At 70.5% G+C, this 56,921-nt stretch carries 51 protein-coding genes (2 of these 51 only partly in view); 36 read left to right on the top strand and 15 right to left on the bottom strand.

Going from position 1 to position 56,921, the window contains the following annotated elements; translation table 11 throughout:
- Both ACIOC1_RS11885 and ACIOC1_RS11880 read right to left on the bottom strand, forming a co-directional pair.
- Window positions 1-109 carry the beginning of a GNAT family N-acetyltransferase gene (locus ACIOC1_RS11885; RefSeq protein WP_401304758.1) on the bottom strand. It extends 857 nt beyond the left edge of the window, so 109 of the gene's 966 nt are visible here — the first part of the coding sequence; it begins with the start codon at window positions 107-109; its stop codon lies beyond the left edge, outside the window.
- Between the two features lie 86 nt (window positions 110-195).
- Window positions 196-1,281 carry a substrate-binding domain-containing protein gene (locus ACIOC1_RS11880; protein WP_391046891.1) on the bottom strand — a complete coding sequence of 362 codons (1,086 nt, stop codon included), beginning with the start codon at window positions 1,279-1,281 and terminating at the stop codon, window positions 196-198.
- A gap of 269 nt (window positions 1,282-1,550) precedes the next feature.
- On the opposite strand from ACIOC1_RS11880, the gene ACIOC1_RS11875 reads away from it, so the two are divergent.
- The 3 genes from ACIOC1_RS11875 (at window position 1,551) to ACIOC1_RS11865 (ending at window position 4,752) form a co-directional block, all read left to right on the top strand.
- The gene (locus ACIOC1_RS11875) at window positions 1,551-2,702 is read left to right on the top strand and encodes a Gfo/Idh/MocA family protein (protein WP_401853567.1); all 1,152 of its coding nucleotides are present in this window, start codon (window positions 1,551-1,553) and stop codon (window positions 2,700-2,702) included.
- On the top strand, window positions 2,699-3,853 hold the full coding sequence (locus ACIOC1_RS11870) for a dihydrodipicolinate synthase family protein (protein ID WP_401853565.1): 1,155 nt from the start codon (window positions 2,699-2,701) through the stop codon (window positions 3,851-3,853). The genes ACIOC1_RS11875 and ACIOC1_RS11870 overlap by 4 nt, the downstream gene beginning before the upstream one ends.
- A 65-nt stretch (window positions 3,854-3,918) precedes the next feature.
- On the top strand, window positions 3,919-4,752 hold the full coding sequence (locus ACIOC1_RS11865; RefSeq protein WP_401853665.1) for a sugar phosphate isomerase/epimerase family protein: 834 nt from the start codon (window positions 3,919-3,921) through the stop codon (window positions 4,750-4,752).
- Between the two features lie 228 nt (window positions 4,753-4,980).
- On the opposite strand, the gene ACIOC1_RS11860 is transcribed toward ACIOC1_RS11865, so the two are convergent.
- The gene (locus ACIOC1_RS11860) at window positions 4,981-5,409 is read right to left on the bottom strand and encodes a DUF937 domain-containing protein (protein ID WP_391046885.1); all 429 of its coding nucleotides are present in this window, start codon (window positions 5,407-5,409) and stop codon (window positions 4,981-4,983) included.
- 206 nt (window positions 5,410-5,615) lie between these two features.
- On the opposite strand from ACIOC1_RS11860, the gene ACIOC1_RS11855 reads away from it, so the two are divergent.
- From ACIOC1_RS11855 to ACIOC1_RS11840, 4 genes are all read left to right on the top strand, one after another.
- Window positions 5,616-7,835: an ATP-dependent RecD-like DNA helicase gene (locus ACIOC1_RS11855; protein ID WP_401853563.1), complete on the top strand. Its 2,220-nt coding sequence runs from the start codon at window positions 5,616-5,618 to the stop codon at window positions 7,833-7,835.
- Between the two features lie 124 nt (window positions 7,836-7,959).
- Entirely contained in the window at window positions 7,960-9,249 is a 1,290-nt protein-coding gene (locus ACIOC1_RS11850) for a citrate synthase (RefSeq protein WP_188280320.1), read from the top strand.
- A gap of 425 nt (window positions 9,250-9,674) precedes the next feature.
- On the top strand, window positions 9,675-10,421 hold the full coding sequence (locus ACIOC1_RS11845) for an SDR family oxidoreductase (protein ID WP_355337035.1): 747 nt from the start codon (window positions 9,675-9,677) through the stop codon (window positions 10,419-10,421).
- A 235-nt stretch (window positions 10,422-10,656) separates the two neighbouring features.
- Window positions 10,657-11,538: a DedA family protein gene (locus ACIOC1_RS11840; RefSeq protein WP_401304742.1), complete on the top strand. Its 882-nt coding sequence runs from the start codon at window positions 10,657-10,659 to the stop codon at window positions 11,536-11,538.
- A gap of 27 nt (window positions 11,539-11,565) precedes the next feature.
- On the opposite strand, the gene ACIOC1_RS11835 is transcribed toward ACIOC1_RS11840, so the two are convergent.
- The gene (locus tag ACIOC1_RS11835; protein ID WP_401853558.1) at window positions 11,566-12,345 is read right to left on the bottom strand and encodes a TetR/AcrR family transcriptional regulator; all 780 of its coding nucleotides are present in this window, start codon (window positions 12,343-12,345) and stop codon (window positions 11,566-11,568) included.
- 70 nt (window positions 12,346-12,415) lie between these two features.
- Here ACIOC1_RS11835 and ACIOC1_RS11830 point away from each other — a divergent pair, with 70 nt between their 5' ends.
- Complete coding sequence (locus tag ACIOC1_RS11830; RefSeq protein ID WP_401853555.1) at window positions 12,416-14,638, top strand: MMPL family transporter; 2,223 nt, start codon at window positions 12,416-12,418, stop codon at window positions 14,636-14,638.
- Window positions 14,639-14,641: 3 nt separating this feature from the next.
- On the opposite strand, the gene ACIOC1_RS11825 is transcribed toward ACIOC1_RS11830, so the two are convergent.
- Window positions 14,642-14,845 (bottom strand): AlpA family transcriptional regulator, encoded by a 204-nt coding sequence (locus tag ACIOC1_RS11825; protein ID WP_188280324.1) that lies wholly within the window; start codon window positions 14,843-14,845, stop codon window positions 14,642-14,644.
- Between the two features lie 294 nt (window positions 14,846-15,139).
- Between ACIOC1_RS11825 and ACIOC1_RS11820 the strand changes: the two genes are divergently transcribed.
- Genes ACIOC1_RS11820 through ACIOC1_RS11810 form a run of 3 tightly spaced genes read left to right on the top strand, consistent with a single transcriptional unit; the run spans window position 15,140 to window position 17,884 of the window.
- Window positions 15,140-15,724, top strand: a complete 585-nt coding sequence (locus ACIOC1_RS11820; protein WP_188280325.1) for a sigma-70 family RNA polymerase sigma factor — start codon at window positions 15,140-15,142, stop codon at window positions 15,722-15,724.
- Window positions 15,721-16,491 carry an anti-sigma factor domain-containing protein gene (locus ACIOC1_RS11815; RefSeq protein WP_401853550.1) on the top strand — a complete coding sequence of 257 codons (771 nt, stop codon included), beginning with the start codon at window positions 15,721-15,723 and terminating at the stop codon, window positions 16,489-16,491. The genes ACIOC1_RS11820 and ACIOC1_RS11815 overlap by 4 nt, the downstream gene beginning before the upstream one ends.
- The gene (locus tag ACIOC1_RS11810) at window positions 16,484-17,884 is read left to right on the top strand and encodes a cryptochrome/photolyase family protein (protein ID WP_401853547.1); all 1,401 of its coding nucleotides are present in this window, start codon (window positions 16,484-16,486) and stop codon (window positions 17,882-17,884) included. The genes ACIOC1_RS11815 and ACIOC1_RS11810 overlap by 8 nt, the downstream gene beginning before the upstream one ends.
- Before the next feature lie 101 nt (window positions 17,885-17,985).
- On the opposite strand, the gene ACIOC1_RS11805 is transcribed toward ACIOC1_RS11810, so the two are convergent.
- From ACIOC1_RS11805 to ACIOC1_RS11790, 4 genes are read right to left on the bottom strand one after another with little or no spacing between them, the layout of a single operon-like run.
- Window positions 17,986-18,828, bottom strand: a complete 843-nt coding sequence (locus ACIOC1_RS11805; RefSeq protein WP_401853545.1) for a DUF1295 domain-containing protein — start codon at window positions 18,826-18,828, stop codon at window positions 17,986-17,988.
- Complete coding sequence (locus tag ACIOC1_RS11800; protein WP_401853662.1) at window positions 18,825-20,156, bottom strand: class I SAM-dependent methyltransferase; 1,332 nt, start codon at window positions 20,154-20,156, stop codon at window positions 18,825-18,827. Before ACIOC1_RS11800 ends, ACIOC1_RS11805 begins: the two co-directional genes overlap by 4 nt.
- 53 nt (window positions 20,157-20,209) lie before the next feature.
- Complete coding sequence (locus ACIOC1_RS11795) at window positions 20,210-20,962, bottom strand: DUF1365 domain-containing protein (protein ID WP_401853542.1); 753 nt, start codon at window positions 20,960-20,962, stop codon at window positions 20,210-20,212.
- A complete protein-coding gene (locus tag ACIOC1_RS11790; RefSeq protein ID WP_401853539.1) occupies window positions 20,959-22,335 on the bottom strand; it encodes an NAD(P)/FAD-dependent oxidoreductase in 1,377 nt (458 codons plus the stop codon). The genes ACIOC1_RS11795 and ACIOC1_RS11790 overlap by 4 nt, the downstream gene beginning before the upstream one ends.
- A 261-nt stretch (window positions 22,336-22,596) precedes the next feature.
- Between ACIOC1_RS11790 and ACIOC1_RS11785 the strand changes: the two genes are divergently transcribed.
- Window positions 22,597-24,366, top strand: a complete 1,770-nt coding sequence (locus tag ACIOC1_RS11785) for a sulfite oxidase (RefSeq protein WP_401853536.1) — start codon at window positions 22,597-22,599, stop codon at window positions 24,364-24,366.
- A 146-nt stretch (window positions 24,367-24,512) separates the two neighbouring features.
- Window positions 24,513-25,178, top strand: a complete 666-nt coding sequence (locus ACIOC1_RS11780; protein WP_391046862.1) for a fasciclin domain-containing protein — start codon at window positions 24,513-24,515, stop codon at window positions 25,176-25,178.
- A gap of 24 nt (window positions 25,179-25,202) precedes the next feature.
- Here the strand turns inward: ACIOC1_RS11780 and ACIOC1_RS11775 are convergent, their stop codons facing one another.
- The 4 genes from ACIOC1_RS11775 to ACIOC1_RS11760 form a co-directional block, all read right to left on the bottom strand.
- Window positions 25,203-26,048, bottom strand: a complete 846-nt coding sequence (locus tag ACIOC1_RS11775) for a class II fructose-bisphosphate aldolase (protein ID WP_355337055.1) — start codon at window positions 26,046-26,048, stop codon at window positions 25,203-25,205.
- A gap of 89 nt (window positions 26,049-26,137) precedes the next feature.
- Complete coding sequence (locus tag ACIOC1_RS11770; protein WP_401853532.1) at window positions 26,138-27,079, bottom strand: SIS domain-containing protein; 942 nt, start codon at window positions 27,077-27,079, stop codon at window positions 26,138-26,140.
- A gap of 395 nt (window positions 27,080-27,474) precedes the next feature.
- Window positions 27,475-27,687 carry a MerR family transcriptional regulator gene (locus tag ACIOC1_RS11765; RefSeq protein WP_188280336.1) on the bottom strand — a complete coding sequence of 71 codons (213 nt, stop codon included), beginning with the start codon at window positions 27,685-27,687 and terminating at the stop codon, window positions 27,475-27,477.
- Window positions 27,684-28,259: a hypothetical protein gene (locus ACIOC1_RS11760; protein WP_355337059.1), complete on the bottom strand. Its 576-nt coding sequence runs from the start codon at window positions 28,257-28,259 to the stop codon at window positions 27,684-27,686. Before ACIOC1_RS11760 ends, ACIOC1_RS11765 begins: the two co-directional genes overlap by 4 nt.
- A gap of 1,577 nt (window positions 28,260-29,836) precedes the next feature.
- Between ACIOC1_RS11760 and fabD the strand changes: the two genes are divergently transcribed.
- The 20 genes from fabD to ACIOC1_RS11660 all read left to right on the top strand — a co-directional run bounded on the left by fabD (window position 29,837) and on the right by ACIOC1_RS11660 (window position 52,660).
- The gene (fabD, locus tag ACIOC1_RS11755; RefSeq protein WP_355337061.1) at window positions 29,837-30,793 is read left to right on the top strand and encodes an ACP S-malonyltransferase; all 957 of its coding nucleotides are present in this window, start codon (window positions 29,837-29,839) and stop codon (window positions 30,791-30,793) included.
- A gap of 78 nt (window positions 30,794-30,871) precedes the next feature.
- Window positions 30,872-31,669, top strand: coding sequence for a response regulator transcription factor (locus ACIOC1_RS11750; RefSeq protein WP_355337063.1), 798 nt, complete (start codon window positions 30,872-30,874; stop codon window positions 31,667-31,669).
- A complete protein-coding gene (locus ACIOC1_RS11745) occupies window positions 31,666-32,586 on the top strand; it encodes a hypothetical protein (RefSeq protein ID WP_401853528.1) in 921 nt (306 codons plus the stop codon). Before ACIOC1_RS11750 ends, ACIOC1_RS11745 begins: the two co-directional genes overlap by 4 nt.
- Window positions 32,587-32,648: 62 nt before the next feature.
- Window positions 32,649-32,978 (top strand): TcmI family type II polyketide cyclase, encoded by a 330-nt coding sequence (locus ACIOC1_RS11740; protein WP_355337067.1) that lies wholly within the window; start codon window positions 32,649-32,651, stop codon window positions 32,976-32,978.
- 61 nt (window positions 32,979-33,039) lie between these two features.
- Entirely contained in the window at window positions 33,040-34,296 is a 1,257-nt protein-coding gene (locus ACIOC1_RS11735) for a beta-ketoacyl synthase (RefSeq protein WP_188280342.1), read from the top strand.
- Window positions 34,293-35,600: a ketosynthase chain-length factor gene (locus ACIOC1_RS11730; RefSeq protein ID WP_401853524.1), complete on the top strand. Its 1,308-nt coding sequence runs from the start codon at window positions 34,293-34,295 to the stop codon at window positions 35,598-35,600. Before ACIOC1_RS11735 ends, ACIOC1_RS11730 begins: the two co-directional genes overlap by 4 nt.
- 44 nt (window positions 35,601-35,644) lie before the next feature.
- A complete protein-coding gene (locus ACIOC1_RS11725; RefSeq protein WP_355337071.1) occupies window positions 35,645-35,914 on the top strand; it encodes an acyl carrier protein in 270 nt (89 codons plus the stop codon).
- A gap of 207 nt (window positions 35,915-36,121) precedes the next feature.
- Complete coding sequence (gene fabG / locus ACIOC1_RS11720) at window positions 36,122-36,907, top strand: 3-oxoacyl-ACP reductase FabG (RefSeq protein ID WP_188280345.1); 786 nt, start codon at window positions 36,122-36,124, stop codon at window positions 36,905-36,907.
- Window positions 36,908-36,961: 54 nt separating this feature from the next.
- Entirely contained in the window at window positions 36,962-37,909 is a 948-nt protein-coding gene (locus ACIOC1_RS11715) for an aromatase/cyclase (protein ID WP_355337074.1), read from the top strand.
- Window position 37,910: 1 nt separating this feature from the next.
- Window positions 37,911-41,249, top strand: coding sequence for an FAD-dependent monooxygenase (locus ACIOC1_RS11710; protein ID WP_401853521.1), 3,339 nt, complete (start codon window positions 37,911-37,913; stop codon window positions 41,247-41,249).
- 79 nt (window positions 41,250-41,328) lie between these two features.
- Window positions 41,329-42,009, top strand: coding sequence for a nitroreductase/quinone reductase family protein (locus ACIOC1_RS11705; protein ID WP_401853518.1), 681 nt, complete (start codon window positions 41,329-41,331; stop codon window positions 42,007-42,009).
- Entirely contained in the window at window positions 42,006-42,248 is a 243-nt protein-coding gene (locus ACIOC1_RS11700) for a hypothetical protein (RefSeq protein ID WP_355337080.1), read from the top strand. The genes ACIOC1_RS11705 and ACIOC1_RS11700 overlap by 4 nt, the downstream gene beginning before the upstream one ends.
- 50 nt (window positions 42,249-42,298) lie before the next feature.
- Window positions 42,299-43,114: a dienelactone hydrolase family protein gene (locus ACIOC1_RS11695; RefSeq protein ID WP_401853516.1), complete on the top strand. Its 816-nt coding sequence runs from the start codon at window positions 42,299-42,301 to the stop codon at window positions 43,112-43,114.
- 174 nt (window positions 43,115-43,288) lie between these two features.
- Entirely contained in the window at window positions 43,289-44,950 is a 1,662-nt protein-coding gene (locus ACIOC1_RS11690) for a DHA2 family efflux MFS transporter permease subunit (RefSeq protein WP_391046837.1), read from the top strand.
- Between the two features lie 421 nt (window positions 44,951-45,371).
- Window positions 45,372-47,069 (top strand): tryptophan 7-halogenase, encoded by a 1,698-nt coding sequence (locus tag ACIOC1_RS11685; protein ID WP_391046834.1) that lies wholly within the window; start codon window positions 45,372-45,374, stop codon window positions 47,067-47,069.
- 43 nt (window positions 47,070-47,112) lie between these two features.
- Window positions 47,113-48,621: an FAD-binding protein gene (locus ACIOC1_RS11680; protein WP_355337088.1), complete on the top strand. Its 1,509-nt coding sequence runs from the start codon at window positions 47,113-47,115 to the stop codon at window positions 48,619-48,621.
- A 151-nt stretch (window positions 48,622-48,772) separates the two neighbouring features.
- A complete protein-coding gene (locus ACIOC1_RS11675) occupies window positions 48,773-50,140 on the top strand; it encodes a cation:proton antiporter (RefSeq protein ID WP_401853513.1) in 1,368 nt (455 codons plus the stop codon).
- The gene (locus ACIOC1_RS11670) at window positions 50,137-50,685 is read left to right on the top strand and encodes a flavin reductase (protein WP_391046827.1); all 549 of its coding nucleotides are present in this window, start codon (window positions 50,137-50,139) and stop codon (window positions 50,683-50,685) included. Before ACIOC1_RS11675 ends, ACIOC1_RS11670 begins: the two co-directional genes overlap by 4 nt.
- Window positions 50,686-50,750: 65 nt before the next feature.
- Window positions 50,751-51,125, top strand: coding sequence for an antibiotic biosynthesis monooxygenase family protein (locus ACIOC1_RS11665; protein WP_355337094.1), 375 nt, complete (start codon window positions 50,751-50,753; stop codon window positions 51,123-51,125).
- 47 nt (window positions 51,126-51,172) lie between these two features.
- Window positions 51,173-52,660 (top strand): cation:proton antiporter, encoded by a 1,488-nt coding sequence (locus tag ACIOC1_RS11660; protein ID WP_391046824.1) that lies wholly within the window; start codon window positions 51,173-51,175, stop codon window positions 52,658-52,660.
- Between the two features lie 38 nt (window positions 52,661-52,698).
- Here ACIOC1_RS11660 and sigJ read toward each other — a convergent pair whose 3' ends face one another.
- A complete protein-coding gene (sigJ, locus tag ACIOC1_RS11655) occupies window positions 52,699-53,772 on the bottom strand; it encodes an RNA polymerase sigma factor SigJ (RefSeq protein WP_355337098.1) in 1,074 nt (357 codons plus the stop codon).
- A gap of 171 nt (window positions 53,773-53,943) precedes the next feature.
- Here sigJ and ACIOC1_RS11650 point away from each other — a divergent pair, with 171 nt between their 5' ends.
- The gene (locus ACIOC1_RS11650) at window positions 53,944-54,363 is read left to right on the top strand and encodes a nitroreductase family deazaflavin-dependent oxidoreductase (RefSeq protein WP_355337100.1); all 420 of its coding nucleotides are present in this window, start codon (window positions 53,944-53,946) and stop codon (window positions 54,361-54,363) included.
- A gap of 39 nt (window positions 54,364-54,402) precedes the next feature.
- Window positions 54,403-54,762: a hypothetical protein gene (locus ACIOC1_RS11645; RefSeq protein ID WP_355337102.1), complete on the top strand. Its 360-nt coding sequence runs from the start codon at window positions 54,403-54,405 to the stop codon at window positions 54,760-54,762.
- Between the two features lie 68 nt (window positions 54,763-54,830).
- Here ACIOC1_RS11645 and ACIOC1_RS11640 read toward each other — a convergent pair whose 3' ends face one another.
- Window positions 54,831-55,322: a MarR family transcriptional regulator gene (locus ACIOC1_RS11640; protein WP_355337104.1), complete on the bottom strand. Its 492-nt coding sequence runs from the start codon at window positions 55,320-55,322 to the stop codon at window positions 54,831-54,833.
- 574 nt (window positions 55,323-55,896) lie between these two features.
- On the opposite strand from ACIOC1_RS11640, the gene pstC reads away from it, so the two are divergent.
- On the top strand, window positions 55,897-56,921 hold the 5' portion of the coding sequence (pstC, locus tag ACIOC1_RS11635; RefSeq protein ID WP_355337106.1) for a phosphate ABC transporter permease subunit PstC. Its footprint extends 1 nt past the window's final position; only the first 1,025 of its 1,026 coding nucleotides appear in the window; the start codon lies at window positions 55,897-55,899; only part of the stop codon is in view: it crosses the right edge, with 2 bases visible at window positions 56,920-56,921.

Below are 56,921 nucleotides of genomic sequence, written 5' to 3'. Positions count from 1 at the left end.
CGCGCGCCTCGGTGAGGGTGAACGGTGTGTGCAGGTGGCGGCTGTAGTCGAGCGCACCGATCAGGTTGGTGTAGAAGCGGTTGAATTCGCGGATCTCCCGGACGGCCATGATCAATCCCCCATTTTCTTTGCCCGAGTCAAAGGTAGGCGGATGCGGGGCCGGGCGGAAGACCCCTCCGAAACCTGTGGATAACTTCAGTCGGACCTGCCCGACGGCGGCGCGGTCGACCCGCGGACCATGAGTTCCGTACGGATCGTGGCGACCCCGCCCGGCGGCGGGGACAGCCGCCCCATCACCAACCGCCCGGCTCGCGCGCCCGCCTCCTGCAAGGGAATGCGGACCGTCGTCAGGGCCGGGGAGACATCGGCGCTGAACGGCAGATCGTCGAATCCGGCGACCGACACGTCACCGGGAATGCTCAGCCCCTGGTCCCGCAGCGCCGCGCACACGCCGAGCGCGACCGTGTCGTTCGCGGCCACGATCGCGGTCAGACCCGCGTCCCGCCGCAGCAGTTCGAGCGCTGCGTCGTAGCCCGACGCCCGGTCGTACGTCCCGTGCACCGTCAGCCGCTCCGCGTACGCGTCCGGATCCGAGGTGATCCGGGTGCCGCTCGCGGCCAGGGCCGCACGGTGGCCCTCCAGCCGGTGCCGGGAGGTGCTGCGCTCGACCGGCCCCGTCACGTAACCGATTCTGCGGTGGCCCAGGGACAGCAGGTGCTCGGTCAGCCGCCGCGCGCCGCCGCGGTTGTCGAAGGCGACGGTGGCCGCGACGAGCCCGCTGTCCGGCAGGGTCAGCGGGGGACGGCCGCACAGCACGACATTGGCGCCGGACGCGGCGAGCCGGGTGAGCCGTGCGGTGACCGCCGCCGTGTGCTCCGCGCTCTCCACGGCGCCCCCGGTGAGGACCACGCCCGCCGCGCGCTGGCGTTCGAGCAGCGTGAGATAGGTGAGTTCGGCCTCGGGGGATCCACCGGTGTTGCACACGACGGCGAGCTTGCCGCCGCCCGGCGCCGCGCCCGCGCTGATCTCGGCCTGGACGGCGCTCGCGATGAGCCCGAAGAAGGGGTCGGCGACATCGTTGACGAGGACGCCGACCAGGTCGGAGGTGGCGGCGGCGAGGGCCCGCGCCTGGCCGTTGACGACATAGTCCAGTTCGGCGACGGCGCGCCTGACCCGCTCCCGAGTGCTTCCCGCGACCGGGTAGTTGCCGTTCAGAACACGGGAAACGGTCGCCGACGACACTCCGGCGCGCGCCGCCACATCGGCCAGAGTCACTGCCATCTCGGTCCGGTCCTTCTGCAGGGGGCGGTGGGCGCGAGGGGCGCCGTGAGGTGCGCGTTCCCGCTCGCAGGGGCACATGGTCTCACTTCGTGGACGCGAGGGGGAGCGGTGGCGCATGTGAGAGAAAGCGCTTCCATTCACCACCAGGAGACTCTTGTCGAACGCAGGCCGTAGCAGCTAGCGTAAACGAGCAGAAAGCGCTTGCTATTGCCGTGCTGGTGACCGTGGACGCGTTCCCTGCACCCGGCAGCGACGAGAGGACTTGTCACGTGACACGCAGGACAGTGCGGATCGCCATGAACGGCGTCACCGGGCGGATGGGATACCGGCAGCACCTGGTCCGCTCCATCCTGAGCCTGCGTGAGCAGGGCGGACTCGACCTCGGCGACGGCACCACACTGTGGCCCGAGCCGATCCTGCTGGGCCGGCGCGAGCACGCGCTGCGGGCCATGGCCGAGCGGCACGGCATCGAGCACTGGTCGACCGACCTCGACGCCGTCCTCGCCGACCCCTCCGTCGACATCTATTTCGACTCGCAGGTGACCGCGGCCCGCGAGACCGCGCTGAAGGCGGCCATCGCCGCGGGCAAGCACATCTACTGCGAGAAGCCCACCGCCACCTCACTCGACGGAGCGCTGGAACTAGCCCGGCTCGCCACATCCGCGGGCGTCAAGCACGGCGTCGTGCAGGACAAGCTCTTCCTGCCGGGCCTGCTGAAGCTCAAGCGGCTCATCGACGGCGGCTTCTTCGGCCGGATCCTGTCCATCCGCGGCGAATTCGGCTACTGGGTCTTCGAAGGCGACTGGCAGAGCGCCCAACGCCCCTCCTGGAACTACCGCTCGGAGGACGGCGGCGGCATCGTGGCCGACATGTTCCCGCACTGGGAGTACCTGCTGCACGAGCTGTTCGGCCGGGTCCGTACCGTCCAGGCGCTGGCCACCACCCACATCCCGCAGCGCTGGGACGAGAAGGACAAGCCGTACGACGCCACCGCGGACGACGCCGCCTACGGTGTCTTCGAACTCGAGGGCGGCGCCGTCGCACAGATCAACTCCTCCTGGGCGGTGCGCGTCAACCGCGACGAATTGGTGGAGTTCCAGGTCGACGGCACGCTCGGCTCCGCGGTCGCCGGGCTGCGCAACTGCCGCGTCCAGCACCGTTCCGCCACGCCGAAGCCGGTGTGGAATCCGGACCTGCCCGCCACCGAGTCCTTCAGGGACCAGTGGCAGGAGGTCCCGGACAACGGCGACTTCGACAACGGATTCAAGGTCCAGTGGGAGCTGTTCCTGCGGCACGTCGCGCTCGACGAGCCCTGGCAGTGGGACCTGCTGGCCGGTGCCCGGGGCGTCCAGCTCGCCGAACTTGGCCTGGCCTCCTCCGCGCAGGGCCGCCGCTTCGAGGTTCCGGAGCTGGCGCTGTGAGCATCCTGCTGCCGGACGCGTCCGGTGAAACGCGCACCTATGTGCCGCGTTCGGAATCCGTCACCTATAGCGCGGATCTTCCGCTGCGCAGCCGTGTCGTGTACTCCGCCGCCCATGTCGTGGCCGACCCGCTGCGGACGGCGGCGGACGAGCCCGCGGCCGTCGACTGGGACGCCACTCTCGCCTTCCGCCGCCATCTGTGGTCGCACGGGCTGGGCGTGGCCGAGGCCATGGACACCGCGCAGCGCGGCATGGGGCTCGACTGGGCGGGCGCGGCGGAGCTGATCCGCAGGTCGGCGGCCGAGGCGCGCGCCGTCGGCGGCCGGATCGCCTGCGGTGTCGGCACCGACCAGCTCACCGGTCCCGCCGCCACACTGGACGAGGTCGCCGCCGCCTACGAGGAGCAGTTGGCGCTCGTCGAGGCGACCGGTGCGCAGGCCGTCCTCATGGCGTCCCGCGCCCTCGCCGCGGTCGCGAAGGGCCCTGAGGACTATCTGGAGGTGTACGGGCGGCTGCTGCGTCAGGCCGGCGACCCGGTGATCCTGCACTGGCTCGGCCCGATGTTCGACCCGGCGCTTGCCGGGTACTGGGGCAGCGACGATCTGGACGCGGCGACCGACACCTTCCTCGACGTCATCAAGGCCCACCCGGACAAGATCGACGGCGTGAAGATCTCGCTGCTCGACGCGCGGCGCGAGGTCGAACTGCGCCGCCGCCTGCCGCAGGGCGTGCGCTGCTACACCGGCGACGACTTCAACTACCCCGAGCTGATCGAGGGCGACGAACAGGGCTTCAGCCACGCGCTGCTCGGCATCTTCGACCCGCTCGCGCCCCTGGCGTCGGCGGCCGTCAGCGCCCTCGACACCGGGGACGCCGCCGGGTTCCGCCGCGTCCTCGACCCCACCGTCGAGTTGTCCCGGCACCTGTTCCAGACACCGACACGCTTCTACAAGACCGGTGTCGTCCTGCTCGCCTGGCTGGCCGGGCACCAGTCGCACTTCAGCATGGTCGGCGGTCTCCAGTCGGCCCGTTCCCTGCCGCATCTCGCCCGCGCCTACGAACTGGCCGACCGGATCGGCCTGTTCCCCGACCCCGGACTCGCCGGGGCTCGGATGCGCGGCCTGCTCGCCGTATACGGAGTGGACGCATGACCGTACCGACGTCGCATGACCCCGAGTCCTCCGCATCCGCCTCTCACGACGACGTGCACAGCGACGTGACCGGCGACCTCTCGCGGCTGAGCATCAACCAGGAGACCGTCAAGCAGTGGTCGCTGCCCGAGCTGGCCAAGGGGTGCGTGGCGGCCGGGATCGGCTCGGTGGGGCTGTGGCGGGCGCCGGTGCGGGAGTACGGCGTCGAGCGTGCCGCGGACCTGATGCGGGACAGCGGGCTCACCGTGACATCGTTGTGCCGCGGCGGATTCTTCACCGCGACCGACCCGGCGGAGCGGGCGACCGCGCTGGACGACAACCGCGCGGCGATCGACGAGGCGGCGACGCTGGGAACGGCCACCTTGGTGCTGGTTTCCGGCGGCCTGCCCGCGGGCGACCGCGACATCGCCGCCGCCAGGGAGCGGGTCGCCGACGCGATCGGCGAGCTGGCGCCCTACGCGGGGGAGCGCGGGGTACGGCTCGCGATCGAGCCCCTGCACCCGATGTACGCCTCCGACCGGTGTGTGGTCTCCACGCTCGGCCAGGCGCTGGACATCGCCGAGCGCTTCCCCGCGGACCAGGTGGGTGTCGTGGTCGACACCTATCACCTGTGGTGGGACGACATGGTGCCTACGCAGATCGTCCGGGCCGGAGCGGGCGGCAGGATCGCCTCCTTCCAGGTCGCCGACTGGGTGACGCCGCTGCCGGAGGGGGTGCTGCTGGGGCGGGGACAGCTCGGTGACGGCTGCGTCGACCTGCGGGGACTGCGTGAGCAGGTGGACGCGACGGGCTTTCGCGGGCCGGTCGAGGTGGAGATCTTCAACCCCGCGCTGTGGGCCAGGGACGGCGCTGAACTGGTCGCCCAGATCGCCGATCGGTACCTCCGGCACGTTCTCTGAAAAAACTTGAGAGATTACGCATCCGTCGTACAACCCTTCCGGGGGGTCGGTGGTCTTACTGGGCATCAAGGCTCCTGGGAGGGGTTTCACGGAGCCGAGAGGGAAATGCGCCCGAGGGGGGCTTCGGGGGTAGCAGGGGGGAAACGAAAGAGGTCCGGCCTTGTGCCGGACCTCTTTCGTTTCTCTGTGCGGACGCTGTGACCGCCGGGGCGGCTCGCCGCGTCCGCCTCACTTCGCCCGGCGGGCCCGCTTGGCCAGTACCGTCGCCACCACGGGAATGAGCGTCTCCAGCGCCATCGTGACCGCCGCCACCGGAAGACCCGTCCGCTTCGACACCGCGCGGGCCGTCGGCGCGGTCGCCTTGCGCAGCACCGTGGTGAGCAGACCGCCGCCCACGCCCGTGCCGAGCCCCGCGAAACCGGCGACCCCGGTGAGCGGCTCCGGTTCCGAGGCGGCCTGCTCCAGCGCCTGGCTCAACTCCGCGGTCCCGCCCGGTGTCACCGCCTCGTCCGTGACCACACCGGTCAGCGAACCGACCGAGGCGCCCACGACCTGCCGAGCCGCGTCCGTGTCCGTGCCGAGCCGATCGGCCAGTTCCTGAAGCCGCTCGTCACCCAGCTCGGTCAGCACTTCGTCCTGCAGCGGTCGGTCGCTCATGTGCCGGACGCTACGCGGGCGCGCGAGCGGCGGCCCCCGGAGTTCGGCCGAACGCGTGAAGGGCCGCAGCCGGGTGGCCCGAGCGGCGTTGTCCACAGGGGGAGTTGCCGCCGGAGAGTTATCCACAGGGCGGCAACGGGGTGTCCGAGCCAACCGGTACCTTCGGAACAGATCACCAACGGGAGGGCCGGGAAAGGAGGCCGGGCATGGGCGAGTCGGGGCTGGCCGTGCTGGACGGCGTCCTGGAACGGATCACGTACGCCAACGAGGACACCGGGTACACGGTCGCGCGGGTGGACACCGGCCGTGGCTCGGGGGATCTGCTGACGGTCGTCGGCGCGCTGCTGGGGGCGCAGCCGGGGGAGTCGCTGCGGATGCACGGCCGCTGGGGCTCGCATCCGCAGTACGGCAAGCAGTTCAGCGTCGAGAACTACACGACGGTGCTGCCGGCCACGATCCAGGGGATACGCCGCTACCTGGGATCGGGGCTGATCAAGGGCATCGGGCCGAGGATCGCGGAGCGGATCGTCGACCACTTCGGCACCGGCACGCTGGAGATCATCGAGGGCGAGCCGAAGCGGCTGATCGAGGTGCCGGGGCTTGGCCCCAAGCGCACCAAGCTGATCGCCGCCGCGTGGGAGGAGCAGAAGGCGATCAAGGAGGTGATGGTCTTCCTCCAGGGAGTGGGGGTGTCCACTTCCATCGCCGTGCGGATCTACAAGGGCTACGGGGACGCGTCGATCTCCGTGGTGAAGAACCAGCCGTACCGGCTGGCCGCCGAGGTCTGGGGGATCGGCTTCCTGACCGCGGACCGGATCGCGCAGGCGGTCGGGATACCCCACGACAGCCCGGAGCGGGTCAAGGCGGGATTGCAGTACGCCCTGTCGCAGGCCACTGACGGCGGCAACTGCTATCTGCCCGAGGAACGGCTGATCGCGGACTCGGTGAAGCTGCTCCAGGTCGACACGGGGCTGGTGATCGACTGCCTGGGCGAGCTGGCCGAGGAGGAGGGCGTCGTCCGGGAGAGCGTGCCCTCGCCGGACGGGCACGAGGAACAGGTGAAGGCCGTCTACCTGGTCCCCTTCCACCGGGCCGAGATATCGCTCGCCGCCCAGTTGCTGCGGCTGCTGCGCGGACCGGAGGACCGGCTGCCCGCCTTCCGGGACGTGGAGTGGGACAAGGCGCTGGCCTGGCTGGCGACCAGGACGGGGGCCGATCTCGCACCGGAACAGCAGGAGGCGGTACGGCTGGCGCTGACCGAGAAGGTCGCCGTGCTCACCGGCGGCCCCGGCTGCGGCAAGTCGTTCACCGTGCGCTCGGTGGTGGAGCTGGCGCGCGCGAAGAAGGCCAAGGTGGTGCTGGCCGCCCCGACCGGCCGCGCCGCCAAGCGGCTGGCCGAGCTGACCGGTGCCGAGGCCTCGACCGTGCACCGGCTGCTGGAGCTGAAGCCGGGCGGCGACGCGGCGTACGACAAGGACCGGCCGCTGGACGCGGATCTGGTGGTGGTCGACGAGGCGTCGATGCTCGACCTGCTGTTGGCGAACAAGCTGGTGAAGGCGGTGCCGCCGGGCGCGCACCTGCTGTTCGTCGGCGATGTGGACCAGTTGCCGAGCGTCGGCGCGGGTGAGGTGCTGCGTGACCTGCTCGCGGCGGACGGCCCCGTGCCCGCCGTGCGGCTCACACGTATCTTCCGGCAGGCCCAGCAGTCCGGGGTGGTGACCAACGCGCACCGGATCAACTCCGGTGTCCCGCCGCTCACTCAGGGCCTGCCCGACTTCTTCCTCTTCGCCGAGGAGGACTCGGAGGAGGTGGCCAGGCTGACCGTGGACGTGGTGGCCCGCCGCATCCCGGCCCGGTTCGGGCTCGACCCGCGCCGGGACGTCCAGGTGCTCGCGCCGATGCACCGGGGTCCCGCGGGCGCGGGCGTGCTCAACGGACTGCTCCAGCAGGCCGTCACCCCGGCGCGGCCCGACCTGCCCGAGCGCCGGTTCGGCGGCCGGACCTTCCGGGTCGGCGACAAGGTCACGCAGATCAGGAACAACTACGACAAGGGCGCGAACGGCGTCTTCAACGGCACGGTCGGTGTGGTCACCGGGCTGGACAACGTCGAGCAGCGCCTCACCGTGCACACCGACGAGGACGAGGAGATCCCGTACGACTTCGACGAGCTGGACGAGCTGGCCCACGCGTATGCGGTGACGATCCACCGCTCGCAGGGCAGCGAGTATCCGGCGGTGGTGATCCCTGTCACCACCAGTGCCTGGATGATGCTGCAGCGCAATCTGCTCTACACCGCTGTGACCAGGGCGAAGCGGCTCGTCGTGCTGGTCGGATCGCGTCGCGCCATCGGTCAGGCGGTGCGGACGGTGTCGGCGGGAAAGCGCTTCACGGCTCTCGACCACCGGCTGTCCAGGGGCGCAAAATAGGCACTGAGTGCCACCTTTCGGCCCGATGGCCGACCCCGAGTGCACACGCCAGTGCCAAATGGGGGACAGTGGACCTCGTCAGGGCACCTCGAAGAAGAGGCAACACCGTCGGTGAGGGAATGACGTGAGCGACAAGTCTGTAGTACTGCGGTATGGGGACGGCGAGTACAGCTACCCGGTGGTTGACAGCACCGTCGGTGACAACGGCTTCGACATCGGCAAGCTGCGCGCCGACACCGGGCTGGTCACCCTGGACAGCGGTTACGGCAACACTGCGGCCTACAAGTCCGCGATCACCTTCCTCGATGGTGAGGAAGGCATCCTGCGCTACCGCGGCTACCCGATCGAGCAGCTCGCCGAGCGCGGAAGCTTCCTGGAGACCGCCTACCTGCTGATCAACGGCGAACTGCCGACGGTCGACGAGCTGGCCGAGTTCAAGGGCGAGATCACCCAGCACACCCTTTTGCACGAGGACGTCAAACGGTTCTACGACGGCTTCCCCCGTGACGCCCACCCGATGGCGATGCTGTCGTCCGTGGTGAGCGCGCTGTCGACCTTCTACCAGGACAGCCACAACCCGTTCGATCCCGAGCAGCGCCACCTCTCCACGATCCGGCTGCTCGCCAAGCTGCCGACCATCGCGGCGTACGCGTACAAGAAGTCCGTCGGTCAGCCGGTGGTCTACCCGCGCAACGACCTCGGCTATGTCGAGAACTTCCTGCGCATGACGTTCTCCGTGCCGGCCGAGGAGTACGAGCTCGACCCGGTCGTGGTCAGCGCCCTCGACAAGCTCTTCATCCTGCACGCCGACCACGAGCAGAACTGTTCGACGTCGACGGTCCGGCTGGTCGGCTCCTCGCAGGCGAACCAGTTCGCCTCGATCTCGGCCGGTATCAGCGCGCTGTGGGGCCCCCTGCACGGCGGCGCCAACCAGTCGGTGCTGGAGATGCTGGAAGGCATCCAGGCCGACGGCGGCGACGTGGACGCCTTCATCCGCAAGGTGAAGAACAAGGAAGACGGTGTGAAGCTCATGGGCTTCGGACACCGCGTCTACAAGAACTTCGACCCCCGGGCGAAGATCATCAAGTCGGCCGCGCACGACGTCCTGTCGGCGCTCGGCAAGTCCGACGAGCTTCTGGACATCGCGCTCAAGCTCGAAGAGCACGCGCTCGGCGACGACTACTTCGTCTCGCGCAAGCTGTACCCGAACGTGGACTTCTACACCGGCCTGATCTACCGGGCCATGGGCTTCCCGACCAGCATGTTCACCGTGCTGTTCGCCATCGGGCGGCTGCCCGGCTGGATCGCCCAGTGGCACGAGATGATCAAGGAGCCCGGCTCCCGCATCGGCCGTCCGCGGCAGATCTACACGGGCGTCGAGATCCGCGACTACGTGCCCGTCGAGGGCCGCTGAACCACGGGCTGAGCCTGGCCCCACCACGCATGAAGAAGCGCCCCGCGCTGGATCCCCCCACGGGTCCGGCACGGGGCGCTCCCGTTCCCGGAACGGATCCCCCCACGGGTCCGACCGGGCGTCTTTCGGCGGCTGCGCCGTGCCGGGACGACTGCGGCCCGGGAGGGCCGCTCAAAGCTCCCCGGACATCGCCCCGGCGACGCATTCCCGGGCCGTCCCCCAAGACAGCCCGTTCCGCAGCCCCCCACCGGCTCCGCCGGGAGCGCGGTGCTCAAGACATAAGACCCACGAACCACCGTAATGGTTACGTTCCAAGCCCTGTGATCTACGTCTCTTCGAAAGGGGGCGTTTTCGCAGGCTACCCCGCTCGCGGGCGGTATGGGGCGATCCCGTAGCGTGCTGTCTCCTCATGAGGGGCGGAGTACATGGCACAGAACGGGACAGCGGGCCGCAGCGTCGTCGTGACCGGCGGGGGTACGGGCATTGGTCGGGCGATCTCGATCCGCTTCGCCGAGGAGGGCCACCACGTCACGATCGTCGGCCGTCGCCGTGAGGTCCTGCACGCCACCGCGGAGGAGCTGCGCCGGGAGCGCGGCCTGGACGTCACCCCGGTCGCCTGCGACCTGGCCGACCCCGACGACGTCGAGGCGGCGCTCCGGCACCTGCCCGAGCAGGTCGACGTCCTGGTGAACAACGCGGGCAGCCGGGAACTGGCGATCGGCGCGGGCCCGCACGGGGTGCTCGCCCGCTGGCGCGGCGACTTCGAGCGCAATGTGCTGACCGCGGTGCTGCTGACCGAATCGCTGCGGGACCGCTTCACCGACAGCGGCCGGGTGGTCACGGTCACCTCGGTGGCCGCGCTGCGCGGCGGCGGCTCCTACGGGGCCTCCAAGGCCGCCCTGCACGCCTGGAACCACTCGCTGGCCGCCCAGCTCGGCCCGCAGGGCGTCACGTGCAACATCGTGGCGCCCGGCACCGTGGCGGGCACCGAATTCTTCGGCTCGCGGCTCAATGACGCCGAGCTGACCCGGCGGGCCGGGCGCACGCTCGTGGGCCGCGTCGGCCACCCCGCCGACGTGGCGGCGGCCGTGCTCTTCCTCGCGTCCCCCGAGGCCGGCTTCATCACCGGCGAGATCCTTCAGTGCAACGGCGGCGAACTGCTCGGCCGGTGACCGGGTGGTCCCTGCGCTCCGGAGGCCCTGTGCTCCGGAGGCCCAGTGCGCCGGGAGCATTCCGCGTTCCGTGACAGGCGCGCCCGTACTCCCTGAGGAGTAGCCCGACTGGACCCTCAGGATGAATTCTCCTGGGAGCCCCCGAGGAATCCCCTGATCCACGGGAAACCCCCTTGCCCCGTCCCACCGGCCGCTGTCAGTTTTGAAGCCCGGGGGCGGGAAGAGGGGCGGTGGAATGGACGTTGCACTGAACGTGTCGTCACTGGACTTCACCTCGGGTCTCGCTGAGTACCTGCGAGGTGGACACGTCTTCTGGGCATACGCGGTACTGGCCCTCACCACGGCCCCGCCGCTCGTGCCCAACTCGGTGCTGCTCGTGACCGGCGGAGTGATGGCGGCCGAGGGACGGCTGGACATCGCCCTCGTGCTGCTGGTGGTGGCGGGCAGCGCGGTCCTCGGCGACATGCTGATCCACCGCACTGGCCGGGCGCTCAGCGGCCGTGTCCTGGCCCGCATGGAGCGCAACGAACGCCGGGCGGCGCTGCTCAGATGGGCCGCCCTGCGGATACAGCGGCACGGTGTGCCCTTTGTGATCGGCGTGCGCTTTCTGCCCAGCGGCCGAGTGATAGGCGGTCTCGCGGCGGGTGTCGTGCGCTATCCCGCCCGGCGTTACGCGGTGGGCGCGGGTGTCGCGGAGGCCGTCTGGGCCAGCTATTCCGTCGGAGCCGGTTATTTCAGCGGCAAAGCCGCTTCCAACTCCTTCTTCGCCCTCTGCCTGGGGCTCGGTATATCGATGCTCGTCGCCGGTATCGGCACATTGGTGCAGTGGGTCTCGCGGGCGCGTGAGCGCCGCGATCCACGCCTGGTGGGGGAGCGCGAGGCGACCCGGCCTCCCTCGATGGTGGTACGGGCGTCCTTCGCGGGTGACGCGGTGGTCGTACCGGGACCCTCCGGCGGTGGTGGTACGGGACCGGCCGGTGGCCTGCCCGCGGGACCAGGGGCAGCGGCCACCACCACGTCGACATCCGTCACAGGCGCCACTGTCGCGCGCACAAGTCCGCCACCGGGCAAGGACCGGGGCGGATTTCCCTGTTTCTCGGCCGGCCGCGGCAAGTAGCCGTCGGCCGCGTCCCCGGACCCGGAGTCAGCGCGCGGCGGCGGTGTCCGTGCTGTCTTCTGGGCTCCTGTCCGGGGCGGCGCCCTTGTCCGGGGCGGCGGCTGCGGCGGGGGCGGCGGCCGTGTCCGGGGCGGTGACCGCCCCGGTGCCCAGGTAGGGCGCCAGATAGCGGTAGAGCATCCCCTTCATCTCCCGCGCGTACGCGTCCCGTTCCTCGCCCTCGTGCTGGACGACGAGGTCGAGTCCTGCCTTGAACATCGCGAAGGACATCTGCGCCACAAGCGTGCGTTCCGCTGTGGACAGCGACGGCTGACGGACGCCGAGCAGTTCGGTGAGGCGCGCGAGCAGTGACGCGTGCAGCTCGTCGTGGCCCTCGGCGACCTTGCCGGGAGTGTCCGGGCCCTTGATCAGGGCGAGGAAGGCCGGGTTGGCGCAGTTGAACTCGATGAAGGGGCCGGCGACGGCGTCGATCATCTCGTCCAGCGGCAGCAGGGCGTTCTCGACGGTGAAGACCCGGCCGTGGGCGGCTTCCATCTCCTTGGCGAGCTGGCTGCCCAGCTCGACGGCGATGGCCTCCTTGTTCGGGAAGAACTGGTAGAGCGTGCCCGGCGACACCCCTGCCTCGCGGGCGATCGCGTTGGTGCTGGACGCCGTGTAGCCCAGCGCGCAGAACACGCTCGCGGCGGCCTGGAGGAGCTGTGTGACACGCCGCTCGCCGCGGGCCTGCCGACGGCGCGGCTGCCGCTCTTCCGCCTCGGACACGGTGACTCCCCAGGGGTATTGACAAACACGAGCGGTCACTCGCATTCTTGAAACGCGAGCGACAGTTCGCATTTGCGATTCTACGTCGCACTACGGGGAGAGGACACCTTTTGTCATGGCTGATGTCAACCACGACTCCGAGGTCGGGGGCTGGACGCGGGCCGTCACGGCCCGGCCCAGGCTGACGCTGCTGCTCGCCCTCCTCTTCACCGCGCTCGCGGTCGTCGCCGGGCGAGGCGTGGCCGACCGGCTGGCCAGCGGCGGCTGGGAAGCGCCCGACTCCGAGTCCTCGTACGCGACCGCGGCACTCGCCGACCACTTCCCAGCCTCCCAGCCCAATCTGGTCCTGCTGGTCGACGCCAAGGGCGCGGGAGTCGACAGCCCCGCCGTGGCCGCGCAGGGGCAGGAGCTGGCCCGCAAGCTCGCCGCCGATCCGGCCGTCACCGGCGTCACCTCCTACTGGGGCACCCACGCGCCGGTGCTGCGCGCCAAGGACGACGGCTCGGCGATGATCACCGCCCGGCTCAAGGGCGACGACGACGCGGTGGCCACCGCCGTCAAACGGATCGCCCCCGCCTACCGCGGGGAGCACGGACCGGTCGACGTGAGCGTCGGCGGCTCGGCCGCCGTCCGGCACGAATTGCAGAGCACCATCCAGGACGACCTGGTCAAGGCCGAGATGATCGCCCTGCCCGTCACCCTGATACTGCTCGTCATGGTCTTCGGCAGCGCCATCGCCGCACTGCTGCCCCTGGGCGTCGGCATCATCGCGATCCTCGGCACCAACGCGGTGCTGCGCGCCATCACCTCGTTCACCGACGTCTCGGTCTTCGCGCAGAATCTCACCACCGCGCTCGGCCTCGGCCTCGCGATCGACTACGCCCTGTTCATCGTCCGCAGATTCCGCGAAGAGCTGGCGACCGGACTCACCCCGCGCGCGGCGGTCGGAGTGACCCTGCGCACCGCGGGCCGCACCGTCCTCTTCTCGGCCCTGACCGTCGCCGCCTCGCTCGCCGCGATGCTCGTCTTCCCGCAGTACTTCCTGCGGTCCTTCGCCTACGCGGGGATCGCCGTGGTGCTGCTGGCCGCCGCCGCGGCGCTGATCGCGCTGCCCGCCTGCCTGGTCCTGCTCGGAGACCGGGTCAACGCGCTGGATCTGCGCAAGGTACTGCGCCGCAGGCCCGCGAGCGACCCCGGCGCGGGATACGCCGCCTTCGCCCGGCTGGTGATGCGCAGGGCGCCGCTCTTCGCGATCGGCGCGGTCGCGGGCCTGCTGCTGCTCGGGCTGCCCTTCCTCCAGGTGCGCTTCGGCGCCGCGGACGACCGGCAGTTGCCCGCGGCGGCCGAGTCCCATGTGGTGCAGCAGCACATCCGCCAGGAGTTCCCCGGCAGCCCCGACGGCGCCATCACGGTGCTGGCCGAAGGCGCCGACCGGTCCCAACTGGCCGGATACGAGAAGCGGGTGGCCGCCCTGCCCGGCGTGGTCCGGGTCGAGGGGCCGGTCGTCGCCCGGGACTCAGGCGCCGCCTACATGACGGTGCTGTCCACGAGCGAGGCGGTGGACGCCGGCACCCAGCACCTGGTCGGCGCGATCCGCGCCGTGCCCACGGACTTCAAAGCCTCGGTGACGGGCCAGGCCGCCGTTCTGGTGGACACCAAGGACACCATCGGCCAACGGCTGCCATGGGCGGCCGGGATCATCGCCCTGGTCACCTTGCTGCTGGTCTTCCTGCTCACCGGCAGCGTGATCATCCCGCTCCAGGCGGTGCTGCTCAACGCGCTGAGTCTCACCGCGATGTTCGGCGCGGTGGTGTGGGTCTTCCAGGACGGTCATCTGTCCGGACTGCTGGGCTTCACGGCCACCGGCAGCATCGAGACGACCCTGCCGGTGCTGATGTTCTGCGTAGCCTTCGGACTCTCCATGGACTACGGGGTGTTCCTGCTTTCGCGGATCAAGGAGGAGTACGACCGGGGCGGCGACCACCAGGCGTCCATCGAGTTCGGGCTCAAGCGGACCGGCGGACTGATCACGGCGGCGGCGGTGATCCTGGCCGTGGTGATGGTCGCGATCGGCACGTCGCGGGTGGCCAACACCAAGATGCTGGGGCTCGGCATCGCGCTCGCGGTGCTCATGGACGCGATGGTGGTCCGCACCCTGCTGGTGCCCGCGGTGATGCGGCTGACCGGGCGGGCCACCTGGTGGGCGCCGCCGGTGCTGCGCCGCTTCCACGACCGGTTCGGCATATCGGAGAGCGGCGGCCAGGAGGCGGCGGAGGGCACGAAGGCCCCGCACTCCTCGCGGGAGCGGCGGGACCCCGAGCCGGCCACGCGGAACTGAGGCTCAGTCCGGATCCCGGCGGCCGCGGTTTCCCGGCCGCCGGGCACTCCAGGCCCTGACGGTATCGGCGTACCAGAAGGGCTTGCCGCCCTCGACGACATCGGGCGGCGGGAGATGCCCGTGCTTCCGGTAGGAGCGGACGGTGTCGACCTGTACGCGGATGTGCGCGGCGATCTCGGCGTACGACCACAGGGTCCGGTCGGTCATCCCAGGTACCTCCGTACGGCGGGGCTGCTGTTGATCAGCACCTTCGTCCGGCCAACGACAGGTGAGCGTCACCGCATGGGCTTGTTGATCTTCTGTGACACGGAACCCGCGTAACGGTGACAAATGTGGCGAACGGGTAACGACCGCGCAGGTCGTCCGGACCGTGGCGGTGAAAGGGGGCACGATGGCGGGCTGAGACCGGAGGAAATCCGCGAGCGGGCAATCCGCCCACCCCTCGGCTCCGAATACCGGTCGGAGACTTGCGCGGGTGAGTCGGGACGGGATGGATCGCAGATGAGGGAAGCCGTACGGCTGGACGGCGTCGCAGGCGCCGGCCCCGACCTCCAGGAGCTGCTGGTCGCGGTCGCCCGCGGCGACGAGGCGGCGTTCGCCAGGGTCTACGACGCGGTGGCCGGGCCCGTGCTGGGGCTGGTGCGCTCGGTGCTGCGGGACCCCGCGCAGTCGGAGGAGGTCGCCCAGGAGGTGCTGGTCGAGGTCTGGCAGACCGCGACCCGCTTCCAGGCATCCCGCGGCAGCGCCATGACCTGGGTGATGACGCTGGCCCACCGTCGCGCGGTGGACCGGGTGCGTTCCGCGCAGGCGTCCTCCGACCGGGAGCACAAGGCCGCGCTGCTTGAGCACACCCCCGCCTTCGACGAGGTCGCGGAACAGGTCGAGTCACGGCTGGAGCGCGAGCAGGTGCGACGCTGTATGCGGACGCTCACCGAATTGCAGCGCCAGTCGGTGACGCTCGCCTACTACCAGGGATTCACCTACCGGGAGGTCGCCGAGTTGCTCGCGGCTCCGCTGGGGACCGTCAAGACCCGACTGCGGGACGGACTCATCCGCCTGCGCGACTGCTTGGGAGTGAGCGCATGACGACCGCCGATCTGCATACCCTCACCGGTGCGTACGCGGTGCACGCGCTGCCCGACGGTGAGCGGGAGGAATTCGAACGGCACATCGCCGACTGCTCGGCCTGTGCGCAGGAGGTCCGTGAGCTGTCCGCGACGGCCACCCGGCTGGCGCTGGCCGCCTCGGTCGTGCCGCCGCCGCACATGCGTGAGCAGGTGCTGCGCCGGGTCGCCGCCGTGCGGCAGGAGCCACCGGTCGTCACGCGGCAGGAGCGGCGCGGTCTCGCCGGATGGATGGCCGGGGCGCGGCGGCTGCCGCGTTACGCGCTGGCCGCGTGCATGGCGGGAGTGGTCGGGCTCGGCGGGGTGGCCGTCTGGCAGCACCAGGCCGCCGACGACGCGAGGCAGCGGGCGAATCAGGCCGAGCAGCGGGCGGGCGAGCTCTCCCAGGTGCTCTCGGCGCCCGACGCGGCGAGCACCACACGGAAGCTCAGCACCGGCACGACCGCGACCGTGGTGGTCTCCCGGAGCCTGGGCAAGGCCGCTTTCCTGGCCGCCGGTATGCCGACGCCGGCGGCCGGGAAGACGTACGAGCTGTGGTTCGACGACGGCGGGAAGATGCGGCCGGCGGGTCTGATGGACCCGTCAGCCACCGACCAGGCCGTGGTGCTGGACGGGCGGATCGACAACGCCTCCGGGGTGGGCGTGACGGTCGAACCGGCCGGCGGCTCGCAGCAGCCGACGAGTGCCCCGCTGGCGCTGGTGACGTTCCCGGCGGCGGCCCGTGCCTGAGACGTCGCGGACCGGGTCGTCCATCGCGCTGTTCACCGCGGACCTGCGGTTGCACGACAACCCCGTGCTGGCCGGGGCGGTGGCGGCGGCCGGGAGCGTGGTCCCGCTGTTCGTGGTGGACGAGGGCATCGCGCGGGCCGGATTCGCGGTGCCGAACAGGGCGGCGTTCCTCGCCGACTGCCTGGCCGACCTGGACGCGGGCCTGCGGGCGCGCGGCGGGCGGCTGGTCGTGCGGCGCGGCGACGTCGTCGAGGAGGTCGTCCGGGCCGTCGGCGACAGCAGGGCGCGGCAGGTGCACATCGCGGCCGGGGTGAGCGGTTACGCCCTGCGCCGCGAGGACCGGCTGCGCAAGGCCCTGGCGGAGGCGGGCTGCGAGGTGGTGGTGCACGAGGCCGTGGTCACCGCGGCCCCGCCCGGCGCCGTCACCCCCGTGGGCCGCGACCACTTCGCCGTCTTCACACCGTACTTCCGGCGCTGGGGCGCCGAGCCCCAGCGCCGCGTGCTGGACGCGCCGCGCAAGGTCACCGTGCCCGAGGACGTGAAGTCCGCCGCGCTGCCCTCCGCCGCCGAGTTGACCGGGCCGGGCGGCGGGCAGCCGTCGCCGGGCCTGCCGCCCGGTGGGGAGACGGCGGGTCGCAAGCTGGCGGGCAGTTGGTGGCGTTCGGGCCTGGAGGGTTACGCGGACCAGCACGACGACCTGGCGGGTGACGCGACCTCCCGGCTCTCGCCGTATCTGCACTTCGGGTGCGTGTCCGCGACCGAACTCGTCCACCGGGCGCGGTCGGTGAGCGGCCGGGGCGCGGAGGCGTTCATCCGGCAGCTCGCCTGGCGCGACTTCCACCATCAGGTGCTCGCCGCGCGGCCGGACGCGGCGCACCGCGACTACCGTTCCCGGCACGACCGTTGGCGCACCGCCCCCGAGGAGGTCACCGCCTGGCGCGAGGGCCGCACCGGCTACCCCATCGTGGACGCCGCGATGCGCCAACTGCTGCACGAGGGCTGGATGCACAACAGGGGCAGGCTGCTCGTGGCGAGTTTCCTGACCAAGACGCTGTACGTGGACTGGCGGGTCGGCGCCCGGCACTTCCTGGACCTGCTGGTCGACGGCGACATCCCCAACAACCAGCTCAACTGGCAGTGGTCGGCGGGCACCGGCACCGACACCCGGCCCAACCGGGTGCTCAACCCGCTGCTCCAGGCGGCCCGTTTCGACCCGGACGGCGACTATGTGCGGCGCTGGGTTCCGGAACTGGCCGAGCTGGAGGGGGCGGCGGTGCACCAGCCGTGGAAGCTGTCGGGTCCGGAACGGGAGCGGTTCGACTACCCGGACCCGATCGTGGCGCTGAGCGAGGGTCACGCCCGCTTCTCGCGGGCCCGCGGCCTGGACGACTGACCGCGAACCGACCGAGCCACCGAGCCCACCGAAACCGCCGAACCGAGCGGAGCCGACCCACTCACCACGACCTGTGCCCCCAGCGGCCCGGCTGCCGCCGACTACGCCCGCCCGTCAACACCGCCCTTTCGCGGCGGCCACGGGAAGAAACCACTCGTCCGGGCGACGTATTCGGCGTAGCCGGGCCGCTGCGCCATGTGCCGTTCCAGCAGCGGCTTCCCGCTGCCCCGCAGGAGCAGGAAGCTGATGGTCAGCGGGCCGAGCACGGCCAGTACGACGGCGCCCGCCGCCGACGACCAGCGGGCGCCGTCGCACGCCAGCACGTACAGCCCCCACCAGACGCAGAAGTCGCCGAAGTAGTTGGGGTGCCGGGTCCAGCCCCACAGGCCGCGGTCCATCACCTGACCGCGGTGCGCGGGATCGGCCTTGAAGCGGGCGAGCTGGTGGTCGCCGACCGCCTCGAAGACCAGCCCGACCAGGCACAGCGCCGCGCCGACCGCCGCCGCCGGGCCGACGGACCCCGGCAGATAGCAGGCGACCTGCACCGGCAGCGACACCACGCACACCAGCAGACCCTGGAGCAGGTAGACGATCCGGAAGGCGTACCCGTTGCGGCGGTCGGCCGGGACCTTGGACAGCATCTTCTCGTAGCGAGGATCCTCGCCGTGGCCACGGCCGCGCCAGGCGATGTGCCCGGCCAGCCGCAGCCCCCACACCACGGTCAGGACGAGGACCAGCAGCCGCCGCCCGTCGCCACCGTGCCCCGAGGACAACCCGTACGACACGACGGCGACCGCCGCGAAGGCGGCGCCCCACGCCACGTCGACCACCCGGTGCATGCCCTTGGCCACCGCGACCGCGAAGGTCACCAGCATCACGGCGAGCGCCGCGCCCGCCGCCGCCGCGAGATTCACGCAGAATGCGCCCCACGGAAAGCCGTTCACCGGCCTGCCGCCGAGTCTTCCGCGTGCACGGCACCAGTCGGCCCCGATGCCCCGGTGGCCCCCACCGCCCCCTCCAGCACGAACTGCCGCACATCCAGGTACCCGGACCGGAAACCGGCCTCCGAGTAGGCCAGATAGAACGTCCACAGCCGCCGGAAGACCGCGTCGAAGCCGAGCGCCGCCACCTCGTCCGCGCACCGCGCGAACCGCTCGCGCCACAGCCGCAGCGTCTCCGCGTAGTGCGGTCCGAACGCCTCGGCGCTGACGATCCGCAGCCCGGTGGCCTCGCCGCTCACCTCGGAGATGGCCTCGGCGGAGGGGATCATGCCGCCGGGAAAGACGTACTTGTGGATCCAGGTGAAGGTGGGAAGGCTCACCAGCATCCGGTCGTGCGGCATGGTGATCGCCTGGAGTGCGATCCGGCCGCCGGGCGCGAGCCGCCGCTCCAGGGTGCGGAAATACTCCGGCCAGAACTCGTGGCCGACCGCCTCGATCATCTCGACGCTGACCACCGCGTCGTACTCGCCCTCGACCTCGCGGTAGTCGCGCAGCAGCACCTCGACACGGTCCTGGAGCCCGGCGGCGCGGACCCGTTCCAGCGCCAGTTCACGCTGCTCGCGCGAGAGCGTCACGCTCACCACACGGGCGCCGCGCGATGCCGCGCGCACCGCCAGCTCGCCCCAGCCGGTGCCGATTTCCAACAGCCGGGTGCCGGGACCGACCCCGGCCGCGTCCAGCAGCAGGTCGATCTTACGGTGCTGGGCGGCGGGCAGCAGGTGCTCGTCGGCAGGGAAGCCGCGGAAGACCGCGGAGGAGTACGTCATCGTCTCGTCGAGGAAGAGCGAGAAGAGGTCGTTGGACAGGTCGTAGTGCCGGTGGATGTTGTCGCGCGCGCCCTCGCGGGTGTTGCGCTGCGCTTCCGGCCGCCGCCTGGCCCACGCACCGCGCAGCCGTTGCAGGGACGGCGGTACGAGGGTGGCGACGTTGTCGGCGAAGACCGTGAGCACACCGGTCAGGTCGTCCGCGTCCCACTCCCCGGCCATGTACGACTCGCCGAAGCCGATCAGGCCCTCGGCGCCGATCCGGCGGAAGAAGGACCGCGGGTCGTGCACCCGCATCAGCGGGCCGCCGAGCCCCAGCGTGCGGGCGCCCTCGCCCGCGTCGTCGCCGTCCGGGCCCGCCAGCCGCACCCGCAGCGGCAGCCGTTCCAGCGCCCTGCGGACGAGGAAGGCCGCGACGGCCGCGCGCGCGGCCGAACAGCGGGGCGCCGCCGCGACGTCCGGCCAGCGCTCGGCGTCGACCGCCGCGCGCACCCTGGACGTCGACACGGGCGAGACGGCGGCCCCGGCAGTCACCGGGGCGGCCGGAGTGGATGACACGGTCACCGCATTCCCTCCTGAACGTGATGGCTTGGCCGCGGCCGTACGGGCAGGCCGCGCAGATACAGCAGAACACCGTGGAATCTGATCCCCGCGGAGACGAGGAGCGTCGACCACGGATGGCGTACAGCGGCCCGGAGCAGTCCGGCCGCGGTGGCCGGGCGGCGGTCGCCGCTCACGGTCGCGGTGAAGGGGCGTTTTCCGTCCAGTTCCAGATGGACCGTCACGGAAAGGCGGTTTCCCGGCTCCGGCACTCGCATGCGGTAGTCGCCCTCCACCGGGAAGAACGGGGAGACGTACAGCTCCTTGGCGGTCGAGGCACGGCCCTCGGCGTCCGGCGCCAGCAGATAGCAGTGCCGCTCGCCATAGGTGTTGTGGACCTCCGCGACCACATGGCGGGGCGTGCCGTCACGCGCGTGGCACCAGTACAGGGTCAGTGGGTTGAAGACATGGCCGAGGACACGGGCGTGCGTGAGCATCAGCACGCGGCCGTCCGCGGGGGCCGCCCCCTGCGCGGCGAGGAACCGGTCGAGCCCCGCCCTGACCGTGGGCGCCGTACCGCCGAAGTGGTCCCGCGCCCGGAAACCGGCCAGCGGGCGCAGCGGCAGCGGCAGTCGGGGCATGTGGTCCACGTCGACCAGCCACATATAGGTGCGCATGCGGAAGGAGTGCCGCACGGGGCGGTTACGGGCATGGGCGATCCGACAGTCGTACAGCGAAGGCGCCACCGCCTCCGCCACCACCGGAGCCGTCATGACCACTCCACCCCCAGCGCGCGCGCCGCCGCCACCCCGGAGGCGCAGCCGTCCTCGTGGAAACCCCAGCCGTGGTAGGCGCCCGCGTAGGCGACCACCGGCCCGTTCAGTTGGGGCAGCCGTCGCCGCGCGGCCACCGACTCCGGCGTGTACTGCGGGTGTTCGTACGCCATCCGGTCCCGTACGGCGGAGGGGTCGACCCGGTCGGCGCCGTTGAGCGTCACCACATACGTGTCGGCGCCGTCCAGCCGCTGGAGCCGGTTCATGTCGTAGCTGACCAGGACGGCGTCGGCGTCCGAGGCGCAGGACGGCATCAGGTAGTTCCACGACGCGCGGGCGCCGGACGCGCGCGGCAGCACGCCGGTGTCGGTGTGCAGCAGTGCGGGGTTGACGGTGTACGGGATCGCGCCCAGCACCTCGCGCTCGGCCGCGGTGGGCTCGGCGAGCAGGCTCAGCGCCTGGTGCGGGTGGACGGCGACGACCACCGCGTCGTAGCGCTCGGTGGTGCCGTCCTCGACGATGACCTCGGCGCCGCCGGGGACGCGGCGCAGCGCGGTCACCGGGCTGGAGGTGTGCACGGCGGACACTTCCTTGCCCACCCGCTCGACGTACGTACGGGAGCCGCCGGTGATCGTGCGCCAGGTGGGGGAGTCGCCGACGCTGAGCAGGCCGTGGTGGTCGAGGAAGCGGAAGAGGTAGCGGGCCGGGAAGTCCAGCGCGGTCGCGGGGGAGCAGGACCAGACGGCGGAGACCAGCGGGGTCATGAAGTGCTGGACGAAGTAGGGGGAGTAGCGGCCGTCGGCGAGGAATTCCCGCAGCGTGCGGTCGGTGGCGGCAGCGCGCGCACCCGTGTCCGTATCCGAGCCCGTATCCGCGGGAAAGCCCGAGCCCGCAGAAGAACCCGAGCCCGTATCCGCGGAAGAACCCGAACCCGCGTCGCCGCTCTCCGCGAGCAGCCGCCGCGCCCCGCGGTGGAAGGCCGTGACCTCGGTCAGCATCCGCAGATAGCGGCCCCGCAGCGCGTTGCGCGGCTGCGCGAAGAGCCCGCGCGGCCCGCGGGCCCCGGCGTACTCCAGGCCGCAGCCCTCGCACCGCACCGACATGCTCATCTCGGACTCCTGCGTGGCGACGTCCAGCTCGCGCAGCAGCCGCAGCAGATGCGGATAGGTGCGGGCGTTGTGCACGATGAAGCCGGTGTCGACACTCAGGGACCGGCCGTCGGGGTCGGCCACGTCGTGGGTGTCCGCGTGCCCGCCGAGCCGGTCGTCCGCCTCGTACAGGGACACGTCACTCGCGCGGTGCAGCACATGGGCGGCGGTAAGGCCCGCCACTCCGCTGCCTATCACCGCGATCCGACGTCGTTCGGCCGTCATGCGATCCCCTCGGTCAGTGCTCGATGTCCGGTGACACCCCGTGGTGCCCGGTGGCGCCCCGTGCCCGGTCGGTGTCCGGCGCGGCCGGAACGGCGACCGGCACCGGTGCGCCCTCACTGATCATTCGTGGCCGCCGCCGCCGCGGATTGGTGCGGGAGCGGAACGTTCCGGCGGTGATCTTCACGGTCCCCACCTGCGGCGGAACCCGTCGGTCCGGGGGACGCGGAATCCCGCACCAATCCGCCGGGCGAGTGGCCACGAATGCGGGATGTGACCGACCAGGAGACCATCAGCCCCGGCAGTGCGCTGGAGCCTCATCAGCCACATGGCCCGAGCGCCGCCGGCCGGCTGCTGAGGGTCGTACTCGGCGCGCTGAGCGGCCTGTTGGCCGCTGCCGCGTCGCTCGGTTTCGCCGAACTCGTCGCCGTGGCCGCCCGTCCCGAGGCCAGTCCGGTGACGGCGGTCGGCGGCGCGGTCATCGACCGCACACCGGTGTCCCTGAAGGACTACGCGGTACGGAACTTCGGCACCAACGACAAACTGGTGCTGCAACTGGGCATCGTCGCGATCCTGGCCCTCTTCGCCTTCGTGCTCGGCGTGTTCGCGCTGCGTTTCCGGCGCACGGGCTGCGCGGGCGTGCTGGCCTTCGGCGTCATCGGGGCGGTCGCCGCCTGGAGCCGTCCCGACCACCACCGGCTGGACGCGCTGCCGTCGATCGTCGGCGCGCTGCTCGGAGCGGCGGCGCTGTGGCTGCTGACACAGCGGCTCACGCTCCGCGCCGCACCGGCCGCGCGCGTGCCGGAACAGGCCGCCGCGCCGGAGACACCGACCGCTCCGTCCGCCGTGGAGCGCGCCTCGGAGGACGACGAGGACACCGCCGAGACCCCTCTGCCGCGAACGGAAACGCCCGCCCCGGAGGCCGGGCCCACCTCCCGCCCCGCGTTCGACCGCCGTGGCTTCGTGCTGGCCGCTGCCGCCACGGCTGCCGCGTCCGCGGGTGCGGGAGCCCTGGGCCGTACCCTCAACAACCGTCGCGGCGCCGTCGCGGTGGCCTCACGGAAGGCCATCGCGCTGCCCGCCCCCGCCTCCCGCGCCGCGGCCGTCCCGCGCGGGGCGGACCTGGGAATCCCCGGCCTGAGCGCGTTCACCACGCCGAACGCGAAGTTCTACCGCGTCGACACCGCCCTGGTCGTGCCGAAGATTGACGCCACCACCTGGCGGCTGCGCATCCACGGCATGGGCGTGGGCAAGGAGTTGACGCTCTCCTACGACGACCTGCTGCGCCGTGACCTGATCGAGCGGGACATCACGCTGACCTGCGTGTCCAACCAGGTCGGCGGACCGTACGTCGGCAACGCCCGCTGGATCGGCGTCCGGCTGGCCGATCTGCTGCGCGAGGCGGGGGTACGGCCCCCGTCGCGCGGTGGCACGGCGGACCAGCTGGTGGCGCACTCGGTGGACGGCATGGCCATCGGCTCACCGGTGGAGACCGTGCTCGACGGCCGTGACGCGATGCTCGCGCTCGGCATGAACGGCGAGCCGCTGCCCTTCGCGCACGGCTTCCCCGTCCGCATGCTGGTGCCCGGCCTGTACGGCTATGTGTCGGCCTGCAAGTGGCTGCGCGAACTCGAACTGACCACCTTCGACTCCTACGACGCCTACTGGGTCAAACGCAGCTGGTCGCGCGAGGCGCCGATCAAGACCGAGTCGCGGATCGACACCCCGAAGCCGTTCGCCAGTCCCAAGGCGGGCCGGGTGCCGGTGGCCGGGGTGGCGTGGGCGCAGCACCGGGGCATCGACCGGGTGCAGGTACGGGTCGACGGCGGCCGGTGGCAGACCGCCCGGCTCGCGGACGAGGACAGCACCGACACCTGGCGGCAGTGGCTGTGGGAGTGGGACGCCACGCCCGGCAGTCACACGCTGGAGGTCCGCGCGACGGACCGTGACGGCTACACGCAGACCGACCACCGCGTCGGCACCGTCCCGAACGGCGCGACCGGCTGGCACTCGGTGGTGGTCAGCGTCGACTGACCCGTCGGCGCGCCGACCATCCGACGACCTGTTCGCCTTCGAGCGGCCCGCCGCCCCCCGGACCATCTGCCTCCCCAACTCCCCGCCACAGACGACTTTTCCGCACGCACATGTCGCATAGACCGCACATATAGAGGAGAAAAACCATGTTCAACCTCCGCGCCCGCCGCATCGCCGTCGCCGTGACGGCCGCCGCCGTCCTGCCGCTGGCCCTCAGCGCCTGTTCGAGCGACGACAACAAGAAGGACGACTCGGCGGCGGCGAGCCCGTCCACCTCGGCGAGCGATCCGGCGATGGCGCCCACCAGCGACGCGCCGAGTGACGCCTCGACGAAGGACGCGCCCTTCGGGCCCGGCTGCGCCACCGTGCCCAAGAACGGCGCGGGCAGCTTCGACGGCATGTCCAAGGACCCGGTGGCGACCGCCGCCTCGCACAACCCGGCGCTGTCGACGCTGGTCGCCGCCGTCCAGAAGGCCGGTCTCGTCGACACCCTGAACAACGCCCAGAACATCACCGTCTTCGCGCCGACCAACGACGCCTTCGCGAAGATCCCGAAGGCCGACCTCGACAAGGTCCTCGCCGACAAGGCGATGCTCACCAAGATCCTCACCTACCACGTGGTCGGCGAGCCGGTGAAGGCGCCCGAGGGCCTGTCCAAGGGCACCTACACCACGCTGGAGAAGGGCACCCTGACGACCTCGGGCTCCGGCGAGGCGTACAAGGTCAACGACACGGCGAACGTGGTCTGCGGCAACGTCACCACCGCCAACGCCACCGTGCAGATCATCGACACGGTGCTGATGCCCAAGTAGCCGTTGGAGACCAGGCGTTACGGATCACTCCGGACGGCCCGCGACGACGCGCAGCAGGTGTTCCGCCACGGCGGACATCGCGTCGCGGGCCGGCCGCAGATAGCGCCGCGGGTCGACGACGGCCGGGTCCGCCGCCAGGTGCTCCCGTACCGCCCCGGTGAAGGCGATGTTCAGCGCCGTGCCGATGTTGACCTTCACCATCCCGGCGGCGACGGCCCGCCGCAGCTCGTCGTCCGGCACACCGGACGAGCCGTGCAGCACCAGCGGTACGGGTACGGCCGTGCGCAGCGCGGCTATCAGTTCGTGGTCGAGGCGCGCGGAGCGGTCGGTCATCGCGTGCGAGCTGCCGACCGCGACGGCGAGCGCGTCCACCCCGGTCGCGGCGGTGAAGGCGGCGGCCTCGGCGGGGTCGGTCCGCACGCCGGGCGCGTGCGCCCCGTCCTTGCCCCCGACCTCGCCCAACTCGGCCTCGACCCAGGCGCCCTGGCCGTGCGCCCACTCCACCATCCGCGCGGTGGCCCGCAGATTCTCCTCGTACGGCAGCTTCGACGCGTCGAACATCACCGAGGACGCCCCGGCGGCCACGCCCGCCCGCAGCAGCTCCTCGCTCTCCACATGGTCCAGGTGCAGGGCGACCGGCACCGCCGCGCCCCGCGCGACCGCCGCCGCCCCCGCCAGCACCGGCTCGACCCGGCCCCCGTGGAAGGCCACCGCGTTCTCGCTGATCTGGAGGATCACCGGCAGCCCGGCGGCCTGCGCGGCGGAGGTGATCGCCTCCGCGTGCTCCAGCGTGATGACATTGAACGCGGCGACCCCGTGGCCCGCGGCCCGGGCTGCGGTGACGAGTTCTGCGGTGGCGACGGCAGGCATGGGATTCCTCGGGGTACGTACGGCGGTGCCGGTTTCACGGGTGCGGGCGGCGGTCCGCCGAACAGCGGAGCGCCGCGCGGGGGTTGGCGTCAGGCCAGGACGACGGAACGCGTCAGGTTGCGCGGCCGGTCCGGGTCGTACCCCTTGTTCTCCGCGATGGCCACCGCGAGCCGCTGGACCCGCACCAGGTCGGCCAGCGGGTCGAGCACGGGCGCGCCCGTACCGCCGACCGCGCTCGTACCGCCGTCGGCGGGCGCGGCGGAACCGGCCTCGAGAAGGCCGCCCACGCCCGCGACGTTGTCCGCCAGGCCCTCGGGGAGGGCGCCGAAGGCCCACACCACGCGGCCGGGGCCGGTGATGCTGATCGGGCCGTGCCGGTACTCCATCGCCGGGTAGCTCTCGGTCCAGGCGCCCGCGGCCTCGCGCATCTTCAGCGCGGCCTCCTGCGCCAGGCCGTAGGTCCAGCCGGTGCCGAGGAAGGTGAACTGCTCGGCGGCCGTGACGGTGGTGGGCAGTTCCTGGGCGAGCGCCAGCCGCGCGTCGGCGACGGCCGCGGTCAGGTCGTCGCCGAGGTGGGCGCGCAGCAGCGCGAGCGCGGTGGTGGCGAACCGGGTCTGCACCACCGACTGTTCGTCGGCGAAGTCCAGCACCACGACCTCGTCGGCGGCCTCCATCACCGGCGTGTGCGGGTCGGCGGTGATCGCCGTGACCGCGACGCCCGCCGTACGCAGTCGCTCGCTCGCCCGCAGCACCTCGGTGGTGGTGCCGGAGCGGGTGATCGTCAGCACACGGTCGTAGCCGCGGCCGAAGGGGAACTCCGAGGCCGCGAAGGCGTCGGTCTCGCCGTGGCCGCCCTGTTCGCGCAGCGCCGCGTAGGACTGGGCCATGAACCAGGAGGTGCCGCAGCCGATCACCGCCACCCGCTCGCCGTCGCGCGGCAGCTTTCCGGCCTCGGCGGGAGCGAGATCGGCCGCCCGCTGCCAGCACTCGGGCTGGGAGGCGGTCTCGGTGGTGGTGAGGGACGCGGACATCGGGGCTCCTCGTGCGGTGTGCGAGATACGGCGTGCGAGATGCGACGCGCGGTGCGGATGCGCGATCCTGCTCGAAACGAGCAGCTATCGAGCATAAATGTACACAGAGGAGAGGGCTGGCGGAAGGTCCCGGACTGCGCTAAGGGCGCACGCGGGCGGCGCGCCCCCTGTCCGGCGGCCGAATGAGGCGCGCGTCACACTTCCCGCACCGGATGTCACATCCCGTCGCGCGGTCCGGCTCTCTGGTACGAGGGCGTGAACGGCGGCCGGACCCGACGAAGGCCGAACGGTGAGAACGAGAAGAACGAGGAGGAAACCCTGCCCGAGAGAAAGCTCCGCACGACAGGCAGGGCTCTTCGTCCTCTGTCAATTGCTTTACGCGAGGCCCGAAGCGCTCACGTGGATTCCTTCAGAGCCGCCGCTTCCGTTTTCGCGGCCACACGTTCGAGTAGCTCGTCGAGATCGTATTGCGCGCGTCCGGGACTGCCGTAGCGGGTGATCTTGCCGCGGCTGGCCCATTTCCTGATCGTCGCCTCGGAGACTCCGGCGGCGAGTGCGGCGAGTTGAGTCGGAACAAGCCGACTTCTATTGCGCGGTGGCGGATTCATGCGGCGTCCTCCGGGCGCTGGGATTGTGCTGCCGCTCCCGCAGTGCCGCGCGCGAACTGCCGCGTCTGCTGAATCTGCCGGGATAGCAGAAGCCATTGGTGGGGCTGCCAACTGTGTCCTGCGGTACAGCTCACTTCTCGGGTGCGCCGGCCGTCGGGCGACGACGGCGCCGTGGTCATCGCCGCGCTGCAACCGGAATGGATGCATTGGCCGAGATCCATGCGCAACGCGGGCTGCGTGTAGGCGGACCGGCGCGCGCGGTGCGTTATCTCGGAGATCTCCTCCGCGAAGTCCGCGGCGGTCGGGTGCGCGAGCAGCCAGTTGAGGTGGACGACGAGGAAGTCGGCCATCTCCTCCGGCTGCCTGCGGACCGGCTTGCGGACGGCGCGCTCCTCGGCGACCATCGCCGCCCACGAGGCCAGGAACCCGACGATGCCGGACCGGGCGGTGATCGCCGCCTCGTCCAGCCGTATTCCGGTCGACTGCCTGCTGCCGCTGACCCGTTGGAGAGTCGGGTTGCGGCGCGGATGGAGCACCGACTCGCAGTCGTCGTAGATCTCCGGCAGCTCCATCAGATTCGCCTTGAGATCGTGGTAGCACGAGGTGCACAGACGCAGCCCCGGGGCCGCTGTGCGGCGCGGTCGCGACCCGTGCGGCACGGTGCCGCATTTTTGGCCCACACATGGAGATGAATTCATTTGGTCACCCGTTGGTCATGATGTCGGAAGGTGGCTGTCGCAGTGCGAACTCGTCGATCGACTCGATGACCGAGGGGAGTGCGCCCTGTTCAGGACATGCCGAAAGTCGTCGTCGGTGCAGGTGAGCGACGTCCCGTCGGAACATGGCCGTGCATCGGCTGCCTCCGACGGAATGGCGCACCGTCAGCGGCGACCGCTGGATCCGGAACCTGTCGACGTACTCCAGGCGCGAGGGAACTACTCAGTGGAACGCCTGGACCATCTCAACGCAGTGCTGAACGCAGTGCAGAACGGTCGGCGAGGGCCGGGCCGACCGGATATACCGCGAGCAGCGGTGCTCGCGGGCTCCACAGACCAGTGGGGCCCATGGGGCACGCCGGATCATGGAGGTGTGCGTCGTGAGTGGATCGCACCGGTACGGGATGATGTGGGGCGCGCGTGTGCCGTGGCGTCGCCTAAGCGGGACGTCATCGTCCGTGCCACGCGGGACGGGGCCCGCCGCGCCGTCGAATCAACGGCCGAATCGACCGTCGAGTCGCCGGAGCGTGCGCGGACCTGGCCGGCCTCCGCGTCCGAGCAGTGGCTCGGGCGGAGACGGATGACGGTGCCCTGGGCCGTGCCCGGGACCGTTCGTAAAGCTGGATCCCCGCCGGTCGCCCGAGGGTGACCTGGAGAAACGCTCCCGTGGCGCCATGAGGTGACCGGCTCATCCACCGTGCCTGAAGCACCCCGGCACGAGACCGAGGTTACCGGCGATCGGAAACGCCGTGGTGGCCGTGATGAGTCCAGTTGGGCCTGTCGCGTTAAATCCGTGTTCATAACGATCCGGAACCCCCGCTCCCGAGTCATGTACGGCTTACAGCATACGGATGTTCGCGTTTGGCAGGCGACGATACAGGCAAACGCAGGAGCCGTCCACACCTGATCTACCTGCGACGATCACGCTCCACGCGGCCCTGACCGGCGGCTCATTGACGAGAATGCCGCCTCGTAAAATGTGACTACACGCTAGCGTGACGCCGTCGTGAACCCGCGAACAATCACCATCTGACAGCGCGTCAGGCTCCATGGTCATTCGGGTCCGGAGTGTTCCGAAATGCTCGATGTTGAGGCGATGCTATGAGGATCATCGGACTTCATCGGTGTCACGCAAATTCGAGGGGCACTGCAACCATCTTTCCCGACCGCATAGTCCCGACCCGTCGATGAACTGCGCAAACAGCCGGCTGACCAAGTGAAGTTGACATCGGCGGCAAGAGACTGTCACGATACTTCCGGCGGCCGAGGTATGCCCGGATCCGGGCAGCAGTGAGACCCCGGACGCCGCAATCACACTCAGATCACCGAGCCCCGCGTGCGCTGTGCAGCCGCGGGGCTTCGTCATGGGCGGCCACGCCGTCACCGACCGCCCGCCACCGGCACCGCGAAAGGCCGAAAGGAGCCTGCGGCGCATGGACAGGATCGGTTTTGTCTTCCCCGGCCAGGGTTCGCAGAAGGTGGGAATGGGGCTCGACCTCGCCGGAGAGCATCCGGATCTGGTCGGCCCCTACTACCGCACCGCGGACGAGATTCTCGGCCTTCCACTGTCCCGGCTGTGCTGGGAGGGACCCGCCGAGGTCCTCCGGGACACCTCGATCACCCAGCCCGCGATCTTCCTGACCAGCCTGTGCACCTGGCAGAGCCTGCGTCCGCGCGGTCTCGCCCCCGACATCGTCGCGGGTCACAGCCTCGGCGAATACACCGCGCTGGTCGCCGCGGGCGTCCTCGAATGGACCGACGCCCTCCGACTCGTACGGCTGCGCGGCCAGTTGATGGCCGCGGTCAACGCACGCGTGCCCGGCGCCATGGCGGCCGTACTCGGCCTGCCGCTCGAGGACGTCGAGGCCATCTGCGCACAGGCCGCCACCGGCACCGGCCAGATCGTCGAGATCGCCAACGACAACGAACCGGCGCAGGCGGTCGTCTCGGGCCAGGCCGAAGCCGTCCAATGGGTGATGGCCGCCGCCAAGGACGCCGGCGCGCGCCGGGCGGTCCCCCTCGAAGTCGGCGCGCCTTTCCATTGCAGTCTCATGAGCGAGATCGAGGACGAATTCGCGGCGGCCCTGGACGCGGTGGAATTCCGCGATCCGGTGGTCGAGACGATCTCGTCCGTCACCGCGGCGCCGGTCACCACCGCCGCCGAGGCGCGTACCGCGCTCAAACGCCAGCTCACCGGCCGGGTCCGCTGGACCGAAACCGTGGCCGGAATGTCGGAGGCGGGCGTGGACCGCTTCATCGAGATCGGACCCGGAAAGGTACTCGGCGGCCTGTGCCGCCGGATCGCCCCGGCAGCACGGGTGTTCGCGACATTCGATTCACGGCAGTGTGCCTCGACTCTCGATGCGCTCGCATTCGCGGCCGGAGGTTGACCGGAGACTCGCAAGCAGTCCAAGGAACCGATCAGGCCCAGGTCGCAGTCGGACCTGAGCGTCACAAAGGGCGGACCCATGAGCCGGATAGACCTTCTGAAGCCTCATATACCAGCCCCACGTGCGTCCGCAAACGTCAATCGCACCGAGATACGTACCGCATCGCCGGTACGGGGAGTGCCGGGGCCGTCCGTGAGCTGGCGGGTACTTGTGGTGGAACCTCATGCAGACGACGCCGAATCCCTGGTCAGGGGGTTACGGCGGCACGGACACGAGGTCGCGTCGGTCGGCACGGGCGGCGCGGCACTCCAGACGTACGAGGACGCGGACCTGGTCCTGCTCGACCTCGACCTGCCCGACCTGGACGGACTCGAGGTCTGCCGGAGCATCCGGTCGGTCTGCGACGTGGCGGTCATCGCCGTCACCGCGCGCGGCACCGAACTCGACCGGGTGCTCGGCCTCCAGGCAGGCGCCGACGACTACCTCGTCAAGCCGTACGGCTTCCGCGAGTTGATGGCCCGGATGGACGCGGTCATGCGCCGCGCCCGCCCGGAACCCGCCTCCGCGCGGGTCATCTCCTGCGGACCGCTGCGGATCGACGCCGGATCGCGCGAAGTGCGGCTCGGCGGACGGCATATAGATGTGACCCGTAAGGAATTCGACGTGCTCTACCTGCTGGCCTCGCACCCGGACATCGTCATCACCCGGAAGCGGCTCATGCAGCAGGTGTGGGGTGACTCGTGGTCCCGGCGGACCGTCGACACCCATGTCAGCAGCCTCCGGACGAAGCTGGGCGCCAAGGAGTGGATCGTCACCGTCCGCGGTGTCGGATTCCGGCTCGGTCTGGGGCTCGAACGGTCCGGGTCCTCCGCATGAGCCGCGCGGCCGTGCGGTGCGAAGGACACGAATGCGGTACGCGGCAGGCCGAGCCCCGCGACGGGGGCCGGCACCCCGGCCGTCCGGTCGGCGGGAACCGGCTGTGCGCCGCCTGCCACCGTCGGCTGACCACCGGCATCGGCATGCTCCCCGAGCTGTACCGGGACTGCGAGCGGGTGCTGGGCGGCGCCGCGGCCAAGGGGCTGCGCGAACGCACCAGCGGCGGCCCGCTGCCCGGCATGCCGTTCAACCCGGCGGCGGCCGAGACGCGCGCCGCGATCCTCGGGGTGCTCGGCTCCTGGAGCGGCCTGATCGCCCAGCAGCGCGGGCTCGTACCGCCCGAGCGGTCCGTCGGCACCCTGTCGGTGTTCCTGCTGCGGCACGCCGACTGGCTGGCCGGGCACCCGGCCGTCGCCGAGGCCACCCGCGAGGTGGCCCGGCTGGTCAGCAGGGCCCGCCGCGTCGCCCACCCCGAGCAGATCCGCCGGATCGCGCTGGGCGACTGCGTCGAACCCGGCTGCGAGGGGCGGCTGTCCGCCGTCGTACGCGTCGGGGCGACCGCCGCGCACCCGGCCGTGCAGTGCGACGCCCAGGCCGGGCACACCTGGGCCGGGCACCAACTCACCCATCTGCGCCGCCTGATGCCCGCCGAGGACACGGCCCAGGGCACAGCGGCCGACACCTCCGCCGGCACCTCCGCCGGTCCCGCCGCCGTCACCCCCGCCGTCGCCGAGCGCTGGCTCACCGCCGCCGACATCTCGCGGCTGTGGAGCACCCCGGTCGGCACGGTCTACCGGCTGGCCAGCGAGCAGAGCTGGCGCCGCAGGCACGGCTCGGGCCGCACTTACTACTCGGAGGCCGACGCACACGCGTGCTTCAGCCGCCGCGCCGAGCGATCTGCCGAACGATCCCGCTAGGACGGCCTGTTTCGACGACCAGCGGACGACCCCTCCATCACTCCCATCACCAGGAGCGAACGATGCACAGCACGTTGATAGTCGCGCGCATGCTGCCGCAGTCCGCGGAGGACGTGGCCCGGATCTTCGGGGAATTCGACCAGACCGGGATGCCCGACCTGATGGGCACCCGTCGACGGGAGCTCTTCTCCTACAACGGCCTCTACTTCCACCTCCAGGACTTCGACACGGAGGCCGGTAACACGACCATCGAACAGACCAAGGACCACCCGCTCTTTGTGCAGGTCAGCGCCGACCTGAAGCCGCACATCGAGGCCTACAACCCGGCGACCTGGCGGTCGCCGAAGGACGCGATGGCCACGCGTTTCTATCACTGGGCCAAGTCCGAGTGACGGACCTGATCTCAAGCCTGTCCTCAAGAATTCACGAAATTCCGAAGGGAGCGGCGTCCACATGGGACGGCGAGTGGTGATAACCGGCATTGGGGTCGTGGCGCCGGGGGGTGTCGGCGTGAAGGACTTCTGGAGTCTGCTGAGCGACGGCCGAACCGCGACCAGAGGCATCACGTTTTTCGATCCCGCCCCGTTCCGTTCCCGCGTCGCGGCCGAGGTCGATTTCGACCCGGAGGCACTGGGACTGAGCCCGCAGGAGATCCGCCGCATGGACCGCGCCGCGCAGTTCGCGGTGGTCACGGCCGCGGAGGCGCTCGCGGGCAGCGGACTGGAGATGTCCGACCTGGACCCGTACCGGACCGGGGTGACCGTCGGCAGCGCCGTCGGCGCGACGATGGGCCTGGACCAGGAGTACCGCGTCACGAGTGACGGCGGGCGTCTCGACCTCAACGACCACCGGTACGCGGTACCGCATCTGTACGACTTCTTCGTGCCCAGCTCCTTCGCCAGCGAAGTGGCCTGGTCCACCGGGGCCGAGGGCCCGGCGACGGTGGTCTCCACCGGCTGCACCTCCGGCCTGGACTCGGTGGGCTACGCGACCGAGCTGATCCGCGAGGGCAGCGTCGACGTGATGATCGCGGGCGCCACCGACGCCCCGATCTCCCCGATCACCGTGGCCTGCTTCGACGCCATCAAGGCCACCACCTCGCGCAACGACGACCCCGAGCACGCCTCGCGGCCGTTCGACAACTCCCGCAACGGCTTCGTCCTCGGCGAGGGTTCCGCGATGTTCGTGCTGGAGGAGTACGAGGCGGCCAAGGCGCGCGGCGCGCACATCTACTGCGAGATCGCCGGGTACGCCACCCGCTCCAACGCCTTCCACATGACGGGTCTGCGGCCCGAGGGCCTGGAGATGGCCGAGGCCATCAGGACGGCCCTGGACGAGGCGCGGATGAACCCCGACGAGATCGACTACGTCAACGCGCACGGCTCGGGCACCAAGCAGAACGACCGCCACGAGACCGCCGCCGTCAAGCGCACGCTGGGCGACCACGCGTACCGGACGCCGATGAGCTCCATCAAGTCGATGGTCGGGCACTCGCTCGGCGCGATCGGCTCGATCGAGATCGCCGCGTCCGCGCTGGCCATCGAGAACAACCTGGTCCCGCCGACGGCCAATCTGCACGAGCCGGACCCGCAGTGCGACCTGGACTACGTACCGCTCAAGGCCAGGGAGTGGACCACCGACGCCGTGCTCAGCGTCGGCAGCGGCTTCGGCGGCTTCCAGAGCGCGATGGTGCTGCGGAGGGCGGCATGACCACTTCCGAAGGCACGGCCGCTTCCGCGGACACGACCGCTTCCACGGGCCCGACCGCTTCCGAAAGTACGGCCGCCTCCTCTGGCGCCGCCAGTTCCGTCGTCGTCACCGGTATCGGCGTCACCGCGCCCAACGGACTGGGCACCGAGGAGTTCTGGGCCGCGACGCTCGCGGGGAAGAACGGCATCGGACCCGTCCAGCGGTTCGACGCCACCGGCTACCCCGCCAAACTCGCCGGTGAGGTACCGGGCTTCGTCGCCACGGACTACCTGCCGAGCCGGCTGATCCCGCAGACCGACCACATGACCAGGCTCGCCCTGGTCGCGGCCGACTGGGCGCTGGCCGACGCGGGCGTGAAGCTCGACGAGTGGAAACAGTTCGACATGGGCGTCATCACCGCCAGCTCCTCCGGCGGTTTCGAATTCGGCCAGAACGAACTCCAGAAGCTGTGGTCCAAGGGCGGCCAGCACGTCAGCGCGTACCAGTCCTTCGCCTGGTTCTACGCGGTCAACACCGGCCAGATCTCCATCCGCAACGGCATGCAGGGCCCCAGCGGGGTCGTCGTCTCCGACCAGGCGGGCGGCCTCGACGCGCTCGCGCAGGCCAGGCGGCAGATCCGCAAGGGCACCCGGCTGATCGTCTCCGGCGGCGTCGACGGCTCGATCTGCCCCTGGGGCTGGATCGCGCAGGTCGCCGCGGGACGGCTCACCGACAGCGACGACCCGGACAAGGCGTACCGGCCCTTCGCCGCGGACGCCGACGGCTATGTGCCCGGCGAGGGCGGCGCGCTGCTGATCCTGGAGGACGCCGGGTCCGCGCGGGAGCGCGGCGCCAAGGTCTACGGGGAGATCGCCGGATACGCCTCGACCTTCGACCCCAGGCCCGGCAGCGGCCGGGAGCCCGGCCTTCGGCGGGCCGTCGAGGCGGCGCTGGCCGACGCGGGCCTGACGGCGGGCGACATCGACGTCGTCTTCGCCGACGCGGCGGCCGTCCCCGAACTGGACCGCGCGGAGGCCGACGCGATCACCGCGGTCTTCGGACCGCGCGGCGTGCCGGTCACCGCGCCCAAGACGATGACCGGACGGCTCTACTCAGGAGCCGCGTCGCTCGACACGGCCGCCGCGCTGCTGTCGATCAGGGACGGGGTCATCCCGCCCACCACCCATGTCGCCCCCGCCCCCGAGTACGACCTCGACCTGGTGGTCGACCGGCCCAGGACCGCGCCGGTGAACGCCGCGCTGGTGCTGGCCAGGGGCTACGGCGGCTTCAACTCGGCGATGGTCGTGCGCGGAGCAGCCCGGTGACGGGCCCGCGCACCGCCGTCGCCACACCTCAGGAAGGGACCGAGATGGCCGGACCGGAACTCACGATCGAAGACCTCAAGCGCATCCTCCGGGAAGCCGCGGGCGAGAGCGAGGGCATCGACCTGGACGGCGACATCCTCGACCAGACCTTCGAGGACCTCGGCTACGACTCGCTGGCGCTGCTGGAGACCGGCAGCCGGATCGAGCGCGAGCACGGGATCGAGCTGGAGGACACCTCCATCACCGTCGTCGAGACGCCGCGGGCGCTGCTCGCCGTCGTCAACGAGCAACTCGCCGCGGAACACGCGGCCTGACGCTCCCCCCGCCCGGTGCCGCCGCCGTGCTCCAAAGGCGCGGCGGCGGCACCGGCCAGCCCCCACGTACAGCCCCCACGTACAGCGCACCCGTCCAGCCCACACGCCCAGACCACACGTACAGCGCACATGAACGCAGCACTTGAAGAGCGCACGTGAACGCAGCACATGTACGCAGCCGAGCGGTACCGAGTCGGAGGAGCAGTCATGTCGGCAGAGGGACAGCGGGTCGCTCTCGTCACCGGGGCCACCAGCGGAATCGGGCTCGCCGTCACCAGGGCGCTGGCCGCACAGGGACACCAGGTGTTCATCTGCGCGCGGACGCCCGAGAGCGTGGAAGTGACCGTCAAGGAACTACGGGACGAGGGCCTGGACGTCGACGGCACCGCCTGCGACGTCAAGTCGGGCGACGACATCAAGGCGTTCGTGCTCGCCGCCGTGGAGCGGTACGGGCCGGTCGACGTCCTGGTCAACAACGCGGGCCGCAGCGGCGGCGGCGTCACCGCCGACATCGACGACGAGCTGTGGTTCGACGTCGTCAACACCAACCTCAACAGCGTCTTCCTGATGACGCGCGAGGTGCTCAACACCGGCGGCATGCGGTACCGCGACCGCGGCCGGATCATCAACATCGCCTCCACCGCCGGGAAGCAGGGTGTGGTGCTCGGCGCCCCGTACTCCGCCTCCAAGCACGGCGTCGTCGGTTTCACCAAGGCCCTGGGCAACGAGCTGGCGCCGACCGGGATCACGGTCAACGCGGTCTGCCCCGGCTACGTCGAGACGCCGATGGCCGCGCGGGTCCGGCAGGGCTACGCGGCGGCCTACTCGACCACCGAGGGCGAGATCCTCCAGAAGTTCCAGTCCAAGATCCCGCTCGGCCGCTACTCCACGCCCGAGGAGGTCGCGGGCCTGGTCGGCTACCTGGCCACCGACACCGCGGCGTCGATCACCGCGCAGGCCATCAACGTGTGCGGCGGCCTCGGCAACTTCTGATCCGCCGCCACCGACCCCGTCCTACGACGTCCGACTCGCGTGAGGGGAACGAGAATGACGCAGACTGGCCACCGCGAGGTGGAGCACGAGATCACGGTGAACGCCCCGGCCGCCGCGGTGTACCGGCTGATCGCCGAGGTGGAGAACTGGCCGCGGATCTTCCCGCCGACCGTTTTCGTCGACCATGTGGAGCGCTCGGAGAACGAGGAGCGCATCCGCATCTGGGCCACCGCCAACGGCGCGGCCAAGAACTGGACGTCGCGCCGCGTCCTGGACCCGCGGGCGCTGCGGATCGAATTCCGCCAGGAGGTCTCGGCGCCGCCGGTCGCGGCGATGGGCGGCACCTGGGTGATCGAGCCCGTGTCCGACACCGAGTCGCGGGTGCGGCTGCTGCACGACTACCGCGCCATCGACGACAAGCCGGACGATCTCGCCTGGATCGACGAGGCCGTGGACCGCAACAGCCGCTCCGAACTGGCCGCGCTCAAGACCAACGTCGAACTGGTCGTCGGCTCCGCGGACGAACTCCTGCTGTCCTTCGCCGACACCGTCCACATCGACGGATCGGCCAAGGACGTCTACGACTTCATCAACGAGGCGCAGCTCTGGAAGGAGCGGCTGCCGCACGTGGCGCGGGTCTCGCTGGAGGAGGAGACGCCGGGACTGCAGATCCTGGAGATGGACACCCTCACCAAGGACGGCTCCTCGCACACCACCAAGTCGGTGCGCGTGACCTTCCCGCACAGCAGGATCGTCTACAAGCAGATCACCCTGCCCGCGCTGATGACGCTGCACACCGGCTACTGGCTGTTCGAGGAGGAGGGCGACGGCGTCGCCGCCACCTCCCAGCACACCGTGGTGATCAACACCGCGAACATCACCAAGATCCTCGGCCCGGACGCCGGGGTCGCCGAGGCGCGCGCCTTCGTGCAGAACGCGCTGAGCACCAACAGCCGGGCCACCCTGGGCCACGCCAAGGACTACGCCGAGGGCCGGCGCTGAGATGGACACCGACGTCATCATCGTCGGCGCGGGGCCTGTCGGCCTGATGCTGGCCGGTGAACTCCGGCTCGGCGGAGCCCGGGTGACGGTTCTGGAGCGGCTCGCCGCCCCCACCACCGAGTCCCGGGCGTCGACCCTGCACGCCCGCACCATGGAACTCCTCGACCAGCGCGGCCTGTTGGAGACGCTGGGCACGCCGCCCAACGAGCCGATGGGCCACTTCGGCGGTCTGCCGCTCGACCTGAGCGAGCCGACCACCCGCTACCCCGGCCAGTGGAAGGTCCCGCAGGCCCGGGTCGAGGAGCTGCTCGCGGAGTGGGCCACGGGGCTGGGCGCGGAGGTCAGGCGCGAGCACGAACTGCTCGGCCTGACCACGGGCGACGGCGGCGACGAAGGTGACGTGGGCGCGGAAGGCGTGGAGGTCGAGGTCGCCACCCCGGACGGTGTCACCCGTCTCACCGCCGGCTATCTGGTCGGCTGTGACGGCGAGGAGAGCACCGTACGGCGGCTGGCGGGCTTCGACTTCCCCGGCTCCGACGCCACCAAGGAGCTGCTGCGCTGCGACGTGCTGGGGCTCGACATCCCCAACCGCCGCTTCCAGCGGCTCCCGAACGGGGTGGCCATCGCGGCCACCCGCGACGGCGTCACCCGCGTCATGGTGCACGAGTTCGGCCGCGAGGTGCGGCCGAGGACCGCGGAACCCGAGTACGCCGAGATCGCGGCCGTGTGGGCCAGGGTCACCGGTGAGGACATCACCCACGGCACCCCGACGTGGCTGAACGCCTTCGGCAACACCAGCCGCCAGGCGGCCTCGTACCGCCGGGGCCGGGTGCTGCTCGCCGGGGACGCCGCCCACCGGCAGATGCCGGTCGGCGGCCAGGCGCTCAACCTCGGGCTCCAGGACGCGGCCAACCTCGGCTGGAAGCTGGCCGCGCGGGTCACCGGGCGCGCGCCCGACGGGCTGCTGGACACGTACCACACCGAGCGGCACGCGGTCGGGCGGCGGGTGCTGGCCAACATCGAGGCGCAGACCGTCATCCTCTTCGGCGGTCCCGAGACCGGGGCGGTCCGCGGCACCGCCGCCGAACTCCTCACCCGCACCTCGGTCGTCCGCGGCCACCTCGCCGGCATGATCAGCGGCCTCGACATCCGCTACGGCGATCCCGACGCCGACACTCACCCCGACGCGGCCGGTGAGTTGACCGGCCGCCGCGTGCCCCACATCGCGCTGACGACCGCGGACGGGCCCACCGGCACCACCGAGCTGCTGCGGCCCGGCCGCGGCGTGCTGCTCGACCTGTCGGGCGACACCAGGCGCCGGGCCACGCTGGGCAGGGCCGCCGAGGGCTGGGCGGGCCGGGTCGACGTGGTGTCGGCGCGCCCGGTGCCCGGCACGCTCCTCGACGGGCAGAAGACCGTACTGCTGCGGCCCGACGGACACATCGCCTGGTCGGCGCCGCGCGCGGCCGACCCGGCTCCGGCGCTGCGGCGCTGGTTCGGCGCCGAGGACGTCCCCCAGGTCCCCGTCACGCCGATCGCGGCTCCACGGACGGCCGTCGCGGAGACGGCGGCGCCCCAGGCAACCGTCCCTCAGGCAAGTGCCCCTCAGGCAACCGCCCCCAAGGCGAGCGCCGTAAAGGCAGCCGCACCGAGACCGGCCGCACCGAGACCGGCCGCTCCGAAGCCGCCCGTCCGCACCTGTGACGTCCTGATCGTCGGCGCGGGTCTGGCCGGTTCGGTGAGCGCGGCGATCCTCGCCCGGCAGGGCAAGAGCGTCGTGCTGGTCGACTCCCAGACGCATCCGCGGATGGCCATCGGCGAGTCGATGACCCCGCAGCTCATCGAGTGGCTGCACATCCTCGCCGTACGGTTCGACCTGCCCGAACTGCTGCATCTGCTGGACCACCGGTCGGTCACCGAGCACATCGGCCCGACCCACGGGAAGAAGCAGAGCTTCGGCTTCGTCAAGCACGACAAGGGCCAGGAACCGGACCCGCGGGAGACGACGATGTTCGTCATCCCCAAGGCGCTCACCCAGGCCAGCCACCTGTTCCGGCAGGACACCGACGCGTACTACTTCCACGTCGCGGCCAAGTACGGCGCCACGACGCGGCAGCACTGGCGGCTGTCCGACCTGGACTTCGACGACGACGGCGTGACCGTCACCGGGCAGAACGGCGAGGTCTTCAGGGCCCGCTACCTCATCGACGCCAGCGGCCACCGGTCGCTGCTCGCCGAGAAGTTCGGCCTGCGGGAGCAGCCCGCGCGCTTCAAGCACCACTCGCGGTCGCTGTTCACGCACTACATCGGCGTCAAGCCGTTCGACGACGTCAGCCACCACCCGGAGAGCCTGCGACCGCCCAAGAACGCGCCCTGGAGCGGCGGTACGCTCCACCACCTGATCGAACGCGGCTGGTTCTGGATCATCCCGTTCAACAACCACAAGGGCGCGGCCAATCCGGTCACCAGCGTCGGCCTCACCATGGACGAGCGGGTCTACCCGCGCCCCCGTGACATCAGCCCCGAGCAGGAGTTCACCCGCTTCCTCGACCAGTACCCGGCGGTGAAGCGGCAGTTCGAGGGCGCCACGCGGGTGCGCGAATGGGTCTCCACCGACCGGCTCCAGTACAGCTCGAAGGAGTCGATCGGCTACCGCTGGTGCCTGATGTCGCACGCGGCCGGCTTCCTCGATCCGCTGTTCTCGCGCGGCCTGTCCAACACCTTCGAGGTCGTCCACTCGCTCATGACCCGGCTGCTGCCCGCCCTGGACGACGACGACTTCGCGGTCGAACGCTTCGGTTACGTCGACCGGTTGGAGCGCGGCCTGCTGCACTACAACGACGAGCTGGTGAACAGCGCGTACATCTCCTTCGGCCACTTCCGGCTGTGGAACGCGGTGTTCCGGGTCTGGGGCGGCTTCGCCACTCCCGGTGTGATGCGGCTGGCCCGCGCGCGGATCAACTTCACCCTCACCGGCGACCCCGCGCACCTGGACGCCCTGGAGGACGCGCCGTATCCGGGCCTGTGGTGGCCGGAGCCCGCCGTCCGGGAGATCGTCGACCTCACCGCGGAGACCTGCGAGAAGTACGAGGCCGGGCAGATCGACGGCGACCGTGCCGCGGACATCATCTTCGACCGGCTCCGCCGCTGCGAGCTGCTGAACCCGGCCTTCGGCTGGCGCGACCCCGAGGACACCCGGCTGATCACCCCGACCACGGCGACGATGGCGAAGTTCATGTACTGGGCCGTGCGCAAGGCCCCGCCGCAGATGCGGGACCTCGGCTCCGCCCTGCTGTCCGGCACGGTCCGCGCGGGCGTCAAGGGCAAGAAGGTCCTCTGAGCAGACGGCCTTGCGACGAAGCGACGCGTTCCGACACAGAAGTCCTGAGAACACCGGATCTCGCGAAAGGGCACCACACATGCAGACCACCCCGAAGCCCATGGAGGACTCGATGGCCGAGCCGATGGGTGACACCTCGGTGATCCAGGACACCGAGGCGCTGTCGTCCTTCAGGACGACGCGTCCCGACCAGGGTCTGGACGCGGGCCCGATCACGCGGGCCTTCATGCGCGTCAACGTCTACATCTACTCCAAGCCGCCGAAGAAGGTGCAGAAGTCGCTCAGCAAGGGCGCGCTCAATGTGCACATCTGGCTGTACGAGCGGTCCAACGGCCGCATCGGCGGCAAGATGGGCAACCTCGACGCGCTGCTGCTGCACACGCTGGGCCGCAAGACCGGCAAGGAGCGTGTCGTGCCGGTCGGTTACATCTACGAGCGCGGCTTTTTCTACGCGGTCGCCGTGCCCGGCCACTTCGACATCCCCGGCGGCCCCAAGGGCCTGCACCCGGCCTGGTACCTCAACTTGAAGGCCACGCCCGAGGTGACCATCAACATCGGCCGCGAGCAGATCGTCGCCCTCGCCGAGACCCTGTCGGGCCCCGAGCGGGACCGGATCTGGGCGAAGTACTCCGAAGTCCTGCCGTTCATCAACGAGTTCCAGAACCGGGCCAGCCGCCTGCTCCCGGTGGTGAAGTTCACCCCGAAGGACATGCTGGCGGCGGTGGCGCCGTCGGGCGGCGAGACGGACGCCGTACGGTGAGCGCCGCCGGGCCGCGGGCGGGTCGGTCCGGGCCGCCCGCCGCGCGGGGAGCGAGCCCGCTGCGCACGGCGGTCACGGTCGGTACGCTGGCCGCCAACTTCCTCGCCGTCACCAAGAAGATCCGCAGGGCGAACGGGTCGCCGCACGCCATCGACCACATCGACCTGATCGCGAGCATCACCACCTTCGTCGTCCTCGCCGTCCGGGCGCGGCAGGGACGGGAGTCCGGGGGCGGCTGACCGCCCGTCCGCCCGCCCGGGCCGAAGACCCGTCTGAAGGAGAACCCCTCGTGACCGGTACCGCACCGACCTCTGATCTCACCGGCTGGCGCGCGGCCCCGTTCACGGGAGCCGGGCTCACCCACGACGTGTACGAGAAGGGCGCGGGGCCGGGAGTGGTGCTCGTCCCGGAGATTCCGGGCATGACGCCCGAGGTGCTGGGCCTGGCCGACCACCTGGTCGACCAGGGCTTCACCGTGGCGATGCCGTCGCTGTTCGGACGGCCCGGACGTAAGAACTCCACGCCCTACACGCTGTCCACCGTCGCCAAGCTGTGCGTGTCCGCCGAATTCCGGGCCTTCGCCGTCGACGCGCGGCGGCCGGTCGCGGACTACCTCAGGGCGCTGGTACGGGATCTGGCCGCGCGAACCCCCGGGCCCGGTGTCGGCATCGTCGGCATGTGCTTCACCGGCGGGTTCGCGCTGGCCGCCGCGGTGGAGGACGTGGTGCTCGCGCCGGTCGTCGCCCAGCCCGCGGTGCCGTTCCCGGTCAGCGCCAAGCGGTCCGCGGACCCCGGCCTCTCGCGGGGCGAGCTGGCCACGGTGGTGAGCCGTACCAAGAACAGCGGACTGTGCGTGCTGGGCATGCGCTTCAGCGGGGACAGCGCGTCCCCGCGGGCCAGGTTCGACACCCTGCGGCGCAGTCTGGGCGACGCCTTCGAGGTGATCGAACTGGACTCCTCGAAGGGCAACGAGGGCGGCTTCCCCAAGGGAGCCCACCCCGTACTGACCGAGGAGATGCGCGAGATCCCCGGACACCCGGCGTACGCCGCGCGGGAGCGGGTCGTGAGCTTCCTGCGGGAGCGTCTGGCGCCCGCGGCCCTCTAGGGCCCGTCCGGCGGACCGGCCCCCGCGGCCGGGACTCGCGGACCTCCTCGGTGACGGTTGCGTCTCGACCGTCCCACCGATGTCACACCCACGGCCCCCGCTCACCTCTTGGGGGGCAAGGGGCTGTGGGTCGTGCAACGCCGTGCGGCCCGACGCGCGCGGCAAGGAGGAACCGTGAACAAATGGCGTGGTAATCCGTGGGTCATTCTGGCGATCCTGTCCTTCGGATTCTTCATGACCCTGCTCGACCTGACGATCGTGAACATCGCGATCCCCGACATGGTGGACAGCCTCGACGCGTCCCTCGACCAGATCCTGTGGGTCGTCAACGCGTACACCCTCGGGCTCGCCGTCCTGCTGATCACCGCCGGCCGGCTCGGTGACCTCGTCGGCAAGAAGAACCTGTTCATCGCGGGTGTGGCGCTGTTCACCCTGGCGAGTCTCGCCTGCGGACTCTCCCAGTCCCCGACCCAGCTCATCATCTTCCGGGCGATCCAGGGCATCGGCGCGGCACTGCTGCTGCCGCAGACCCTGTCCATGATCGCGGACGTGTTCCCCGACGAGAAGCGCGGTGTCGCGCTCGGCATCTGGGGCACGGTCGCGGGCCTGGCGTCGGTCGCGGGACCGAGCCTGGGCGGCCTGCTGGTCACCAAGCTCAACTGGCGCTGGATCTTCTACGTCAACGTGCCGATCGGTGTGCTGGCGATCATCGCCTCGTTCATGTTCATGCCGTCCGCGGCGCGTACGGTGCGGCACCGCTTCGACATCCCCGGCGTCGTCCTGACCACCATCGCCCTGTTCCTGCTCGCCTTCGGTCTGATCGAGGGCCAGAAGTACAGTTGGAACGGCGCGATCTGGGGCACGATCGCGGCCGGTGTCGTGGTGCTGGCGATCTTCCTGGTCTACCAGCGCGGTCAGCAGGACAACGAGCCGCTGGTGCCGTTCGTGCTGTTCAAGGACCGTAACTTCTCGGTGGTCAACTTCGTCGGTATCGCCGTCTCGTTCGGCGTCGTCGGCCTGCTGCTGCCGCTGACCATCTACCTCCAGTCGGTGCTCGGCTTCAGCGCGCTGAAGGCCGGTGGCGTGCTGGTGCCGATGGCGGTCGGCTCGATGCTCACCGCCGGGCCCTCCGGTGTGCTGGCCGAGAAGTTCGGCGGCAAGTACATCCTGATGGGCGGTCTGCTCGCGTACATCGGCGGTGTCTTCTGGATCGTGCGGACCGTCGAGGTCGGCCAGAGCTGGACCGGGCTGATCGCGCCGGTCGTGATCGTGGGCGCCGGTATGGGCTGCACCTTCACGCCGATGGCCACCGAGGTCATGCGCAATGTGCCGCCCAAGCTCACCGGCGCCGCGTCCGGCGTCAACAACGCGCTGCGGCAGGTCGGTTCGGTCATGGCGGGCGCCGTCATCGGCGCGGTGCTCCAGAACCAGCTCGCCTCCTCCCTCAAGGACCAGGCGGCGCAGCGCGCGGGCGCCGTGCCGTCCGACTACCGCGCCGGTTTCCTGAAGAACTTCGACAACGCGGGCAAGCACCTCGAGGTCGGCGGCCAGTCGAGCAGCGCCATGAAGTTCCCGTCGAACGTGCCCGCCGACATCGCCCACCGCATCCAGGACACCGCCGCGGCGGTCTTCGGGCACGGCTTCGTCGACGCCATGAAGCCGACCATGTACGTGCCGATGGCCGTGCTGTTCGTCGGTGTGATCGCCTGCCTGATCATCGTCGGGCCGAAGAAGTCGGCCACGCCGGAGTCGGGTGCGGCCGTTCCCGGTCAGACGGACGGCGCGGGGTCTCCCGCGGCGGATTCGGCGGCCGATTCCGGAGCCGCCCACCGGTAGGCCACCCCTTGGTAAAGCCGTCCATCGGCAAGCTCCCGCGGTTCTCCGAGTAGCCCTTTAGGGAGGGGTGAGTTGCCCTTTAGGGAGGGGTCGGGAGAGTCCGGACAATAACACCGGCGGCACTCGCGTCACTTCCGGTACACCATTACCGGGGTTGACACCGAGTGTCGCCGCGTGTCACGCTTTATTGGGCAGTAGAAGTATGCCCAATTGCGGTTTGACGCCGGCGGACCACCGCTGCGACGCCGCCACGTCTCACATCTTGGTCACCTCTTCTCGATCGCCGGGCCGACCCATCGGGGTCGGCCCGGCGATTGTTTTGCACGCCCTTTTTCAGATGCCCGCGTGTGCCCTGGGAATTCGGCCACACACCCGTCGTTGATTCTCCGCGCCGTCCGCGCCGGAGAGAGAGGGGCGCTCCGTGCCCAGCAAAGCCAAGGAATCCGTTCCGGTGAACAGCGCCTCCAAGACGCAGAACTGCGACGTCCTGATCATCGGGTCGGGCCTCGCGGGTTCGGTGAGCGCGGCGATCCTCGCCCGGCAGGGCAAGAACGTGGTCATGGTGGATGCCGCGACCCATCCCCGGATGGCGATCGGCGAGTCGATGACCCCGCAACTCATCGAGTGGCTGCACATCCTGGCGGTGCGCTTCGACGTACCGGAGATCAAGCACCTGCTGGACGTCAAGGCCGTCACCAAGAACATCGGCCCGACTCACGGCAAGAAGCAGAGCTTCGGTTTCATCAAGCACGAGAAGGGCCAGGAGCCCGACCCGCGCGACGCCACGATGTTCGTCATTCCCAAAGCGCTCACCGAGGCCGGTCACCTGTTCCGGCAGGACACCGATATGTACTTCTTCAACGTGGCGGCCAAGTACGGCACCACGACGCGGCAGAACTGGCGGGTCGCCGACCTGGACTTCGACGACTTCGGAGTGACGGTCACGGGGCAGAACGGCGAGGTCTTCCGGGCCCGTTACCTGATCGACGCGAGCGGCTTCCGCTCCCTGCTGGCCGAGAAGTTCGACCTGCGCGAGAAGCCCGCGCGCTTCAAGCACCACTCCCGGTCGATGTTCACCCACTACATCGGCATCAAGCCGTTCGACGAGGTCAGCCACCACCCGGAGAGCCTGCGCCCGCCGGCCAGCGCGCCCTGGCACGGCGGCACGCTGCACCACATGATCGAGCGCGGCTGGTTCTGGATCATCCCGTTCAACAACCACAAGGACTCCAAGAACCCGATCACCAGCATCGGGCTCACCATGGACGAGCGGACGTATCCCAAGCCGAAGGACCGCACCCCCGAGGAGGAGTTCCAGGGCTTCCTCGACCAGTACCCGGCGGTGAAGCGGCAGTTCGAGGGCGCCACGCGGGTCCGCGAGTGGGTCTCCACCGACCGGCTCCAGTACAGCTCCAGCAAGTCGATCGGCTACCGCTGGTGCCTGATGTCGCACGCGGCGGGCTTCCTCGACCCGCTGTTCTCGCGCGGTCTGTCCAACACCTTCGAGGTCGTCTACGCCCTGTGCTCCCGGCTGCTGCCCGCCCTGGACGACGACGACTTCGCCAACGAGCGATTCCAGTACGTCGAGGACGTCGAGCGCGGCCTGCTGCACTTCAACGACGAACTGGTGAACAGCTCCTACATCTCCTTCAGCCACTTCCCGCTGTGGAACGCGGTGTTCCGTGTCTGGGGCTCCTATCTCACGCCCGGCGCGCTGCGGTTGATCCGGGCGCGGGCGCGGTATGAGGAGAGCGGCGACGTGAAATGGCTGGACGATTTGGAGAAGACCCCCAATCCGGGTCTTTGGTGGCCGAACAGCCCGGATTTCAAGCAAACCGTCGAAATCATGGCGGAGGCCTGCGAGAAGTACGAGGCCGGTGACATCGACGGCGACGCGGCGGCCAAGCTGATCATGGACAGTCTCCGTGCTTCGGATGAACTCAACCCCGTTTTCGGATGGGAGGACCCAGAAATCAAATTCGTGTACCCGACCACCGCGATGATGGCTAAGTTCATGTACTGGGCCAACTTCAAGGCTCCGGGCGAGATGCGCGAACTGGGTCGCGACATGGTAAGCGGAATTGTGCGGTCCGGTCTGCGTGGGCAGAAGTTCGTCTGACCCCGCCCGGCAATTTCCATCTGACCGAAAGTTGAACAGCACCATGATCAGTCGCAGAAAAGTCCTCGGTGCGGGCGCGACCGCGGTGGCTCTGTCAGGACTTGGGGCCACCGCCGGATTCGCCGGCAGCGGGGCACCCTGGAGTCAGTTGCGCGCGCACCTCCAGGGCCGGCTCGTCCTGCCGACCGACTCCGGTTACACGACGGCGAAGCAACTCGACCTGCAACAGTTCGACGTGATCAACCCGCAGGCCGTCGCCTACTGCGTCAGCGCCGCCGATGTGGCGCTGACCCTGAAGTTCGCGCAGGACAACTGCATACCCTTCGCCGTGCGCAGCGGAGGGCACAGCGGCGGCGGGTACTCCACGAGCACCGGCCTGGTGATCGACGTCTCCGGGCTCAACTCCATATCCGTCGGCCAGAACACGGTGACCGTCGGCACCGGCGTCCAGGGCGTCGACGCCATCGACGCGCTCGCTCCGCACGGCAAGGCCATCATCGGCGGCTACTGCCCGACGGTCGCCGTCGGCGGCTTCTACCAGGGCGGCGGCCTGGGCGTGCTCACCCGCTCCTACGGCGTCGGCTCCGACCGGATCGCCTCGGCGAAGGTGGTGCTCGCCAACGGCGACGTCGTCACCGCCTCACCCACCCAGAACCGGGACCTCTACTGGGGCATACGCGGCGGTGGCGGCGGCAACTTCGGCGTCGTCACCTCGTACGACATCACCACCGTCAACGTCTCGCAGCTCGCCGTGGTCAATCTGAACTGGACCTTCGACAAGGCCGCCGACGTCCTGGACGGGTACGCGCGCTGGTCCGTCAACGCGCCCCGCACGCTCAGCGGCGGCGCCTTCCTCCAGCTCTTCGACGCCTCGCCGGGCGCGCCGGTCAACGTCATGGTCTTCGTCGCCTCCACCGGCACCACGGCCGAACTCACCAGCGAGGTCGCCCGGTTGGTGGCGCTGACCGGGGCACCGGCCAGCCAGACCCCCGCGAGCGTCGTGCCGTACCAGCCGCTGATGATGGGCTTCTTCCGGTGCGCGGCCGATGTGACCGCCTGCCACCGGGCCGACACCACGCCCGGCGGCACGCTTCCCCGGTCGGCGTTCGGCCTCCAGCGCAGCCGGTTCTTCAACCGGCTGCCGTCGCGCAGCGTGTGGGACAACGCGGCGGCGCTCTTCGAGACCCTGCGGGTACCCGGCCAGGCGCACCTCATGGAAGTGCTCCCGCTGGGCGGGGCGGTGAGGGATTTACGCCGCACCGACACCGCGTTCGTCCACCGCGACGCGCTGTTCACGGTGAACTTCCTCGTCGACATCGGGTCCCCGGACGCCGCCGACTCCGCGGGCAGGGCGGCGGGTCAGGCGTTCGTCGACAGCGGCTTCCGCGTCATCGACCGGCAGTCCTCCGGTGAGACCTACCAGAACTTCATCGACCCGGAACTGCCCGACTGGCGGCAGGCGTACTACGCCGAGAACTACCCGCGGCTGTCCGCCGTGAAGCACCGCTACGACCCGCACGGCGCCTTCAGGTTCGCCCAGAGCATTCGCTAGGGGCCTGACGGCGACACAGCGACATCCCTCTCACGACAGCGGGGTGGCCACGGACTTCCGTGCCACCCCGCTGTCGTGCGTCCGGACACCGCCCGGACGCGTACCGCTCGAGTCCGCATCTCCCAGCCGCTCCCGTCCCCGGAGGACTGCGATGACAAGCATCGCGCTGCACAGCCTCGCGCCCCACAACGACCTCCAGGTCGCCACCATGCTGGCGGGCATCGCCTTCGTCCTGCTGGTCGGCGTGCTGCTCGGCACTCTCGCCAAGCGGGTCCGCCAGCCCGCGGTGATCGGCGAGATCCTCGCCGGCATCGCGCTCGGCCCCAGCCTGCTCGGGCTGCTGCCCGGCGACCTGTCGCACAAGCTGTTCCCCGCCGACGTACGGCCGCTGCTTTCCGCGGTCTCCAACGTCGGCCTGATGCTCTTCATGTTCATGGTGGGCTGGGAGTTCGAGAAGCGGATGCTGCGTCCGCACCGCGGTCTGGCCGCGTCGGTCTCGCTCTCCTCGGTCGCCTGCGCCTTCGGACTCGGCGTCGCGGTGGCCGCGCTGCTCTACCCGCACCACAACACGGTGGCCGGGCACCACATCTCCTTCGTCACCTTCTCCACGTTCATGGGCGCGGCCATGTCGGTGACGGCCTTCCCCGTACTCGCCCGGATCCTCACCGACAACCGGCTCACCCACTCGCGGGTCGGCACCCTCGCCCTGGCCAGCGCCGCCGTGGACGACATCCTCGCCTGGTGCATGCTGGCGTACGTCTCCGCGCTGGTCACCTCCAGCGGCGCCGGTGACCTCTTCCAGGTGCTCGGCCTGAGCGCGGCCTACGTGCTCGGCATGTTCGTCCTCGTACGGCCCGCGCTGGCCGCGGTGGTCAGGTTCTTCAGCGAACGCCAGCAGTGGCGGGCCCTGTTGGTGGTCATGGCGGCCGGTACCTTCCTGTCGTCCTACCTGACGACCTGGATCGGCATCCACGGCATCTTCGGCGCCTTCCTCTTCGGCTTCATCATGCCGCGCGAGCCCGCGCTCCAGCTCGCCGAGCACCTGCGCAAGCCGCTCGACCACGTCAGCCTGATCCTGCTGCCGGTGTTCTTCATCGTCACCGGCCTCGGCGTCGACATCAACGGCCTGCACGCCCGGCAGTACCTGGAACTGTCCGCGATCCTGGTCGTCGCCTGCGCGGGCAAGCTGCTCGGCGCGATGGTGCCCGCCCGGCTGTTCGGCCTGTCCTGGCGGGAGTCCAGGGCGCTCGGCCTGCTGATGAACACCCGAGGGCTGACCGAGCTGATCATCCTCAACACCGCCGTCCAACTCGGCGTCCTGGACAGCCAGATGTTCACCATGATGGTGATCATGGCGCTGGTCACGACCGCGCTGGCCGGTCCGCTGCTGCCCAAGAGCAGCGAGCTGATGGCCACTTCGACGGTGGGCGTCGAGGTCGGCGAGGCGGAGGCGGCGGGCAAGGCCGAGGCGGGGGCCGGCGCCGGGGCCGCAGCCGCGGGCGAGAAGGGGCGCTCGTGAGCGCGCCCTCCGATCAGGTGCTGCACCAGCCGGAGCCGGTGGAGGGCAGGCTGCTGCGCAATGTGTGCGGCCTGTTCGTCACCGGCGTCACCGTCATCACCAGCGGCGCGGAAGGGCGTTCGGAGGGAACGACGGTCAACTCGTTCACCTCCGTCTCGCTCGACCCGCCGCTCGTGCTGTTCTGCCTGCACAAGGAGTCGCGGCTGCGCGCGGTCATCGACGAGGCCGGCTCCTTCGTGGTGAATTTCCTGTCGGGGCCGCAGGAGCCGCTGGCCCGCGCCTTCGCGGGCAAGGACACCTCGGCGGTCAAGGACGTGCCCCACCACCACTCGGCCGAGGGCATGCCGGTGCTCAGCGAGGCACTGGCCTTCCTGGCCTGCCGCCTGGACAAGGAGTTCGACGGCGGCGACCACACCATCTTCGTCGGCCGCGTCGTCGAACTCGGCGTGCCCCGCGAATACCAGGAACCGCTCATCTTCTTCCGCGGCTCCCTGGGCGCGCTGGAGGAGGAGCCGCGGGGAGCGCACCCGATCTTCGACGGCTGAGCGGACCCGCACGTCAGCCATCCACGTCACGTCACGCACCGCCCATGACGACGAGAGGACACACCATGGCGTTCGCATTCGAGGCCGTCGACCCGAAGGTCTCCTTCGAGACCCAGCTCCAGCAGGAGGACTCGGGCACCGTCGTACTCATCAACACCCTTGTCGTGCCCGAGGGGCAGATGGACAAGACCCTGGAGAGCTGGGCGCTCGACGCCGCCTACATGAAGTCCTGTGACGGCTGCATCTCCACCCAGCTCCACCGCGGCACCGCGGGCAGCAACACCCTGGTCAACATCGCGATCTGGGAGTCGACCTCCTCGCTGCTCGCGGCCTTCATGTCGGCCGAGTTCCAGGAGAAGGCCGGCGCCTACCCCGACGGTCTGCTCGCGCGGCCGTTCATCGCGGAGAAGGTCGCCGTCCAGGGGATCTGCGTGGCCTAGGGCCTGTCCGCCGACCCGGCCACCGCGCATCAGTGAGGAGCTCTTCGATGAGTGCGATCAGCATCGCCGCGGAAACCGTCGATCCCCTTCCGCAGCACACACTGCTGGTGTTCCTGCTCCAGATCGGCGCCCTGCTCGTCCTGGCACTCGTGCTGGGACGGCTGGCGAGCAGGCTCGGCATGCCGACCGTCGTCGGAGAACTGGCCTCGGGCGTCTTACTCGGGCCCTCGCTCCTGCTGCACGTGGCGCCGGGCCTGTCCGGCTGGCTCTTCCCCCGCGACCCCACCCAGATGCACCTGCTGGACGCCGTCGGGCAGCTCGGCGTGCTGCTGCTCGTCGGCTTCACCGGCATGCACCTGGACCTGAAGGTGGTCCGCAGACAGGGCGGCAAGGCGGCGGGCGTCAGCGCCGCCGCCCTGCTGCTGCCCCTGGCGCTCGGGGTGTGGCTCGGTTACGCGCTGCCGGGTGAACTGCGGCCGGGAGACGCCGATCCGGCGGTCTTCGCCTGGTTCGTCGGCGTCGCCATGTGCGTCAGCTCGATCCCGGTGATCGGCCGGGTGCTGGTCGACATGAAGCTGATCCACCGCAATGTCGGCCAGATGATCCTGGTCGTCGGCACCATCGACGACGCCGTGGGCTGGCTGCTGGTCTCCGTCGTCACCGCGATGGCCACCACCGGGGTCGGCGCGGGCGAGATCGCCACCCCGCTGTGGCACCTCGCCGTCGTCATCGTCGTCCTGCTGACCGGCGGCCGGTGGCTGGTCGGCTGGGTGCTGCGCTGGGCCGAGCGCTCCGGTTCGCGCGGCGTGACCATCTCCGCCACCGTCATCCTGCTCGTCCTGTCGGGTGCGGGCGCCCAGGCGCTCGGTTTCGAGGCGGTGTTCGGCGCCTTCCTGTGCGGCATCCTGATCGGCTCGCGCGGCACGGACGCGCAGGCACGGCAGTTGGAGCCGCTGAACGCCACCGTGCTGTCCTTCCTGTCCCCGCTGTTCTTCGCGCTCGCCGGGCTGCGGATCGACCTGACGTCGCTGACGCGTCCGAAGATCGCGCTGTGGGGACTGGCCGCGCTGGCGATCGCCGTCGCCGGGAAATTCCTCGGCGCCTTCATCGGCAGCGCCTTCAGCCGCCTCACCCGCTGGGAGGCCCTGGCGCTCGGCGCCGGGATCAACGCGCGCGGGGTGATCCAGGTGGTCATCGCCGTGGTCGGCGTGCGGCTCGGCCTGCTGACCACCGCGATGTACAGCATCATCGTGCTGATCGCGATCCTCACCCCGCTGATGGCGCCGCCGATCCTGCGGGTCGCGATGAAGCGGATCGAGAGCACGGCGGACGAGGAACTGCGCGAGCAGCGGGTACTGGCCCTGCAAGGGGTGCCCGAGGGGGGTACGGACGGGCGGCCTGACGAACTCGCCGACGCACGCGCGGACGGCCTGACCGACGGACTGACCGACGGGTTCGCGGACGCCGGAGAATCCGATCCGGCCGCCGATACCCCCGTCACCCAGGAACGCGGCGTCCCGGTCCACCCCACGTGACATGCCCCACGTGGGGAGGGCCGGGACAGCCGCTCGGCTCAGCCCGCCCGCGGTCCGGACTCGTCGCGGCCGTCGCGGCCGTCGTCGCCGGGCTCGATCGCCTTCCTCGGCTCGGCGGCCTCGATCTGTCCCGCGGCCGTGTCCTCGTCCCCGTCGTCCAGACCGTCCAGCCGTACGCGGGAGAGCTTGTCCGGGTTGGTGACCAGATAGATGTCGGTGACCTGGTCGTTGCTCGGGTTGAGGTCCATGACCATGACCGCGTAGGGGGAGTCGCCGGAGAAGACCACGGCGGACGGGTCGCCGTTGACGTGCCGGTAGCGGATGTCGAGGGCTTCCGGCAGCCGGCTGGTGGCGTAACCGTTCAGCAGCCGGGCGACCTTGTCGCGGCCGGTGACCGGGCGCAGCGCGGAGCGGACCTTGCCGCCGCCGTCGGTCCACATCGTCACGTCCGGCGCGAGCAGGCTCATCAGGTCAGCGATGTCGCCGCCGAGCGCGGCGGCCACGAACCGCTCGGTGACCTGCTGCTGGAGGTGCGGGTCGGCCTGGTAGCGGGGCCGCCTGGCCTGGACGTGTTCGCGCGCCCGGTGCGCGAGTTGGCGAATCGCGGACGGGCTGCGGCCGAGAATTTCGGAGATCTCGGTATGCGCGTAACCGAACACCTCGTGCAACACGAACACCGCGCGTTCCAGCGGGGTCAGCGTCTCCAGAATGACCAACAGTGCCATGGACACGGATTCGTTGCGCAGCGCGGATTCCGCGGCGTCCGTCGCCTGCGCCGCCTGCGGGGTGTTCCGCGCTTCCGGAATCTGCGTGATCAACGGCTCGGGCAGCCAGGGTCCGATGTACGTCTCGCGGCGGCGGCTGATCGTGGCCTGCCGGGCGAGCGCCTGGTTGACCGCGATCCGCACCAGGTACGCGCGCGGGTTGTCGATCTCCTCGGCGTGCGGCTGGCGGACTCTCCGCGCCCAGGCCAGCCAGGTCTCCTGAAGGACGTCCTCGGTGTCCGAGACGCTGCCGAGCAGGTTGTAGACCACCGAGAACAGTAACTCCCGATGACCCACGAACACCCGTGTGGCGGTGTCGTCGGGCAGCTCCGCCGGGTTGTCGGACATGGTGGGCCTCCCAGTGTGACGCGCGCTCCTGTCACCTGAGATGAAGGGCCCCCGTCCGAGTGTGACATCGGCCGGTAAAGATGTTGCGCTATTACCGACCGCTGTCGTTTTTCTTCTCTCTTTTCTCCGTTCTTTTTCCCCGTGCGAGTCCCTCAAAGAAGGAGCACAGTCATGTCCGTTAAGCGGCGGCTGGCGCGCGTGAACAAGTATTTCGGCAATCGGATCGTCGGCCGGATCCTCCCCGCCATGCCGGGGTTCGGCGCGGTCTACCACAAGGGCCGCAAGTCCGGCCGGGAGTACCGCACGCCGGTCAAGGTCTTCAAGAAGAACGGCCACTTCATCCTGTCCCTCCCGTACGGCGCGGAGTCCGACTGGGTCAAGAACGTGGTGGCCGCGGGCGGTTGTGAGATCAAGACCCGCGGCAAGCGCGTCCCGGTGGTCGCGCCGCAGGTGTACATCGACGACAACCCCGACATCCCCGCCGTGCTGCGCTGGGCGCTCCAGCGGCTGCGCATCGACGAGTTCATCTCGCTGAAGATCGTCGAGACCACGGCGCAGACCGGGACCGGGGTCACGGCCGAGCGCGTCTGAGCACGATCGGTGAAGACGCGTGAGGAGGAGTGATCGCGCATGCCCGCACCGAATTGGCGCGCCTTCGGCCGGGCCGCCGCCCGGTTCTGCGGGGACCGGCTGCTGCGCGCCCTGATCTCGCTGGGCTCGACGACCGTCGGCGTCTCGTCGTCCGAGTGGTGGCGCGGGCGCGGCGAGCACTGGTGGGAGGGCGCGGCGCCCACCGAGGGCTCAGGCCCGCGCGCGGTCGCCGCGGCGGCCCGTCGCAAGCCCGGCGGCCTCGACGATCCCGGCGTGCTGCGCAAGCTGCGGGCGCTGCGCGGCAGCCAGGACCTGCCGGGTCCCGGCGACCCGTACGACGGCTGCCTGGACGCGGCGCCGCGCTGGCACCCGGAGCGCCGCGCGGCCGGCGGCAGGTGAGGTGAGGACGGCCGGCGGCCTGTGAGGTCGGGTGAGGTGAGGACGACCGGCGGCCGGCCGTCGGCCCGTCAGCGGTCGGCGAGTTCGTCGGTCGCCTCACGTCCCGCCCGCGCCGCGCGGGACAGGAAGTCGGCGATCAGCACCAGTTCGGCGTCGTCGTAGTCCGCGCAGATCACGTCCATCGACTTGTTGAGCCCGGCGAACATCTCGGCCGTCTCGGTCTCGCGCTCCTTGATGACCTGGACGAGGACCGCCCGCCGGTCGCTGGGGTTGGGCGTACGGACCACCCAGCCGCCGCGCTCCAGCCGGTCGAGCACGCCGGTCAGCGTGGCCGGGTGCAGGCCCGCGTGCTTCGACAGCGCGGTCGGTCCGATCGGCCCGAAGCGGCTGACCAGGTCCAGGCACTCCAAGTCGGCGTCGCGCAGGCCGAGATGAGTGCCGACCCGATGGTTCAGCAACGCCATTTGGACGGAGAGATCGCGCAGCGCGTCCTTGATCCTCGTGTTCAGTCGCCTCCGCCGCCGTATTGTCGACGCGGCTCCGGGCAGTGTGGAATCCATACGCAACGTTCCTCGCATCGATAGCACGCGGAGATATGAAACTACCCCAACCCCCGATTCGGTCCGCTGGCCGACCGCTGGAGCCTTCGGCCCCGGTCGGGCGGCGAATATCGGCGGGGTTCAGGCGGACACCCTCTCACAGGTCCTTTACAAACTCGTAGGGCTCTCCCCGAATCCTCCGCGCCTCGCGCGGTGCCCGTTGCCGGTAGCAGGCGTGCGCCTCCCGGCAACCGTGGGCTCGTGCCCCAAAGTGGCCGGATCGAGCCCCCTGTCGCTCGTCACCCTCCGTGCTCATATCGCCCGCCAACACCACCGGTCCCGCCCGTATCGCGCGCCGAGCGCCCTCTCAACACCCCTTCTGGGCAGGCAAGTTGCTAGGTGCATAAGGCAACCGAGCGGGAGATGGGTAGTTTTGTCGGACATTGGACAACCTCCACAGGCCACTCACAACTTCTCACTATCTGTTGTTCATTTTCTCCTCAGGTGAACAGTGTCATTCGGCCATTGAGGCCCCGTTCACTCCTCGCAACGCGACGCCATTCGGCGCGCGGGAGCGCTGGGGGGAGAACGACACGTGACATCCACACAAGTGGTGTCCCGCACGCCCGAGTCGGTCGGGGGCGACGACGCCCCCCGGCGGCTGCGGGCGGCCAAGGGGATCGGGGACCGGATATTCCGCGGGCAGCTCACGGCCGCCGGTGTCGCCGTACTGGCGATCATGGCGGCGGTCGGCCTGTTCCTGCTGCTACGGGCGAGCCAGGCGCTGCGGGTACGCGGCTTCGCGTTCCTGACCACCGCGCAGTGGCAGCCCGACGTCCACAACTTCGGCATCGCCGCCGTCCTCACCGGGACCGTGCTGATCGCCGCCGTGGCCGTCTGCTTCGCGCTGCCGCTCGCGGTCGGCACCGCGCTGTTCATCTCGGAGATCGCGCCGCGCCGGGTGCGCCGCACCCTGGTCGCGATGGTCGACCTGATGGCCGCCGTGCCGTCCGTCGTCTACGGCCTGTGGGGCCTGTTCTTCTTCCAGGGCCATGTGATCGGCCTGTCCCGCTGGCTGTCCACCTGGTTCCACTGGGTGCCCTTCCTGCGCGTGGACGGCGTCGAGCCGGGCGAACCCCTCTCCTCCGCCAGCGTGTACACCGCCTCCACCTTCATCGCCGGAATCGTCGTCGCGATGATGGTGGCCCCCATCATGTGCTCGGTCATGCGCGAGGTCTTCGCGCAGGCCCCGGCCGGTGAGCGGGAGGGCGCCTACGCGCTCGGCTCCACCCGCTGGGGCATGATCCGCTCGGTGGTGCTGCCGTACGGCCTGGGCGGCGTGATCGGCGGCACGATGCTGGGGCTCGGCCGGGCGCTGGGCGAGACCATCGCGGTCTACCTGATCATCTCCCCGGTCTTCCAGATCCAGCCCCACATCCTCCAGACCGGCTCGAACTCCGTCTCCTCGCTGATCGCCCTGCACTACGGCGACTCCTCGGACTTCGGCATGTCGGCGCTGATGGCCGCGGGCCTGGCCCTCTTCCTGCTCACCCTGGTCGTCAACTTCACCGCGTCCACGATCGTCGCGCGGTCCCGCTCCGGCTCGCTGAGCGAGGGGTG

Origin of the sequence: Streptomyces sp. NPDC088197 (assembly GCF_044741185.1) — a bacterium.
Classification (GTDB): domain Bacteria; phylum Actinomycetota; class Actinomycetes; order Streptomycetales; family Streptomycetaceae; genus Actinacidiphila.
The sequence above is the reverse complement of the archived record's forward strand: the minus strand, read 5'-3'. Positions and strand labels throughout refer to the sequence as shown.

What these genes read in the sequence shown, in the direction of transcription:
- ACIOC1_RS11645 (WP_355337102.1), top strand. Translation starts at nt 54,403, where the DNA reads ATGCCCGCACCGAATTGGCGCGCCTTCGGCCGGGCCGCCGCCCGGTTC.
- ACIOC1_RS11660 (WP_391046824.1), top strand. Translation starts at nt 51,173, where the DNA reads ATGAGTGCGATCAGCATCGCCGCGGAAACCGTCGATCCCCTTCCGCAG.
- ACIOC1_RS11855 (WP_401853563.1), top strand. Translation starts at nt 5,616, where the DNA reads ATGGGCGAGTCGGGGCTGGCCGTGCTGGACGGCGTCCTGGAACGGATC.
- fabD (WP_355337061.1), top strand. Translation starts at nt 29,837, where the DNA reads ATGGACAGGATCGGTTTTGTCTTCCCCGGCCAGGGTTCGCAGAAGGTG.
- sigJ (WP_355337098.1), bottom strand. Translation starts at nt 53,772, where the DNA reads ATGTCCGACAACCCGGCGGAGCTGCCCGACGACACCGCCACACGGGTG.
- ACIOC1_RS11650 (WP_355337100.1), top strand. Translation starts at nt 53,944, where the DNA reads ATGTCCGTTAAGCGGCGGCTGGCGCGCGTGAACAAGTATTTCGGCAAT.
- ACIOC1_RS11780 (WP_391046862.1), top strand. Translation starts at nt 24,513, where the DNA reads ATGTTCAACCTCCGCGCCCGCCGCATCGCCGTCGCCGTGACGGCCGCC.
- ACIOC1_RS11675 (WP_401853513.1), top strand. Translation starts at nt 48,773, where the DNA reads ATGACAAGCATCGCGCTGCACAGCCTCGCGCCCCACAACGACCTCCAG.
- ACIOC1_RS11825 (WP_188280324.1), bottom strand. Translation starts at nt 14,845, where the DNA reads ATGACCGACCGGACCCTGTGGTCGTACGCCGAGATCGCCGCGCACATC.
- ACIOC1_RS11745 (WP_401853528.1), top strand. Translation starts at nt 31,666, where the DNA reads ATGAGCCGCGCGGCCGTGCGGTGCGAAGGACACGAATGCGGTACGCGG.
- ACIOC1_RS11820 (WP_188280325.1), top strand. Translation starts at nt 15,140, where the DNA reads ATGAGGGAAGCCGTACGGCTGGACGGCGTCGCAGGCGCCGGCCCCGAC.
- ACIOC1_RS11845 (WP_355337035.1), top strand. Translation starts at nt 9,675, where the DNA reads ATGGCACAGAACGGGACAGCGGGCCGCAGCGTCGTCGTGACCGGCGGG.
- ACIOC1_RS11840 (WP_401304742.1), top strand. Translation starts at nt 10,657, where the DNA reads ATGGACGTTGCACTGAACGTGTCGTCACTGGACTTCACCTCGGGTCTC.
- ACIOC1_RS11765 (WP_188280336.1), bottom strand. Translation starts at nt 27,687, where the DNA reads ATGAATCCGCCACCGCGCAATAGAAGTCGGCTTGTTCCGACTCAACTC.
- ACIOC1_RS11735 (WP_188280342.1), top strand. Translation starts at nt 33,040, where the DNA reads ATGGGACGGCGAGTGGTGATAACCGGCATTGGGGTCGTGGCGCCGGGG.
- ACIOC1_RS11715 (WP_355337074.1), top strand. Translation starts at nt 36,962, where the DNA reads ATGACGCAGACTGGCCACCGCGAGGTGGAGCACGAGATCACGGTGAAC.
- ACIOC1_RS11750 (WP_355337063.1), top strand. Translation starts at nt 30,872, where the DNA reads ATGAGCCGGATAGACCTTCTGAAGCCTCATATACCAGCCCCACGTGCG.
- ACIOC1_RS11815 (WP_401853550.1), top strand. Translation starts at nt 15,721, where the DNA reads ATGACGACCGCCGATCTGCATACCCTCACCGGTGCGTACGCGGTGCAC.
- ACIOC1_RS11665 (WP_355337094.1), top strand. Translation starts at nt 50,751, where the DNA reads ATGGCGTTCGCATTCGAGGCCGTCGACCCGAAGGTCTCCTTCGAGACC.
- ACIOC1_RS11790 (WP_401853539.1), bottom strand. Translation starts at nt 22,335, where the DNA reads ATGACGGCCGAACGACGTCGGATCGCGGTGATAGGCAGCGGAGTGGCG.
- ACIOC1_RS11775 (WP_355337055.1), bottom strand. Translation starts at nt 26,048, where the DNA reads ATGCCTGCCGTCGCCACCGCAGAACTCGTCACCGCAGCCCGGGCCGCG.
- ACIOC1_RS11785 (WP_401853536.1), top strand. Translation starts at nt 22,597, where the DNA reads ATGCGGGATGTGACCGACCAGGAGACCATCAGCCCCGGCAGTGCGCTG.
- ACIOC1_RS11795 (WP_401853542.1), bottom strand. Translation starts at nt 20,962, where the DNA reads ATGACGGCTCCGGTGGTGGCGGAGGCGGTGGCGCCTTCGCTGTACGAC.
- ACIOC1_RS11725 (WP_355337071.1), top strand. Translation starts at nt 35,645, where the DNA reads ATGGCCGGACCGGAACTCACGATCGAAGACCTCAAGCGCATCCTCCGG.
- ACIOC1_RS11680 (WP_355337088.1), top strand. Translation starts at nt 47,113, where the DNA reads ATGATCAGTCGCAGAAAAGTCCTCGGTGCGGGCGCGACCGCGGTGGCT.
- ACIOC1_RS11705 (WP_401853518.1), top strand. Translation starts at nt 41,329, where the DNA reads ATGCAGACCACCCCGAAGCCCATGGAGGACTCGATGGCCGAGCCGATG.
- ACIOC1_RS11830 (WP_401853555.1), top strand. Translation starts at nt 12,416, where the DNA reads ATGGCTGATGTCAACCACGACTCCGAGGTCGGGGGCTGGACGCGGGCC.
- ACIOC1_RS11760 (WP_355337059.1), bottom strand. Translation starts at nt 28,259, where the DNA reads ATGGAGCTGCCGGAGATCTACGACGACTGCGAGTCGGTGCTCCATCCG.
- ACIOC1_RS11640 (WP_355337104.1), bottom strand. Translation starts at nt 55,322, where the DNA reads ATGGATTCCACACTGCCCGGAGCCGCGTCGACAATACGGCGGCGGAGG.
- ACIOC1_RS11710 (WP_401853521.1), top strand. Translation starts at nt 37,911, where the DNA reads ATGGACACCGACGTCATCATCGTCGGCGCGGGGCCTGTCGGCCTGATG.
- ACIOC1_RS11770 (WP_401853532.1), bottom strand. Translation starts at nt 27,079, where the DNA reads ATGTCCGCGTCCCTCACCACCACCGAGACCGCCTCCCAGCCCGAGTGC.
- ACIOC1_RS11740 (WP_355337067.1), top strand. Translation starts at nt 32,649, where the DNA reads ATGCACAGCACGTTGATAGTCGCGCGCATGCTGCCGCAGTCCGCGGAG.
- fabG (WP_188280345.1), top strand. Translation starts at nt 36,122, where the DNA reads ATGTCGGCAGAGGGACAGCGGGTCGCTCTCGTCACCGGGGCCACCAGC.
- ACIOC1_RS11860 (WP_391046885.1), bottom strand. Translation starts at nt 5,409, where the DNA reads ATGAGCGACCGACCGCTGCAGGACGAAGTGCTGACCGAGCTGGGTGAC.
- ACIOC1_RS11835 (WP_401853558.1), bottom strand. Translation starts at nt 12,345, where the DNA reads ATGCGAGTGACCGCTCGTGTTTGTCAATACCCCTGGGGAGTCACCGTG.
- ACIOC1_RS11730 (WP_401853524.1), top strand. Translation starts at nt 34,293, where the DNA reads ATGACCACTTCCGAAGGCACGGCCGCTTCCGCGGACACGACCGCTTCC.
- ACIOC1_RS11880 (WP_391046891.1), bottom strand. Translation starts at nt 1,281, where the DNA reads ATGGCAGTGACTCTGGCCGATGTGGCGGCGCGCGCCGGAGTGTCGTCG.